Below are 57,342 nucleotides of genomic sequence, written 5' to 3'. Positions count from 1 at the left end.
CCAGGGCGCGGGCCACAGCGACCCTCTGTTGTTCCCCGCCCGACAGCTGGGCCGGCTGGTGCGTCGTCCGCTCGCCCAGACCCAGGGCCGCCAGAACCTCCTCGGCGCGACGACGGGCGTCGGCCTCGCTGGCCCCCGCGATCCGCATGGGCAGGGCGACATTGTCGCGCGCGTCGAACTCGGGCAGCAGGTGGTGGAACTGATAGACAAAGCCGATACGGCTGAGGCGGATCCGGGTGCGGGCCCGCTCGTCCAGCCCGCCGACATCCTCGCCGTCGATGGCCACGGTTCCGGCCGTGGGCCGCTCCAACAGGCCCGCCGCATGCAGCAGCGACGACTTGCCCGAGCCTGAGGGGCCGATCAGGCCGACGATCTCGCCCGGCATGACATCCAGATCGACGCCCTTCAGCACCGTCAGCTCGCCCCTGCCAGTCTTGTAGGCGCGCTCCACGCCGCGCAGGCTGAGGACAGGACTACTCATAGCGCAGGGCCTCGACCGGATCGATGCGCGAGGCGTTCCATGACGGCGGCAGGCTGGCGACACAGCTCATCAGCAGGGACCAGATCGCCACCCAGGTCACGTCGACCGGATCGACCAGGGCGGGGATGGAGTCGAGCTGATAGACGTCGGCGTTGAACAGCTGGACCCCGGTGATCCACTCAATGAAATGCTGGATCGAGCCGATGTTCAGGCAGAACAGCAGGCCCAGCGTCAGCCCCGCCAGGGTCCCGGCCACGCCGATCGCGGCGCCGGCCATGAAGAAGATGCGCAGGATCGAGGACGGACTGGCCCCGATGGTTCTCAGGATGGCGATGTCGCGGCCCTTGTTCTTCACCAGCATGACGATGCCGGAGATGATGTTCATGGCGGCGATGGCGACGACGAGGCCGAGGATGATGCTCATGGCCACCCGTTCGACCTTCAGGGCGCCCCAGAAGGCCGCCAGCCGCTGACGCCAGTCCGTGACCAGGGCTCCCGGCCCCGCCGCCTGCTGGACCGGGGCGATGAAGGCGGCGACGTCATCAGGGTCGGAGATCTTCATCTCCAGCACGTCCCACACCCCGTCCTTGCCGAAGAACAGCTGGGCCTGTTCCAGCGGCATGAAGACATAGGCCCGGTCATAGTCTGCCGTGCCCGAGGAATAGGCCCCGCCGATGAAATAGGTCTTCTCCAGCCCGCCCAGATTGCCGAAGGCGCTGTCGGCCCCGGTCGGGGAATAGAGGGTCACGGGATCGCCGACCCTGAGACCCATCTGGTCCATCAGGGCCTGACCCATCAGGATGCGGTCGCCGCCATAGGCGCCCTTGCCGAAACCGGCCCGCGCCTCGGGCGTCAGACTGTCCGACACATATTGCATCGAGGCCAGATCCTGGGGTCGCAACCCCCGCACGAGAGCCCCGGTCGTATAGCCCCCGGCGCGCACCAGACTCTGGGCCTCGACGATCGGGCTGACGCTGATCACGCCCGGCACCTTCTCCAGTCGCTCCAGGGCCTGATCCCGATCGAGGGCGGTCAGCACGGCCCCCTGGACGTACATATGGCCGTTGAACGACAGCATCCGGCCCAGCAGTTCGGCGCGGAACCCGGCCATGATGCTCATCACGCTGATCAGCACCGCCACGGCCAGCATGATGCCGACGAAGCTGATGATGGCGATCAGGGCGACCCCGCCCTCCTTGCGTTTGGCGCGCAGATAGCGGAGCGCCAGACCGATTTCCCAGCCGGAGAAGGCGCCGGCGGGTCTGGTCGCGGGAAGGGCGTCGTCGGTCAACCGATCAGCTCCAGAGCCACATCCAGCGCCACCGTCTGCTTCTCGCCCGTCGCCCGGCGTTTCAGCTCGACCACGCCGTCGGCCAGCCCCTTGGGTCCGATGGTCAACTGCCAGGGCACGCCGATCAGATCGGCCGTGGCGAACTTGCCGCCCGGCCGTTCGTCGGTGTCGTCATAGAGGACGTCCTTGCCGGCGGCTTCCAGCCGGGCCACCGCCGCTTCGCAGGCGGCGGAGACGGCCTCGTCATTGGCGCGCAGATTGATCACCACCACGTCGAACGGGGCGACGGAGTCCGGCCAGATGATGCCGCCCTCGTCGTGGCTGGCCTCGATGATGGCGCCCAGCAGGCGCGACACCCCGACGCCGTAGCTGCCCATATGGACCTCGGTGTCCTTGCCGTCGGGCCCGGCGACCTTCGCCTTCATCGGCACGGAGTATTTGGTGCCGAAATAGAAGATGTGGCCGACCTCGATGCCCCGCGCCGAGAGGCGGTCGCCCTCGGCGGTCTGGGCCTCGAACTGCGCCGGATCGTGCATTTCCTCGGTCGCGGCATAGAGGGCGGTGCGTTCGTCGAACACGGCCTGGAGCGAGTCCGTGTCCAGGCCATGCCCGGGCGGCGCCATCTCGACCAGTTTGCGATCGCAGAAAACCTCGCTCTCGCCGGTCTCGGCCAGGACGATGAACTCGTGGCTCAGATCGCCGCCGATGGGCCCGGTGTCGGCGCGCATCGGCACGGCCTTCAGCCCCAGCCGGGCAAAGGTGTTCAGATAGGCGGCGAACATCCGGTTGTAGGCGACGCGCGCCGAGGCCTCGTCGATGTCGAACGAATAGGCGTCCTTCATCAGGAATTCCCGTCCGCGCATGACGCCGAACCGGGGACGCCGCTCGTCGCGGAATTTCCACTGGATGTGGAACAGGTTCAGCGGCAGCTGTTTGTAGCTCTTCACAAAACCCCGGAAGATGTCGGTGACCATCTCCTCATTGGTGGGGCCGTACAGCAGCTCGCGTTCATGCCGGTCGGTGATGCGCAGCATCTCCGGGCCATAGGCGTCATACCGTCCGGACTCCCGCCACAGATCGGCCAGTTGCAGGGTCGGCATCAGAAGCTCGACCGCGCCCGCCCTCACCTGCTCCTCACGAACGATCTGCTCGATCTTGCGGAGCACACGCAGGCCCAGCGGCAGCCAGGCATAGATGCCGGCCGCCTCCTGTTTGATCAGACCGGCGCGCAGCATCAGCTGGTGCGACACGATCTGGGCGTCGGAAGGGGCTTCTTTGAGCGTGGGCAGGAAATAGCGCGACAGGCGCATGAGGGAATCCGTCGTTTCAGTCAGGACGCAGCTTTAGACGTTGCAGCAGGGCGAAAGCTAGGCGGTCAGGCGGAGCCCATGGTCGGCAGCGGCATTATGCCCGTCCAGATCACGACCATGATGATCGCCCAGACGATCGCCGCGACCCAGGTGGTGGTGATGAATTTGCGCTTCAGATCCGGCTTGGCCGGCGCCCCCCACTGGGCCCCGTCGGTTGGCGGCTTCTGATCCTCCTGCGAGGCGCCGAGCGGCAGGATGCCGAACAGCACCGTCCACCAGACGGTGAGATAGATGGCGACCATGGTCAGGGGGCCGAAGGGCATGGTTCAATATCCTCGCACGCGGTCCGGGCGCCGGTTCGGCGAACGGACGAAAGGGATCCAACGCCTGATAGCGGTCCGGGGGCTCCAGCGGAAGCGAAGCCGCATCGATCATCCGCCAATCTCTCCCGGACACGCCGCGCCCATGCCCGGAGCGCGCAGCGCCAGCAGGGCCGAGCGTCGCGCCTCGGCCGACATCAGGCCGGCGCCGTCCAGGATGCAGCCGACCACGGTATTCGAATTGGGGGCCAGCAGACCATAGGGCCGATCAAGCGCGTCCAGCCGGCGCCTCGCGGCGTCCAGAGCGGCCGGCGCTGCGGCCACGATATCCGGGTCGCCGCTGACCAGCGTCATTTCGTGCAGGGCCTCGCCCGAACCCGGAAAGTCGTAGGCCTGGTCGTCATAGGGCGTCAGACGGGCCGACAACCGGTTGGGCGACCGGGTGTCGCCGGGGAACTTGCCCGCCTGGCTGGCCGAAAACACCACGGCCTCGCCCTCCGCCGGCACCACAAGGATATAGGAATGGCGCGGAAACAGCAGATAGTGCGCCAGCCATTTGGTCACCCAGACCAGCGGCGCGTCGTCCGGGCCCAGGGCATGGGCCCCGACATAGACCCCGGGCGGCATCACCCGGGCGTCGATACGACCATTCACCGCCTGCATCCGGTCGATCATGACCTGATCCAGCAGGAAGGTGCCCCCCTCCAGAGCCGCGGCGAAATGCGCGCGCAGCTGATCGCGCGTCGGGTCGGACCCCAGGGCGGCGCCGTGGATGACCTGGAAGGCGCGGGTCGAGGTCGGGCCCTCGCCCGCCGTACTGAACCAGAGCACGCCCAGCTCATGGGCCGTGCGGGCGGCGGGATTCTCGCCGCGGAACGTCGACAGGCTGAGCGCCAGATTGACGGCGGCGAACAGGGCGACGAACCCGGCCAGCCCCTGCCCCGCGATCACGGCCCATTTTCGCCAGCCGGTCAGGGGGTGGCGGGCGTGGCGGACCCGGTCGCGCAGGCGGCGCGCCCGGTCCCGCACCTCGCTCCGCAACCTGTCCGAAACCGGGCCGGTCACAACACTACAGTCGCAGGATCACCGTCTCGACGATCGGGCGACGGTCCCAGAACTGCTGGCTGGCCTTCTTCAGCACCCGGGCGACCGCCTGTTCGACCGCGACATCGTCGTCGAGTGCGGCGGGCTTGAGGCTGCGCACCACCTGTTCGACGCGTTCGGCCAGATCGTCGAGGGCGTCGCCCAGCGGATTGGCCTCATCGCCGGGCAGACCAATCCCGCGCACGTCGATGTCGGAGACGATCTTGCCGTGGCGATCAAGGGCGAAGCTGACCACCAGGACGCCATTGGTCGAGGCGTGACGACGCTCGCGCAGGGCCTCGCCCTGTTCAGTGACCAGCATGCCGCCGTCGACGTACAGACGGCCGTTCGGCACCTCGTCGATGATCATGGCCGGGCCGGGGGCCAGACGCACCATGTCGCCGTTCCTCGGCGTCACGGTCTCCTCCACCCCCAGCTCACGGGCGAGGATGGCGTGCTCCATCAGGTGGCGGCGCATGCCGTGGGTGGGGACGGCGATCTTCGGCCGGGCCCAGGCGTACATCTGGCGCAGCTCGTCACGGCAGGGGTGGCCGGAGACGTGGATGCCCGGATGGTCCTTCTCGGTGTAGAGCCGCGTGCCGCGGTCGGCGAGCCGGTCCTGCAGCCGGGCGATGCCCAGTTCATTGCCCGGGATAACCCGCGACGAGAAGATGCAGTGGTCGCCCAGCCCAAGCTTGACGACCGGATGGGTTCCGCCGGCGACGCGCGACAGGGCCGCATTGGCCTCGCCCTGGCTGCCGGTGCACAGATACAGGATCTGGTCGGCGGGCCATGAGCGCGCCTCCTCGTCCGACAGGAACTTTTTCGTGCCCTGCAACAGGCCCACGTGTTTGGCGGCGGCGGTGATCCGGCCCATCGACCGGCCGGCCAGGAAGACCCGACGCCCCGAGGCCTCGGCGGCGGCGATGACGCTGTCCATCCGCGCGACGTTGGAGGCGAAACAGCCGACCGCGATCCGGCCGGTCTTCAGACTGCCGATCAGCTGGAACAGGGCGTCGCGCACATCGCTTTCCGACCCGGCCGAACCTTCGACGAAGACATTGGTCGAATCGCAGACCATCGCCAGGACGCCCTCGTCGCCCAGGGCCTTGATGGCGTCGGAGTCGGTCGTGCGGCCGATGACCGGACCGTCGTCCAGCTTCCAGTCGCCGGTGTGCAGCACCGTGCCCAGCGGGGTCCGGATGGCCAGACCGTTCGGCTCGGCGATCGAGTGGGCCATGGTCACCATGGTGACCTCGAAGGCGCCCAGTTTGATCGTCCCGCCCAGCGGCACCTCGATGATCTTGACCTGGTTGAGAATGCCCGCCTCGCGCAGCTTCTCGCGGATCAGGAAGGCAGTGAAGGGCGTGGCGTACAGGGGCGCCTTGATGCGGGTCCACAGCCAGCCGAGCGCCCCGATATGGTCCTCATGGGCGTGGGTCAGGATGATGCCGCGAAGGGTCTCACCCTCCAGATAGGTCGGGTCCGGCACGATCACATCGACGCCGGGCGTCGACAGGTCGCCGAAGGTCACGCCGACATCGACGATGATCCATTCGCGGTTGGCCTCTGGCCCGTAGCCATAGGCGTTGAGGTTCATTCCGACCTCGCCCGAGCCGCCCAGCGGCAGGAAGACGAGTTCGTCGGTCTTGGATTTCTTTGTCATTCAGCTTTCAAATCTCGATTGCGGCGCCAGATTTCCAGCAGCCCGCGGATGGTCAGGTCCGGATCAAACCGGTCAATACTTGTGGTGGCGCCCTCGAACAGACTGGCCACGCCGCCGGTTCCGATCACCGTCATCGGCCGGCCCCATTCGGCCTTGATCCGGCCCACCAGGCCCTCGATCAGTCCGATATAGCCCCAGAACACGCCCGACTGCATCGCGGCGACCGTGTCCTTGCCGATCACGCGCTCGGGCTTCTGGATGGCGATACGGGGCAATTTTGCGGCGGCCTCGTGCAGGGCGTGCAGGGACAGATTGATGCCCGGGGCGATCAGACCGCCCTCGAAGGCCCCGTCCGCCGCCACGACGTCAAAGGTGGTGGCCGTGCCGCTGTCGATCAAGAGCAGGTCGCCGGGGTACATCAGATGGGCCCCGATGGCGTTCACCAGCCGGTCGGCCCCCGCCTCGGTCGGCTTCGTGATCCGCACCTCGATGCCCAGATCGGCGTTCTCGCCGATCACGAGCGGTTCGACGTTCATATAGCGCCGCGACAGGTTGCGCAGGTTGAAGATCGACTGCGGCACCACACTGGACACGATACAGCCGTCGAGGTCGTCAAAGGCCAGTTTGTGCATATGCAAGAGCTGGCTCAGCCAGACCGCATATTCGTCGGCCGTACGCGTGGCCTCGGTGGCCGTCCGCCACTGGGCGATCCAGTTTGCGCCGTCGTGAACGGCGAACAACGTATTGGTATTGCCCTGTTCAATCGCCAGCAGCATCAACCGCGTCCCTCATTCTTCACGGGGCCGAAGAAGACATCACCGGCGGATATCAACCGCAGCGTTCCGTCGGCCAGCCTGAGCCTGAGGGCGCCGTCGGGTTCGACCCCTTCTGCGACGCCCGAGATTGTTTCATGGCCAAGTCGCGCCGTACACGGGCCGTCCAGCCCGCGGCTGCGCCCCACCCAGGCGTCCAGCACTGGCGCAAACCCCAGCGTGTCCCAACGGTCCTGCCAGAGCGCGAAACTGTCGGCCAGAACCTCGGCGGCCACCTCTATGGAGGGTGCGGCCGAGACGTCGCCTTTCAGGTGGCCGCCCAGCGCCGTCGCCGGCCGTTCGGTTCCCCGGGGCGCGTGGGCCAGGTTGACGCCGATGCCGATCGCCAGCCACAGGGCCCCCGCCCCGCAGGCTCCGGACTCCACCAGGATGCCCGCCGTCTTCTCGTCATCGATCAGGACGTCATTGGGCCATTTGATCGTGACCAGGGGCGGCGGCACGAAGGTGCAGATCAGGTCGGCCGCAGCCAGGGCCGCCACGAAGGTGACCTGCGCCGCCTCGGCCGGCAGGCGCCGAGTAGTCGTCAGCAGGGTCGCCGCCAGATTGCCCCGGTCGCTGACCCACTCGCGGCCGCGCCGGCCGCGTCCGGCCGTCTGGGTGCGGGCGACGATCCACAGGGGGCCGGCCTCCCCGGCATCGGCGCGACGCCGGGCCTCCGCATTGGTGGAGTCGACGCTGTCGAGGATCAGGATCGGGGGCGTCGCCACCTATCCTGCGCCAAAGCCGGCGGCGGCGGCGCGGGTCAGGGGATCCAGCCAGATCAGGCCGAGGATCACCAGGGGAAAGGCGAAGGCCGCACAGGCCCAGGCGACCCATTTCGCCTCGAACGGCGCCGCATCGGTCGGCAACGTCCCCTCGGGCGTCGCGTCGAACCACATCAGCTTGATCATACGCAGATAGTAGAAGGCTGAGACGACCGAGGCGACCAGGCCCGCCGAGGCGGCCATCCAGTAGCCGGCGTTGACCGAGGCCCCGAACACCGCCCATTTCGCCCAGAAGCCCGAGAACGGCGGCATGCCGAGAACGGACAGGGCCAGGATCGTCAGGGCGATGGCGGTCAGGGGCTTGTCGGCCTTCAGCCCGGCCAGACCCGCGATCAACCGCACCGGCTTGCCCCTGCGCGCCAGCGACAGCAGCACGCCGAAGAAGCCGAACTGGTCGATGACATACAGGGTCAGGAACAGCAGCATCGCCTGCATACCGGCGGTGGTGCCGGCCGCGATGGCCAGCAGGGCATAGCCGATGTTGATGATCGAGGAATAGGCCAGCAGTCGCTGGATGTTCTTCTGGGCCAGACCGCCGAAGGCGCCGACGACGAAGGAGGCCAGGGCGATCAGGATCAGCACCTGGGACCACTGGTCGTGGATGCCCGCGAACGGCCCCTCCAGCGTCCGGGCGATCAGCACCATGGCCGCAACCTTGGGGGCGGTGGCGAACAGGGCCACGACCGGCGTCGGGGCGCCCTCATAGACGTCCGGCGTCCACATGTGGAAGGGCGCGGCCGAGACCTTGAAGGCCAGGCCGGCGATGAGGAACACCAGGCCGAAGATCAGGCCGGGGCCGACATCGCCCTGGCTGGCGACGACCGCGATGTCCTCGAACCGCATGGAGCCGGTGAAGCCATAGATCAGGCTGGCGCCATACAGCAGCAGGCCGGACGACAGGGCGCCCAGCACAAAGTACTTCAGCCCGGCCTCGGACGCCTTGAGGTTGTCGCGGTGGAAGGCGGCCAGAACATACAGGGCCAGGGAATGCAGTTCGATGCCGACATAGAGGCTGATCAGGTCGCCCGACGAGGCCATCATCCCCATCCCCGCCGAGGCGAGGACGATCAGCACCGGGAATTCGAACCGGGCGATCTTCTCGCGACCGATCCAGCCCCCGCCCAGCACCACGGCCACAGCCGAACAGGCGAAGATCAACACCTTGCCGTAGACGGCGAGAGGATCCGCCACATAGGCCCCGTTGAAGGCCTGGCCCAGAGGGCCGACGGCCGCCAGGACGGCGGCGGCGATCAGCAGGAGCACAGCGCCGAACGACACCAGCTTCGTGGCGCGGTCGCCGGCAAAGGCGCCGACCAGCAGCAGGACCAGACCGCCGACGGCGAGGGTCAGCTCCGGGGCGGACAGATGAAGGGCGGAAATCAGATCAGGCATGTCGGTCTCACCCGCCCGTCGCGGCGCGATAGGCGCCCACGACCGCGTCAACGGAGGCGTCGGTATAGTTGAGGATCAGGTCGGGCTGCAGGCCCAGCCAGATCGTTCCGACGATCAGGGGCACGAAGATCAGCAGTTCACGCCGGTCGATGTCGCTGATGGTCTTCAGAGCCGGATTGGTGATCTCGCCGAACATGACGTTGCGATACAGGGTCAGGGCATAGACGGCCGAGAAGATCACGCCCGAGGCCGCAATCAGCGCCGCCCAGGTCGAGGCCTTATAGGCGCCGGTCATGGTCAGGACCTCGCCGACGAAGCCCGAGGTGCCCGGCAGGCCGACATTGGCCATGGTGAACATCAGGAAGATGGCCGCGTACCAGGGCATCCGGTTGGTCAGGCCGCCATAGAAGGCGATCTCACGCGTGTGCATCCGGTCATAGACGACGCCGACGCAGAGGAAGAGCGCGCCCGAGATCAGACCGTGGCTCAGCATCTGGAACACGGCGCCCTGCAGGCCGATCGCATTGCCGGCGAAGATCCCCATGGTGACGAAGCCCATGTGGGCCACCGACGAATAGGCGATCAGCTTCTTGATGTCCGTCTGCCGGAAGGCGACCAGAGACGTATAGACCACGGCGATGACCGACAGGGTCAGGACCAGGGGCTGGAACATCTGCGACGCCACCGGGAACATCGGCACGTTGAACAGGATGAAGCCGTAGCCGCCGAGCTTCAGCAGGATGCCGGCCAGGATGACCGATCCCGCCGTCGGGGCCTGGACGTGGGCGTCGGGCAGCCAGGTGTGGACCGGCCACATCGGCATCTTCACGGCGAACGAGGCGAAGAAGGCCAGCCACAGCAGGGGCTGGTAGCGCGGGTCGAAGACATGTTCCTTCAGCGCCGGGATACTGGTGGTGCCGGCGTCATTGGCCATCCACAGCATGGCCAGCAGCATCAGCACCGACCCGAGCAGGGTGTAGAGGAAGAACTTGTACGAGGCGTAGATCCGGTTCGCCCCGCCCCAGATGCCGATGATCAGGAACATCGGCACCAGGGTGCCTTCGAAGAAGATGTAGAACAGGAACAGGTCCAGGGCGGTGAAGACGCCGATGACCAGCGTCTCCAGCAGCAGGAACAGGATCATATATTCGACGACGCGCGTCTCGATCGTCTTCCAGCTGGCCAGGATGCAGATCGGCATCAGGAAGCCGGTCAGCAGGACGAACAGGATCGAGATGCCGTCGACGCCGAGGTGATAGGCGGCCCCGGCGAACCAGCTGTGCCATTCGACGAACTGATAGGCGCTGGTCGACGGATCGAACTGCGCGATCATCGCGACGGAGACGGCCAGAACGGCCAGGGTCGTACCCATGGCGATCCAGCGCGCGGCCGGGGCGGCGGCGTCCTGCGACTTCAGCGCCAGCCGCGCGATCAGGATCGCCAGTGCGCCGACCAGAGGCAGGAAGGTGACGATGCTCAGGATGGGCAGCACGGTCACGCTCCAAACTCAGAGATGACGAAGGCGAGCAGAGCGGCCACGCCGATCAGCATCACAAACGCATAGGAATAGACATAGCCGGACTGGAGCTTCGACAGCCGGGCGGCCGACTTGAGCGAGGCCCAGGCCGCGCCGTTGGGACCCAGACCGTCGATGATCTTCACATCGCCGATCTTCCAGAACAGGTCGCCCAGCGCCTTTGCCCCGCGCACGAAGACGGCGTCATACAGTTCGTCGAAGTACCATTTGTTGTAGAGGAAGCTCCAGACCGGGCTCTTCGCATCGGCCATGCGGCGGGCCACGCCTTCACGCGCCACATAGATCCACCAGGCAGCGAGCAGGCCAAGCAGGGTCACAACCAGCGGCGACCACTTCACCCAGGTCGGGACGTCGTGACTCTCGTGCAGGACGTGATTGCTCTCCGCCGTGAAGATGGCGCCGCGCCAGAACTCGTGCTCGTGATGGCCGATGAAGTGCGGGGCGAAGACCAGACCCGCGAACACGGCGCCGAGCGACAGCACCAGCAGCGGCACGACCATCGCCCAGGGGCTTTCGTGCGGCTTCAGCGGGCCGTGGTGGGCGTGGTCGTCATGCGCGTGGTCATCGCCGTGATGATCATCCGCGATCGGCTCGGAATGGGTCTCAAGCTGCGCATGCGAGGCATGGTCGTCATGCGCATGAGCGTGGTCGCCCTGCCCCTCTTCCTTCCACACCGGCTTGTTGTGGAAGGTCATGAAGATCAGCCGCCACGAATAGTAGGAGGTCAGCAGGGCCGCGAAGATGCCGATGAAGAAGACGAAATAGCCGGCCGGCGAGTGGCCGCTCGAGGCCGCCGCGAAGGCGCTCTCGATAATCGAGTCCTTGGAATAGAAGCCGGCGAAGCCGCCGACGCCGGGAAGGCCCAGACCGGTGATGGCGATCGTGCCGATGACCATGACGGCATAGGTGATCGGCAGCAGCTTCCACAGCCCGCCCATCTTCCGCATGTCCTGCTCGTGGTGCATGCCGTGGATCACCGAACCCGCGCCGAGGAACAGCAGGGCCTTGAAGAAGGCGTGGGTGAACAGGTGGAACATGGCGCCCTGATAGGCGCCGACCCCGGCCGCGAAGAACATATAGCCGAGCTGCGAACAGGTCGAATAGGCGATCACCCGCTTGATGTCGTTCTGCATCATGCCGACCGTGGCGGCGAACAGGGCCGTGATCCCGCCGATGATGGCGATCAGCAGGGACGCTGTCGGCGCATATTCATAGATCGGGCTCAGCAGGCAGACCATATAGACGCCGGCCGTGACCATGGTCGCGGCGTGGATCAGGGCCGAGACCGGGGTCGGGCCCTCCATGGCGTCAGGCAGCCAGGTGTGCAGGAAGAACTGGGCCGACTTGCCCATGGCGCCGATGAACAGCAGGATTCCGGCCAGATCCAGCGCCGACCATTGATAGCCCAGGAACGCCCAGGTCGTGCCGGCCTTCGAGGCGATCTGCGGGAACAGTTCGGCGAACTGGATGGTGCCGAACATCCAGTAGATGGTGATGATGCCCAGGACGAAGCCGAAGTCGCCGACGCGGTTGACCACAAAGGCCTTGATGGCGGCCGCGCTGGCGGTCGATTTCTTGAACCAGAAGCCGATCAGCAGATAGGAAGCCAGCCCCACCCCTTCCCAGCCGAAGAAGATCTGCATGAAGTCGGCGGCTGTCACCAGCGCCAGCATCATGAAGGTGAACAGGCTGAGGTAGGAGAAGAAGCGCGGCCGGCTGTCGTCCTCAGCCATATAGCCCCAGGAATACAGGTGGACGAGCGATGACACCGTCGTCACCACGATCAGCATCGTGGCCGACAGGGCGTCGACGCGGATCGACCAGACCGACTGGAAGTCGCCGACGGTGATGAAGGGCGCCAGTTCGACCGTGAAGGCCTCCATATGGCCCCAGGTCCACTGGCCGAACACGATCCACGAGACCGCGCACGAGAAGAACAGCAGGCCGGTCGTGACCGCCTGCGACGGAATATTGCCGATGCGGCGTCCGAAGAAGCCGGCGATGGCCGCGCCCAGCAGCGGGGCGAAGACGCCGAGGGTGACGAGCAGTTCGAGGGTCACGCGATCAGCCCTTCATCACGGAGGCGTCGTCAACCGCGATATCGCCGCGGTTGCGGAAGAAGGTCACCAGTACGGCCAGACCGACTGCGGCCTCGGCAGCCGCGACCGTCAGCACGAACATCGCCATGATCTGCCCCTGCACGTCATGCAGATAGGCCGAGAAGGCGACGAAATTGATGTTCACCGCGAGCAGGATGAGCTCGATCGACATCAGGATGATGATGACGTTCTTGCGGTTCACGAAGATGCCGAACACCCCGATGGTGAACAGGATGGCGCCCAGCGCCAGATAGTGTTGCAGGCCGACGACCATCAGAGAAGCTCCTCGGGGCTGACGCCGGCGCCGGTTCCGACGCCCTTTTTGATCTCGATGGCGGTCTTGGCGTCGCGGGTCACCTGCTGGTGGATGTTCTGGCGACGCACCCCCGGCTTGTGGCGCAGGGTCAGGACGATGGCGCCGATCATGGCGATCAGCAGCACGATGCCCGCCGCCTGGAAGATGTAGACGTAGTCGGTGTAGAGCACCCGGCCGATGGCCTCGATGTTCGACGTTCCCGAGGCGCCGACCGCCGGGGCCGTGGCGTCCGCCGCCGCCCCGCCCGACGCGACCGTCACCGAGATCACGATCATCTCCACCAGCAGAACCGCCGCGATGATCGCCGCGAACGGCAGATAGCGGGCATAGCCCTCACGCAGCCGGACGAAATCGACGTCCAGCATCATGACGACGAACAGGAACAGAACCGCCACGGCGCCGACGTAGACGACCACCAGAAGCATGGCCAGGAACTCGGCGCCCATCAGCACGAACAGGCCGGCCGCCGAGAAGAAGGTCAGGATCAGGAACAGGACGCTGTGCACGGGATTGCGCGCCGTCACGACCAGAAAGGCCGAGACGACCGCGACCGTCGCCAGGATGTAAAAGGCTATGCCTTGCAGCATGGACGGGACCGAGCCCCCTTCAGAAATTCCAGTGCGGCGGAATCGCCGCACCTCTTAGACATTTCCCTCTCCCGGCGGGAGAGGGCTTGAGCGCATGAGGCCGTATTCGGCCTCATGTTTGCGCGAAAGGGTGAGGGGTTACGGTGCAAACCGGCTCCCATCGCAACCCCTCACCCGCTCGCGCCAGAACGATCGCTTCGCTCTCGTGCGCGATCTCCCTCTCCCTCAGGGAGAGGGAAAACCCTCAGCGATACGGCGCATCCAACTCCAGATTCTTCGCAATCACGCGTTCCCAGCGGTCGCCGTTATCGAGCAGCCGCTGCTTGTCGTAGTAGAGTTCCTCACGCGTCTCGACGCTGAACTCCTGGTTCGGCCCCTCGACGATGGCGTCCACCGGGCAGGCCTCCTGGCACAGGCCGCAGTAGATGCATTTGACCATGTCGATGTCGTAGCGGGTCGTGCGGCGGCTTCCGTCGGCGCGCGGCTCGGCCTCGATCGTAATGGCCTGGGCCGGGCAGATGGCCTCGCACAGCTTGCAGGCGATGCAGCGTTCCTCGCCATTGGCGTAGCGGCGCAGGGCGTGTTCGCCCCGGAAGCGCGGCGACTGCGGGTTGCGCTCGAACGGATAGTTGACCGTCATCTTGGGACGGAACATCTCGCGCACCGTCAGGCCGAGGGCGCCGAAGGCGTCCAGCAGCAGGGCGCCCTTCACGGTCTGGGTCAGTCGGGCCAGCATCAGTTCGCATCTCCGGGACGGCGGCAATCGCGTCGATAGCGGTCGCTGTCCTTGTTCATCATCCCGCACAGGCGGACGCGTTCGGCCTCACGCCGCTGGATATCTTCCTGACGGCGTTCCCACTGATAGATCGAGGTGGGGTCGCCCTCATACGGCCGGGGAAAGGCGCAGCCGGCGGTCGCCAGGGCGATCGGGGCCAGGGCGGTCATGGCGACACGGGTCATCCGGTTCACGCCCCCACCGCAAAGACGCGCCAGGCCGAGACCGCAACCACAGCCACCAGAGAGGTCGGCAGGAAGATCTTCCATCCCAGACGCATCAGCTGGTCATAGCGATAGCGGGGCACAAAGCCCTTCACGATCGAGAACAGGATGAACCAGATGATGATCTTGGTGAAGAAGGTGGCCAGATAGATCGTGTACTCCAGCCAGGCCGGCAGGGCGTCGAGCCAGTCCTGCGGCACGCCCGGGTTCCATCCGCCGAAGAACAGGATGGTGATCATCGCGCACATGAAGATGATGTTCACATACTCGCCCATCATGAACAGCAGATAGGGCGTCGACGAATATTCGACCTGATAGCCGGCCACGAGTTCGGACTCGGCCTCGGGCAGGTCGAACGGCGGACGGTTGGTCTCGGCCAGGGCCGAGACGAAGAAGACGATCATCATCGGGACCATGATGACCACGGTCGGCCAAGTCCCGGCGCCGCCGCCCAGGACGAACCAGTTCCAGATCGCGCCCTGCTGGGCCATCACGATCTCCGACAGGTTCATCGTCCCGGCCAGCAGGATAACGGTGATGATCACCAGACCGATAGAGACCTCGTACGACACCATCTGCGCCGCCGACCGCAGGGCGCCGAGGAAGGGGTATTTAGAGTTCGAGGCCCATCCCCCCATGATGATGCCGTAGACGCCCAGCGAGCTGATCGCGAGGATGTACAGGATGCCGATGTTGAGGTCGGAAATGACCCAACCCGGGGCGAACGGGATCACCGCCCAGGTGATGAAGGCCGTGATCACGGTGATGACCGGCGCCAGCAGGAAGACCGCCTTGTCGGCGCCCGCCGGCACGACGATCTCCTTCAGGACGAATTTGATCATGTCCGCAAAGGACTGGAGCAGGCCGAACGGGCCGACCACGTTCGGGCCCTTGCGCATCTGGATACCCGCCCAGATCTTGCGGTCGGCCAGCAGCAGGAAGGCCACGGCGATCAGCACGCCGACCGTGACCAGCAGGATCGCGGCGGTGGTTACGATGAACCAGCCCAGAGGTGTCGTCCAGAATTCCATCGGCCCCTACTCCGCCGCCATCGCGGCCGGCTGGACGCGCAGGGCGCTCAGCTCGGCCATGGTCGCGCTGGCGCGCGCGATCGGATTGTTCAGATACGGATCCCGCGTCGCCGAGACGAAGACGGCGTCGCCCAGGTCGCCCTTGACGCCCAGTGCCGAGGGGTCAAGGCCCGCGCCCGGGGCCAGATAGTCGATCCGGCCGAAGGTCGGATGGTCGGCCATCAGCTTCGACCGCAACTGGTCCAGACTGTCGTACGGCAGGGTCTGGCCGACGTGCGCCGACAGGGCGCGAAGAATGGCCCAGTCTTCCTTGGCGTCGCCCTTGGGGAAGACCACCCGTTCGGCCATCTGCACCCGGCCCTCGGTGTTCACATACAGGCCGGACTTCTCGGTATAGGCCGCGCCCGGCAGGATGACGTCGGCGCCGTGGGCCCCCGCGTCGCCGTGGCTGCCCAGATAGACGCGGAAGGCGTTCGAGGCCGTCGCATTGACCTCGTCGGCGCCGAGCAGGAACAGCACGTCCAGGGCGTCGGGCTTCAGCATCTCCGCGACAGTCAGGCCGCCGTCCGCCGGCACGAAGCCCATGTCGAGACCCGCGACGCGCGAGGCGGCGCTGTGCAGCACATTGAAGCCGTTCCAGCCGTCGCCGACCACGCCAGTCTTCTTCGCCAGGGCGCCGAGGGCGTTCAGGACGGCCGCACCGGTCGTCCCGCCCAGGGCCGAACCGCCGACGATGATGGCGGGGCGCTCGGCCTTCATCAGGGCGTCAGTCGCCGCCTTCGGCAGCTTCGCCAAGGTCTTCGCCCCGGCGCCGAGCCAGCTGTAGCCATAGGTGAGGTCGGCCTGTTCGCCGATGACGGCGATCTCGGCCTTGCCCGCCAGCCAGATCTTGCGCAGCCGGGTGTTCAGCAGCGGCGCCTCGGTGCGGGGATTGACCCCGACCAGCAGGACATAGTCCGAATTCTCAATGCCTTGCAGGCTGGAGTTGAACAGCCAGCTCTCGCGCGGTCCATCGCCCAGCGCCGCGCCGTCCTGACGGCAGTCGGTGTTGGCCGACCCCAGGGCGCGGAACAGGTCCAGCGTCGCCTTCATCGACTCCGCGTCCTGCAGATCGCCGGCGATGGCGCCGATCCGGTTCGCCGGCGCGGCCTTCAGCTTCGCGGCCACGACCGACAGGGCCTCGTCCCAGGACGCGGCGCGCAGCTTGCCGTTCTCGCGCACCCATGGCCGGTCCAGACGGCGCTTCTGCAGCCCGTCAACGGCATAGCGGCTGCGGTCGGCCAGCCATTCCTCGTTAATGCCCTCGTTGACGCGCGGCAGGATGCGCATGACCTCGCTGCCCTTGGCGTCGGCGCGGATGTTGGAGCCCAGGGCGTCCATGACGTCGATGGTCTCGGTCTTCTTCAGCTCCCACGGACGATAGTGGTACTGCCACGGCCGGTGGGTCAGGGCGCCGACGGGGCACAGGTCGTTGACGTTGCCCGACAGCTCCGAATTGACCGCCTGTTCCAGATAGGTGGTGATCTCGGCGTCCTCGCCGCGGCTGATCATGCCGATGTCCGGCGCCCCGGCGATCTCCGAGACAAACCGCACGCAGCGGGTGCACTGGATGCACCGCGTCATGAAGGTCTTGATCGTCGGACCCATGTTCTTTTCTTCGACGGCGCGCTTGTTCTCCGAATAGCGCGAGCCGTCGCGGCCATAGCCGACCGACTGGTCCTGCAGGTCGCATTCGCCGCCCTGATCGCAGATCGGGCAGTCCAGCGGGTGGTTGATGAGCAGGAACTCCATCACCCCTTCGCGCGCCTTGCGCACCATCGGGGTGTCGGTGAAGATTTCCTGGCCGTCGGCGGCCGGCAGGGCGCAGCTGGCCTGGGGCTTGGGCGGCCCCGGCTTCACCTCGACGAGGCACATGCGGCAGTTGCCGGCGATCGACAGCCGCTCATGATAGCAGAAGCGCGGGATTTCCTGCCCGGCGCGCTCGGCGACCTGGAGCACGGTCATCCCGGGCTCGAACTCGACTTCTACGCCGTTGACCATTGCTTTAGGCATCGGCGCCTCCACTTACAGGCACCAGACTAAATGGCGCATTGCTCTGATGCATCGTCCGGAACCGCGCAACCTCGATATCGCTGACTGTCCGCACGGGAAACCGGTCTCTAGCAGTTTTCAATTCAGAGAGATTGATCATCTCCCTTATTGCCTCATCAGTACCGTCGACGAGAGATTCTATGTCGTCGCTATCGAACTCAAGCAGGTCGGGATTGTCTTTATCGCGAGCATTTGTCATAGAGAATCTATGTATGTAAGCGTAATTACGCACTAACAACGCAATTATTGAATGATTTACTGGATAATCTATGTCAATTTTGTCTATCACATAAGACTTTGCCAGCACTTCGACCGCAGATTTTGATATGTTTCCGCTTAGCTTTACGGAACCTTCAATCGCCATAAGAGCTAAGACGACATTCATCTGTTCTTGGACCAAAGCTTCCAGTATCGTCTTCGATTTCTTTGTTGACCCTCGGTGCTCTTGCCACTCTTTTACAAGAGCCGAGGTGATTTGAGCGACACAACCGCCAGCAAAACCAATCAACGCTACATAAAGAGCGACCTGCGCAGTTACTGGAGCGGTGGTCGCAACTGGCTGGCGCGCGATCAACTGATTTTTTTGAGCGTTCGATGCGTGATTTTGGGAAGCAGACACGTCCGGAAGCGTCTGGCTGATTGTCACCCGTTCGCCGTCCAGCACGAACCGCGTTACCGGATCGCTGGTCTCGTTCATCCAGCGGTCTTGGCCCGGGTCGGTCGCATCTACCGGTTTCCAGCTGATCAGATCACCCTCGACCCGGCACTGGGCCCGGCGGCGTCCGCCGTCGACCGGCGCGCGCCACGAGGCATTGACCACCCGGCCCTCCAGTCCGTCGATCTGGATGTCCGCCACGCCCTGCCCGTGGATTTCCGCCAATCCGGCCTGACAGACGCGGCGCAACTGTGCAGCGGTCAGGGCCACCGGCGCAGGGGGCACCGCTTCGGGGGCCGGGGTCGTCGCCGAAACCGTATCCGCCGGCGTCGGCGTAGCCGTCTCCGCTCGCTCGCCACAGGCGGCGAGGGTCAGTCCGGTCAGCGCGATGACGGCGTAGGTCCGCATCCCCTACTCCGCCGCGATCGCATGGCCGGCGAAATTCGCGCGGCGGCTGCGGTACGACGAGATCCGCTCCTCGATCTCATGGCGGAAGTGCCGGATCAGACCCTGAACCGGCCAGGCGGCGGCGTCGCCGAGAGCGCAGATGGTGTGGCCCTCGACCTGTGACGCCACGTCCAGCAGCAGGTCGATCTCCGACGGATCGGCCTCGCCGACCGCCATCCGCTCCAGCACTCGCCACATCCAGCCGGTGCCCTCGCGGCACGGCGTGCACTGGCCGCAGCTCTCGTGCTTGTAGAAATAGCTGATGCGGGCGATCGCCTTCACCAGATCGGTGCTCTCGTCCATCACCACGACGGCGGCGGTGCCCAGACCCGAGCGCATTTCACGCAGGGAATCGAAGTCCATCAGGGCCGTCTCGGCCATGTCGCGCGTGATCAGCGGCACCGAGACCCCGCCCGGGATCACGGCCTTCAGATTGCCCCAGCCGCCGCGAACGCCGCCGCAATGCTCTTCCAGCAGCTGGCGCATCGGGATGCTCATGGCCTCCTCGATGTTGCAGGGCCGGTTCACATGGCCGGAGATGCTCATCAGCTTGGTGCCGGCGTTGTTCGGACGGCCGAAGCCCGCGAACCAGTCGGCGCCGCGACGCAGGATGGTGCCGACGACGGCGATCGACTCGACGTTGTTGACCGTGGTGGGGCAGCCGTACAGACCCGCGCCGGCCGGGAACGGCGGCTTCAGGCGCGGCTGGCCCTTCTTGCCTTCCAGGGATTCCAGCAGGGCGGTCTCTTCACCGCAGATATAGGCGCCGGCGCCGTGGTGGATGTAGACGTCAAAGTCCCAGCCGTGGACGTTGTTCTTGCCAATCAGCCGGGCCTCATAGGCCTGCTTGACCGCCGCCTCCATCCGCTCGCGTTCCAGCACATACTCGCCACGCAGATAGATGTAGCAGGCATGCGCCTGCATCGAGAACGAGGCGATCAGGCAGCCCTCGATCAGCAGGTGGGGATCATGGCGCATGATCTCCCGGTCCTTGCAGGTGCCGGGCTCGGACTCGTCGGCGTTGACCACCAGATAGTGCGGCCGGTCCTTGACCTCTTTCGGCATGAAGGACCACTTCAGACCCGTCGAGAATCCGGCGCCGCCGCGACCGCGCAGGCCCGAGGCCTTCACATTGTTGATGAGCCAGTCCCGGCCCATGTCCAGCATGTCCTTCGTGGCGTTCCAGCAACCGCGCGCCTTCGCCCCCTCCAGACCCCAGTCGTGGAGCCCGTACAGGTTGGTGAATATCCGGTCTTTGTCTTCGAGAATGCCGACCATGGTCAGTCGCGTCTCCTGCCGAGGCTGTCGGCCTGGTTCATTTTTTGGCGTCCCCACAGTGCGAGGCCGGCCCCGATCAGGCCCATGACCGCGCCCACGAGGGCGAAGATATCACCGTCCTCACCGAGCGCGCCCAGCAGGCCCGCTGCGGCCAGACAGGCCCCGATGGCGACGTCGCCCAGCCCCATCCAGAAGAACAGGCGGCCCGCCGTCGCGGCGTCCATGGTCTTGTTCGTCCCGGCCATCACAGACCCTCGGCCAGACGGCGACGGTTGTAGCGGGTCCGCAGGAAGGTGGCGGCCAGGAACAGGACCCAGCCCAGACCCAGCATGGCGTAGCCGGCGTTGGTGGCGAGGTCCGGCGCGCCGACCCAGCCCTGACGCACGGCCATGATCAGACCGGCGGCGGCCACGATCAGGGCCAGTCCGGCCAGCCGCAGCGACCGGCCGACGCTCTTCAGCTCGCGGCGATAGGTCGCCCGGCCTTCGTCGGTGTCGAGATCGACCGGCGTCATGCGGGCGCCTTCCCGGCGACGGGATCGCTGTTCGGCAGCTTGTCGATCGGCCTGGCGGCCGAGCCGTCATACAGCTTCGGATCGGTCAGGGTCAGGGCCCCGCCTTCGGGCGCCGAGTTGACGCGATCGATCCGCGTACCGGGCTTCGGCGTCTTGCCGGCCGCGAAATCGTCGATGATCTGGTTCATGTCCGAGGCCGTCAGGTCCTCGAAATAGTAGTCGTTGATCATGGCCATGGGGGCGTTGACGCAGGCGCCGAGGCACTCGACCTCTTCCCAGTAGAATTTGCCGTCGGCCGACAGGGTCTGTTTCGGCCCGATGCGGTTCTTGCAGACCTTCATCAGCTCGCCGGAGCCGCGCAGCATGCAGGGCGTCGTGCCGCAGACCTGGATCAGGGCGGCCGATCCGACCGGCTCCAGCATGAACATGGTGTAGAAGGTCGCGACCTCCAGCACCCGGATATAGGCCATGCCCAGAAGGTCGGCGATGGCGCGCAGGGCAGGCTCGGAGACCCAGCCCTCCTGCTTCTGGACCAGCCACAGGATCGGGATCACCGCCGACTGTTTGCGGTCGGCGGGGTATTTGGCGATCCACCAGTCGCATTTGGCCTTCGTCGCCTTCGAGAAGGCGAACGTGGCGGGCTGGTCCTTGGCGAGGCGACGAACCGACATCAGACGTCCATTTCCGAATCCACGACGATCCCGTCGCCGAGCATTTTCTTGCGCAGCACCACGACCTTGTGCTGGCCGTTCCGGCGCAGCAGCACGCTGTGCTGATAGGCGGCGCCCGAGGCGTCGGTCGTGGAATAGCCGACGATCTCCCAGCCCTGCTGGACCAGGCTGCTGATGGGGCGGTCGCTCATTGGTGCGGCCTCCCCGACTGATTCAGCACCTCAATCCGCTTCCGTGCGCGGCGCACGACGGGGAGCAACAAAAAGCCGCCAAACCCCAGAACCAGCAGCACGACCTGCGTGGGGCCCCACCAGCCGTTCTCACTCAGACCTGGCACGACTGCTCCCGCGACAATCATCGCCAGCATAGGGGCCAAAGGCGCGACCGAAAGTGCTTCATCCTTGAAGCGCCCACGTGTCCCGCCTGGGTGCTGCACATTGCGCTTGTCCGTCAGGTTGGCGACCAGAAGGAAGCCGGCGATCAGCACAAAGCCGAAGACAATAACCAGTCCGAAGCTGATGTTCGAAAGCACCTCGATCACCGGTCAACCTCCCCGAACACGATGTCGAGCGAGCCGAGGATGGCGGACACATCGGCCAGCATATGGCCGCGGTTCATCCAGTCCATGGCCTGAAGGTGGCGGAAGCCGGGGGCCGAAATCTTGACGCGGTAAGGTTTGTTCGTGCCGTCGGACACGACATAGACGCCGAACTCGCCCTTGGGCGCCTCGACGGCGGCATAGACCTCGCCCGGCGGCGTTTTGAAGCCTTCTGTATAGAGTTTGAAGTGGTGGATCAGGGATTCCATCGACCGCTTCATCTCGCCACGGCGCGGCGGGACCACCTTGTTGTCCTCGGCCATGACGGGCTCGCCCGGACGATTCCGCAGCTCATGGATGCACTGCTCCATGATGCGGATCGACTGTTTCATCTCGGCGATGCGGCACAGATAGCGATCCCAGCAGTCGCCGTGCTTGCCCACCACCACATCGAAATCGAGGTCGGCATAGCACTCGTACGGCTGCGACTTGCGCAGGTCCCAGGCGATGTCGGAGCCGCGCAGCATGACGCCGGTGAAGCCCCAGGCCAGGGCCTGTTCCTTTGACACCACGCCGATGTCGACGTTGCGCTGTTTGTAGATGCGGTTCTCGGTGACCAGCGACTCGATGTCGGCCAGCTTGGTCGGGAACAGTTTGCACCAGGCGTCGATGTCGTCGATCAGCGCCGGCGGCAGGTCCTGATGCACCCCGCCCGGGCGGAAGTAGTTGGCGTGGAGGCGGGCGCCGCAGGCCCGCTCATAGAAGACCATCAGCTGTTCGCGCAGCTCGAAGCCCCACAGCGGCGGCGTCAGGGCGCCAACGTCCAGGGCCTGGGTCGTCACGTTCAGCAGGTGAGACAGGATGCGGCCGATCTCGGAATAGAGCACCCGGATCAGCTGGCCGCGATACGGAACCTCCAGCCCCAGCAGCCGCTCGACCGCCAGGCAGAAGGCGTGCTCCTGATTCATCGGCGAGACATAGTCCAGCCGGTCCAGATAGGGCACGTTCTGGAGGTAGGTACGGGCCTCCATCAGCTTTTCGGTGCCGCGATGCAGCAGGCCGATATGCGGATCGACGCGTTCGACGACCTCGCCGTCCAGCTCCAGCACCAGACGCAGAACGCCGTGGGCGGCCGGGTGTTGCGGGCCGAAATTGATGGTGAACTTGCGGTCGTCCAGCTCGCGGGCATGGGCGGTGCGGGTGTCCGGCGCGTCCTCGAACGCGTCAACGTCGAGGGCGGCCACGGGGGCGGCGGCAGGGGCGATGGGATGTCCGTCGGCCATCAGGCTTTCCCTCCCGAAGGCGCGGCCTTGCCGGCCGCAGCGGCCTGGGCCGCCTTTTCGTCGCCCGGCAGGACGGCGTCCGGATAGTCGGCGCCCTCCCACGGGGACAGGAAGTCGAAGTTGCGGAATTCCTGCGTCAGCTTGACGGGCTCATAGACCACCCGCTTCAGCTCATCGTCGTACCGGACCTCGACATAGCCGGTCATCGGGAAGTCCTTGCGCAGCGGATGTCCCTGAAAGCCGTAGTCGGTCAGCAGCCGGCGCATGTCGGGATGGCCGGCGAAGATCATGCCGTACATGTCGAACGCCTCGCGCTCGAACCAGCCGGCGGCCGGATAGACCGGAATGGCGCTGGCCACGGGCTGGACCTCGTCGGTCGAAACCTTGACCCGGATGCGCGCATTCCGCGTCAGCGAGAGCAGATGATAGACCACGTCGAACCGCTCGGCCCGCTCGGGATAGTCCACGCCGCACAGGTCGATCAGCTGCTGGAACCCGAACCGGTCCCTGAGATCTATCAGGACCTCGATGATCCGGTCACGATGGCAGGTCAGCGTCAGCTCGCCATAGGCGACGTTCGCCTCCACGCCCAGCTCGGCGACCATCTCCTGACCCAGCGGGGTCAGCACGGCGGCATGGGCCTGGATCTGCTCGACCGTCCCCAGAGAAAGCAGCTCGCGGCTCATCGCTCGATCGTCCCGGTCCGGCGAATCTTCTTCTGCAGCTGCAGCAGCCCGTAGACCAGCGCCTCCGCCGTCGGCGGGCACCCGGGCACATAGACGTCCACCGGCACGATCCGGTCACAGCCGCGAACGACGCTGTAGCTGTAGTGATAGTACCCGCCGCCGTTGGCGCAGGACCCCATCGACAGCACATAACGCGGATCCGGCATCTGGTCGTAGACCTTGCGCAGGGCCGGGGCCATCTTGTTGGTCAGGGTGCCGGCGACGATCATCAGGTCGCATTGGCGCGGGCTGGCGCGCGGCGCCATGCCGAACCGCTCCAGATCATAGCGCGGCATCGCCGCCTGGATCATCTCGACCGCGCAACAGGCCAGGCCGAAGGTCATCCACATCAGCGAACCGGTGCGGGCCCAGGTGATGACGTCGTCGAGCGGCGCCGTCAGGAAGCCCTTTTCGGCCACCTCGGTGTTGACGGCCTCAAAGAATTTGTCGTGCAGGGCGGGGTCATAACCCTCGACCCTCGAGCGCGCGCCCTGGCCGTAGGGACTCAACAGCGGGGAAGCGCCCTGATCGCCGCGGCCGATCAACGGAATCTCGTTGGTGACTATTCCCATTCGAGAGCGCCCTTCTTCCATTCGTAGATGAAGCCGACCGTCAGGACGCCGAGGAAGACCATCATCGACCAGAAGGCGAAGATCATCCCGCCCCTCGACAGGTCGAACATCGACACGGCCCAGGGGAACAGGAAGGCGACCTCGAGGTCGAAGATGATGAAGAGGATCGACACCAGATAGAACCGCACATCGAACTTCATGCGCGCATCGTCAAAGGCGTTGAAGCCGCACTCATAGGCCGACAGCTTTTCCGAATCCGGATTGGACGGCGCCATCAACCATGCGGCGACCATGAACAGCACGCCGATCACGGTCGCGAGACCGATGAAGATCACGATCGGCAGATACTGGAGAAGAAATGCATTCATTCGAGAGACCTCGCGCGCCAAATCGCGCGCGCATGGGGAGGACGGCGGATTCGCCGCTTTCTAGACCCAAGAGCGCCGCCGTTCAAACCCATGCAGCCAAAGGATTTTATGAGAATGGTTCGCAGATTTTTCAGGCCTGATCTTCAGGGGCGTCCGCGCCCATCCGCAGAACCCCGGCCATGACCACGATACCCATCCCCGGCGTATCAGCGGTCCACGACCCCTCAGCAGAAAAGGTCGGAAATGTCCGCATGGGTCGCTTGACAGGGCAAGCCGCCCCCGCCTAAACGACGCCCCTCGCCGCGACGCACTGCGCCGCGACGGAAATGCGGGTGTAGCTCAGTTGGTTAGAGTGCCGGCCTGTCACGCCGGAGGTCGCGGGTTCGAGTCCCGTCACTCGCGCCACTTCTTGTGAATGCAAGGAGTGGCGCGTCCGCCCCCCTACCCTACTGGTCCTGTATGACCGCAGCTTCCGGATTGCCGACGGGCTCATGCGCATCACCGCGCGACCGACGGCGATCCAGGCCCGCGATTTCACCGACCGTCAGGTCCGGATGGGCGCGAGCCATCCAGCGAATCTGCTCGATGACGCCCGGAATCAGGGCGACGCCGATTCCCAATACGTCCGCCCCGACATCGACGACCGACATACTGCGCCCGGTCAGCCCCTGCAGCAGTTCGATGAAGACGCCAAAGCCCGCCGCGCCCAGCGCGATATCGCTTCGGCGCCAGCCAGGGGCGATCAGAAACAGGCCGGTCGTGGCGACGAAGAAGGCGATCGCATGAGCCGCCTTGTCCGACAGTCCGAAGACCGCTTCCAGACCCTGGAATGGTCCCAGCATCAGAAAGGCCAGGCCCAGGATCGCTGCTGCGGCGGCGAAACGGGCGAGGCGGACAATCTGTCGGGGTGTCAGGCGGTTGATCATTCGCCCACCCTGCCCGGACGGGACGAAGATTGGGTTTACGCCTGCGCCGGACCGCCGGGGATCAGTGCACGGCCCAGTCTGCAGCCGGCTGGACGAAACCGGCCCGGCCGCTGACGTCGCCGTAAACCATGCACAGGTCCTCGAAGACCCGATTCCAGGCGAAATGTTCAACCGCATGGACACGTGCGGCCCGGCCGATGGCCTCGACGTCGCGCGCGAACAGGGCCTCGATCGCCTCGGCATAGTCGGCCGGATCGGCCGAGCGGGCCAGTTGCCCGACCTCGGGCGTCACCGTCTCGGCCACGCCGCCGGCATTGACCCCGACTACAGGGCGGCCACAGGCCATGGCCTCCAGCACGATAAGGCCGAATGGCTCCTTGTCATTGGCGTGAACAAAGGCGTCGCAGCTGGCGATGATGCGCGCGACGGCCCGGGGGTCCCGCTCATAGGGCAGGGCGATGACCCGATCCTCCGGCGGCATGCCCGTGCCGGCCCCGACCAGAACCAGATGATAGGGCGGGCCCAGCTTCTGGACCGCCTCGATCAGGACATCGATGTTCTTTTCCTTGGCCGGCCGCCCGGCGAAGCACAGCAGGCGGGCGTCGGCGCCCAGGCCCAGCTTCTTGAGCAACCAGTTCCGGTCGCCCCGATCCGGACGGAAGGTATCGATTTCCACGCCAAGAGGCCGGACGACGATGTTGCCCACGCCCGCCTCCTCCAGACGGCTGGCGATAAACCGGCTGGGCGAAACCACGCGGTCGAACTGGGAAAACAGGCGGGCCCAGCGCTTCTCAACCGGCTTCTTGGCCCATTCGCCGAAATGCAGGGCGGCGAGCCCCGCCGGATCCGAGTGGCAGAAGCCGATCACCGGGCATCCCGCCCTTTGACCGGCCTCGATCGCCCCCTGTCCCGGGGTATAGGGATCGCCGGCCTCGATCAGGGCGGGCTTCATAGACGCCACCCATGCCCCCCAGCGCCGCACGGAGGTCGGCCACCGATAGCCGTCGCCGAAGGGCAATTTGGTCGCCCTCAGCTTGATGATGCCGTCGCTGCCGGCCTCATGCCGAGCGCCCGGGACGACGAGGGAGTGGGCCACGCCCGGCCGATTTTCGGCCAGCCACGCCTTTTTGGACAACAGATACCGTTTCACCCCGCCCGAACGCGGGGCGTAGAGCATTGTGGTGTCGACCAGGCGCGGACGAGGATCTTCGGACGACATCCGCAAGGATTTCAACGTCGCGGCGACCTCCTCGTCCAGTCCTGGAATCAGCTGCAGTTCGCCTTCCTGGACATCGAGATCGATCATGCTCATGAATGGCGGCTCCGCAGGTTCCGACGCCCCAACGCGCCCCGCTTCCTTTCGGATGCGTTCGGACGATCTGGAACGAACCACCATGCGCCCCTAGACCCGGCTGCGGCCAAGCTCAAGCGCTATCATTGTCCGGCCTGATCTCCATGACAACCAGCCCCCGCCGTATCAGGGCCTCGCGCAGCAAGACCTCCACCTGGGCATTTACAGAGCGCAGTTCGGCGGCCGCCAGACGTTCGACCGCCGCCATCACCCCCGGCGAGGCCCGCATCAGGAAAGGCTTGCGCGGCCGTCCCGCCATCAGCCGTAAAGCGTCCCGGTATTGACCACAGGCTGGGCCTCACGGTCGGCGCACAGCACCACCAGAAGGTTGGACACCATGGCCGCCTTCCGGTCCTCGTCCAGATCCACCACCCCGCGCTCATTCAGATCATGAAGGGCGCTTTCGACCATACTGACCGCCCCGCGCACGATCATGCGGCGGGCCGACAGGACGGCCTCGGCCTGCTGGCGGCGCAACATGGCGCCGGCAATTTCCGGCGCATAGGCCAGATGCGCCAGCCGGGCCTCATCCACAGCGATTCCGGCCGCCCCCACCCGCTTGGCCAGTTCGTCGCGAAGGCGGGCGGCCACATCCTCTGCGTCGGCGCGCAGGGTCAGTTCCTGATCGACGCCGTCCACCTGCTCGCCGTGGTCATAGGCATAGTGGGAGGCGATATCGCGCAGGCCGGTGTCGATCTGGATGTTCACAAAGGCCTGATAGTCATCGACGTCGAACAGCGCCTGCGCCGAATCCTGCACCCGCCAGACGACGTTGGCCGCGATCTCGACCGGATTGCCCCGCCTGTCGTTGACCTTGAGCTTGTCGCTGGTGACGTTGCGGGCGCGCAAGGAGATCTTCTTGCGGCTGTACCAGGGCAGGACCCAGCGCAGGCCGGTGTGGCGGTCAGTGCCCCGATAGTCGCCGAACAGCAGGATCGCCATCGCCTCGTTCGGCTGCAGCGAATACAGGCCGCACACCAGAACAAGGCCGACGCTCGCAAGGCCCACGCCCGCCACGACGGCGACGGCTGAGCCGGGATTCCGGGCCGCAAGGACTGCCCCCCCGATCATCAGGCCGATGCCGATCAGGAGCATCAGGACCCCGTTGGCGGTCCGCGCCTGGCGCTCCTGGGATTTCGACTGGGTCATTTCGCCTCCCCGCAGTTTTGACACCAAAATGATATCAAACCGGTATTGCAACGACAGGCCTTCGTCAACCGTCGTCCTGCCGAATGCCGCGTCTTCGGCCTTGCATTCGCCTCAAATTCGAGAAACTTGAGGCAGGCCCGCGCGGCCCCTGTTAGAGGGTCGCCGCATCCGTGCGCCTGCCTGTCCACAGGGATTGTTTGATCGAATGCGTAAACTGCTCGCGACCGCTGCGGCGCTCGGCCCCCTGATGGTCGCAACCGGCGTCCAGGCCGAGGTGGTCGTGTCCAACTCGCGCGCCACGCCGATCCAGACCTCCAACGCCACCGGAACGGCCGCCGACAATATCCGGCTGTCCAGCGGGGGGGCGATTTCTGTGACCTCGGGCGCGGCGATCACTGTGAACTCCAACAACACCGTGGTGCTGGATTCGGGCAGCACCATAACCATGGCGAATTCGGCAAACGGGGCCACCGGGATTCTCGTCAACGGCGGGACCACCACCAACCTCACCGTTTCTGGCAGCATCACGGTCGTCGACGACCTCGACACCTATCCCGACAGTGACAGCGACGGCGACCTGGACGGTCCGTGGGCCAACGGGTCCAACCGATACGGGGTCCGTCTGGCCGGCGCAGCCCCGGTGACGGGCAACGTCCTGATCGAATCGGCCGGGACCATTCGCGTCGACGGTAATGATTCCTTTGGCGTGGCCGTCGATGCGCCGCTGATCGGAAACCTGGCCTCCTACGGAACGATTTCGACCTTCGGCGATCGCTCGACGGCCATCAGCGTGGCGGGCGCAGTGACCGGCAATGTCGGCATCGACGGTTCGGTGGCGGCCAACGGCCAGGACGCCACGGCCATAGCGACGACAGGCGACATTTCGGGCCGCCTGACGGTTCAGGGCTCCGTCTCGTCCAGCGGATATCGCTACACCAGCCTGGGCAGCGACGCCTTTGTCGCCAAGCTGGATGCTGACGACCTGTTGCAAGGCGGCTCAGGGGTCAGCGTCGCCGGCAATGTCGGGGGCGGGTTAGTTCTGGACAGCGCACCCACCGCAAGCACGACCAACTCCGATGTCGACGGCGATGGGCGCCCGGACACGTCGGAAGGCACTGCGGCGATCAACACCTACGGCAGCGCGGCAGCGGTCCAGGTCGGATCGGCGACGCGTGCAATCACGCTTGGCGTGGCCGGGACCGGCGACAATGCCTACGGCTTTATCAATCGCGGAACGGTCGCGGGCTCCGGCGTCTATGACGGGATATCGGCCACGGGCGCCCGGTTCGGCGTAGCCGGCGGTCAGGCGGTCTCCGTCAATGGCGGGATACGCAACGAAGGCTCCATCGCCGCCCTGTCCAATGGCGGCAGCGCGACCGGTCTTCGGATCGCTGCGGGGGCCAGCACCCCGACCCTGTTCAACAGCGGCTTCATCACGGCGGGGGCCGCCGCCAAGACCACCTCGCAAGTCAGTTCGGTAGTGATCGAGGCCGGCGCCAGCCTGGGCTCCATCGTCAACAACGGCTCCTTGCTGACCACGGCATCCGGCGGCGTCGGCGACCTGACGGCCATCCGCGATCTGAGCGGCACCCTGACGTCCATCACGAACAATGGTCTCATTCAGGCCAATCTGACCCCCAATGCCGCCGGGGACGCCATCACCGGATCTTCGACGGCCATAGACGCCCGCGCGAATACGACCGGTTTGACAGTCCGCCAGACGGGCATTCCGAGCAGTGCGGACAACAAGGAGGACGACGACGACAAGGACGGGATCGTCAACTCCGAGGAGCCGGCAATATTCGGCGCAATCCAGCTCGGCTCCGGCGCGGACCTGGTCGATATCCAGAACGGCGTGGTGGTCAGCGATATCGCCTTCGGAGCCGGCGCGGACCGACTGCAGATTTCCGGCGGCGGATATGTGCGGGGGGCGGTTTCAGACACCGATGGCCGGCTGGACATCAATGTGTCGAACGGAACCCTTGAGGCGCGCCAGACGACACAGCTTGCGGTTACCGGTCTCAACGTCGGGGCCGACGGCAACCTTCTGGTGGCCTTCGATCCCGCGGGTTCGACCTCAGGCGGATTCAAGGTCAATGGCGCAGCGAACCTGGCGACGGGCGCCGGACTGGGCGTGCGGTTCACCTCGCTGCTCACCGGGCCGCGTCGCTTCACCCTGGTCGACGCCGACACCCTGACGGTGGGGGTTCTGGACCAGACCGCCCTGGTGGAGAATTCGCCGTTCCTTTATGTGGTGAGCTCCGGAACGGACCTCGCCGCCGGCGAGATCTACGTCGATGCGCGGCGCCGGACGGCCGCCGAGGCGGGGATGATCTCTGTCGAGGCCTCGGCGTTCGACGCCTTCTATTCGGGCGTCAACGCCAACAGCACCCTGTTGTCGGCCTTCCTTGGTCAGACCAACCGCGACGGCTTCTTCAACCTGTATGAGCAGATGCTGCCGGACCATTCCGGCGGCCCCCTGATGTCCCTGGCCAGCGGGGTCGACGCCGTCACCCGCGCCCTGACGGGCCGCAACGCCTCCGCCGGCGTCGGTGAGACCAGCGCCTGGGTGCAGGAAATCAACTTCTACGCCGACAAGGACAAGACCGACACCTATGGCTTCCGTTCGGAAGGCTTCGGCGTGGCCGGCGGCATCGAGCGCGGCACCGGTTTTGGCGCGCTCGGCGTCTCGGTGGCCTTTACCTCGTCAGACATCCAGGACCCGGAAGCCGAGGCCGAGGAGGTCCTGTCGTCCAACCTGATCGAACTGGGCCTCTACTGGCGCGCCCAGGGCCAGAACTGGACGACCTGGGCGCGGGCAGCGGGCGGCTACGCCTCCTTCGACGCCACCCGATCACTGGTCGGCGAGGGCCTCTATCTCAACAACACCTCGGAATGGAGCGGCTTCACCCTGGCCCTGGCCGGCGGCGCCTCCTACGAGCGGAATTTCGGCCGGCTCAATATCCGTCCCGAGGTCTATGCCGAGTATTTCGGCCTGAACGAGGACGCCCGGGTCGAGACCGGCGGAGGCAATGGTTTCGATCTCGAGATCGACGATCGCAAGGGCCACATCTTTTCCACCGTGGCGGCCGTCAACCTCGGCTACGGCCTCGGCACCGATGGCTGGATCCGCCCCGAGGTCCGTCTGGGCTGGCGCCAGAACATATCGGTCGATGCCGGCGAAACGATCGGCCGGTTCGTCAACGGCAGCGGCCCGGACTTCCGCCTGACGCCCCGGGCCGTCGAGGGCGGCGGTCTGATCGCCGGCTTCCGCCTGTCGGTCGGCAACCAGCTCGGCATGCTGTCCATCACCGGTGATGCTGAAAAGCTCGAGGACTACATCCGCTACACCCTGCTGCTGCGGGCCAGCTTCAAATTCTGATCCGTCAAACACCGATCAAATCACAAAGGCCGCCGGATCGCTCCGGCGGCCTTTTTTGCGGTCTGGAGTGGTAGGCGGCGACGGGTTCGAACCGCCGACCCTCTCGGTGTAAACGAGATGCTCTGACCAGCTGAGCTAGCCGCCCTCACCACGGAGGCGGGTTTTGCCCTCCCCGGCCCCCGGGTTCAAGTCCCGTGTTCAGATGGCAAACGACAACGACCCGGGATCGCGCCCGGGCCGTCTTCGTTCCGACCGGCCGTCAGTGGCTGACGACGGCCCCCGCATCGCCCGCAGCAGGCGGCGCGGCCGGCGTCAGGGGTTCGGCGACCTCGTCCCATTCGACCGGCGTCAGGGTGCCCGTCAGGGCCCATTTCAGGGCCTCGTCAGCCGTAGAGATGGGCACGATCTCCAGCGCCGACTTCACATTGTCCGGGACGTCGGCCAGGTCCTTCTCGTTCTCCTGCGGGATCAGCACCGTCTTGATGCCGGAGCGCAGGGCCGCCAGCAGCTTCTCCTTCAGGCCGCCGATGGCGGTGACGCGGCCACGCAGGGTGATCTCCCCGGTCATGGCGATGTCCTTGCGTATCGGAATGCCGGTCAGGACCGAGACCATGGCCACCGTCATGGCCACGCCGGCCGAGGGACCGTCCTTGGGCGTGGCGCCATCGGGCACGTGCACGTGGATGTCGGTCTTCTCGAACATCGGAGGCTTGACCCCGATGCTGAGCGCCCTGGCCCGGACATAGGAGGCCGCGGCCGAGATCGACTCCTTCATCACGTCCTTCAGATTGCCGGTGACCGTCATACGGCCGCGCCCCGGCATCTTGATCGCCTCGATGGTCAGGATCTCGCCCCCGAACTCGGTCCAGGCCAGGCCGGTGACGATGCCGACCTGATCCTCCTCCTCGGTCTCCCCGAAGCGGTACTTCTGGACGCCCGCATACTCGGCGAGCTTGGCCGCATCGACGGTGATGGCGGCGACGCCGGTCTTCGACATCTCCCGCACGGCCTTGCGCGCCAGTCCGCTCAGGCCCCTCTCCAGCGAGCGTACGCCGGCTTCGCGGGTATAGTAGCGGATGAGGTCGCGCAGGGTGTCTTCCGGCACCTCCAGCTCACCGGCCTTCAGCCCGTTGTCCGTCTTGACCTTGGGCAGGACGTGGCGTTTTGCGATCTCGACCTTCTCGTCCTCGGTGTAGCCGCTGACCCGGATGATCTCCATCCGGTCCATCAGGGGCTGGGGCATGTTCAGGCTGTTGGCCGTGGTCACGAACATGACGTTCGACAGGTCGTAGTCGACCTCCAGATAGTGGTCGCCGAACGCATTGTTCTGGGCCGGATCCAGCACCTCGAGCAGGGCCGAGGACGGGTCGCCGCGCCAGTCGGCGCCCAGTTTGTCGATCTCGTCCAGCAGGATGAAGGCGTTGGTGGTCTTCACCTTCTTCATCGACTGGATGATCTTGCCCGGCATGGAGCCGATATAGGTCCGGCGGTGGCCGCGGATCTCGGCCTCGTCGCGCATCCCGCCGAGCGACATGCGGACGTATTCACGTCCCGTCGCCTTGGCGATGGATTTGGCCAGAGAAGTCTTGCCGACGCCCGGAGGGCCGACGAGGCAAAGGATCGGGCCCTTGAGGCTGTTGGTGCGCGCCTGCACCGCCAGATACTCGATGATCCGTTCCTTGACCTTCTCGAGGCCGTAGTGATCCTCCTCAAGGATCGATTCGGCCTTGTCGAGATCAATGGGCTTCTGTTTGGTCTTGCCCCAGGGGATCGACAGCAGCCAGTCCAGGTAGTTCCGCACCACGGTCGACTCGGCCGACATCGGGCTCATGTTGCGCAGCTTCTTGACCTCGGCCTCGGCCTTGGTGCGCGCTTCCTTGGACAGGCGCGCCTTACGGATACGCTTCTCCAGGTCCATGATCTCGTCACGGCTGTCGTCGGTCTCGCCCAGCTCGCGCTGGATCGCCTTCATCTGCTCGTTCAGATAGTATTCGCGCTGGGTCTTCTCCATCTGGCGTTTGACGCGCGAACGGATCTTCTTCTCGACCTGAAGCACCGAGATTTCGCCTTCCATCAGGCCGTAGACGGCTTCAAGACGACGCGGCACGTCGATGGTCTCCAGCAAGGCCTGTTTGTCGGCGATCTTGACCGACAGGTGGGCGGCGACGCTGTCGGCCAGTTTCGACGGATCGGTGATCTGGGGAATGGAGCTGAGGGCCTCGGGCGGCACCTTCTTGTTCAGCTTCACATAGTTTTCGAACTGCTCGACCACGGCGCGCAGCATGGCCTCGGACTGGGCCGGCTCGCCGGGCTCATCGTCGATGCCGACGGCCTCGGCCTCGAAATACTCCTCGCGGTCGGTGAAGCGCGTCAGACGCGCCCGGCCCTTGCCCTCGACCAGCACCTTCACGGTCCCGTCAGGCAGTTTCAGCAGTTGCAGGACCGTAGCGAGCACGCCGACCGGATAGATGGCGTCCGGCGTCGGGTCGTCGTCGACGGAGTTTTTCTGGGTGGCGAGCAGGATCTGCTTCTCGCCCTTCATGATCTCGTCCAGCGCGCGCACGGACTTCTCGCGTCCGACGAACAGCGGCACGACCATGTGCGGGAACACCACGATGTCCCTCAGCGGCAACACGGGCAGGGTTTTGGTCTCGGTCATAGGCTCTGGCTCCCGGGCCATTGGAGATCTCCGGCCCGTCGTCCCGCCCGACCCCGCAACATGCAGCGACCCGACAAGACGACCCGTCGATTCCGACGGCGTTCAGGGGAGTATGTGGTCTCGCGGCCTCAGGGTTCAAGCGTGACCGCCAGATGGTCCACATGACTGTGATCCAGTGGTTGGGCGACAGATTGATCTCCGCCAGCCGGAATCAGGGTCCGGATCGGACCGCGATCCGGCATTCTTAAGAAATTCGAGACCGTCGCAGCCTGTGGCGGCAGGGTCTCAGCCTACGGACGATCCGTCAGCCTCAGCTATATCGAAGCTCCTGCAGGTCGATTTCGCGGATCAGCTTCTTGTGCGTGGCCTCGTCAATGCTCCGGTCGCGGGCCAGACGGCCGATTTCCTCCCGCTCCGCAGCCAGTCCGGTGATCCGCAACTGCTGTTCGATCTCGTCCATCTGGCGCACCAGCTCGCCGTCGTCGTCCTCGGCATGGGTGCGGTTCTCGATCCGGCGTCGATAGACCTCCATCAGGCGTGAGGCCACGTCGGAGTAGAGATCCGGATTGGTCTTGCCCTCCGCCATGTCGTGCGAGGCGTTGTCGATGGCCCGCAGGGCGGCGACGGCGGCCGCCACTCTCGACCGGTCCTCCTCCTGCAGATGCGAGGGCTCCGGCGGCAGTTCCACGTTCCTGAGCAGCCTCGGCAGAGCCAGTGTGGCCACGACCAGCGATACGATGATCACCCCGGCCGCCAGGAAGATGGCCAGACTGCGCGACGGCATCGGCGTCCCGTCCGCCAGGACGAACGGCAGCGTCAGGATGCCGGCGAGCGTAATCGCGCCCCGCACCCCCGCCAGCGACATGACCATGACCAGCCGCAGGCCGACCTTCGGCGGCGGCTCGCGGTGGCGGCGGCGATAAAGGGTCAGCTTCAGCGACGTCCAGACCCAGATGAACCGCAGGGCCGCGAGAGCCGCCACGATACCGAAGACATAGACGGCCAGCCACCAGACCTCCGGCCGGCTTGTGCCCCGCACCACCTCGGCGGCCCGCGACAGGATCGACGGCATCTGCTCGCCCAGAATGACGAAGATCATGCCATTGGCGGCGAACTGGACCGTGTCCCAGACCACGGCGCGACGGATCCGGGTCACGGCCAGCGACTGGGTTCGCGCGCCGCCGCGCTCGGTGAAGCTCATGGTCACCCCCGCCGCCACGGCCGCGAGAATGCCCGAGGCGTGCAGCTCTTCCGCCGCCAGATAGGCCGCGAAGGGGGTCAGCAGGCTGATCAGGATATGGGCGCCGACGTCCTCGCCCCATTTGCGATTGGCGATGCCGCGCGCGAGATTGATGCCGAAACTGACGGCCACCCCGACCGCTATGCCGGCGGCCGCCAGCCAGGCAAAGGTCCCGATCGCCGCGCCCATGGAAAAGACGCCGGTGGTCGCCGCGACCACGGCGATCCGCATACAGGTCAGGCCCGTCGCATCATTCAGCAGCGATTCCGCTTCCAGAATGTGCATCAGCCGTTTCGGGATCGGCGCGCGGGCGGCAATGGCCTGAACCGCGATCGGGTCGGTCGGCGACAGGATGGCCGCGAGGGCGAAGGCCACCGCCAGAGGCATCTCGGGGATCATCCACCAGATCAGCAGGCCGAGGCCCACCACCGTGAACAGGACAAGCCCCAGAGCCAGTTCCAGGATCACCGCCCGGTCGCGGAACAGCGCTTCCTTGGGAATGCGCCAGCCGTCGAGGAACAGCAGCGGCGGCAGGAACAACAGGAAGAAGACGTCGGGCTCGAGATCAATCGTATGGCCGGTGATCAGGACGATCAGGGCGCCGAGGCCGATCTGGACCAGCGGCAGGGCGATCCGGGTGGCGCGCGCGACGGCGCCCGAGACCACCACGGCCAGCAGCAGGAACAGGACGGTCTCGATCAGGGCCATGGGATCAGACGAGGATGGCGGTGTCGGGATACAGCCGCTCGAAGCGTCCGAGGGCCTGGGGCGCCAGTCGCACGACCAGTCGGGTCCGCCCGTCAGACTCGGCGGCCCGATCGACGACCCGGCCATGGGCGTAGAGCCAGGCCAGAGCCTCGCCATCCGCCGGCTGAAGCGTCATCCGGACTTCGGGATCGTCGTCGATCAGACCGGCGATGGTCTCGCGCAGGGATTCGATCCCCTCCCCGGTCCAGGCGGACACGGCGACCGCGCGATCCTCGCCCGAACGGCGCAGGACCTGGCCGTCTATAACTTCACGCGCCTCGGCTTCCAGAACATCTATCTTGTTCCAAACTTCCAGAACACGGCGGACCTTGCCCTCCGGCGTCGGGATCTGTTTCAGGACGGTTTCGACATCCTTGGCCTGGGCCGCGCTATCGGCCGAGGCGATGTCGCGGACATGCAGGATCAGGTCGGCCTCGCCCACCTCTTCCAGGGTCGCCCGGAAGCTCTCGACCAGTTCGTGCGGCAGGTCAGAGATGAATCCGACGGTATCGGCGACGATCGCCGGCCGGCCCTGGGGCAGGCGGATGGTGCGCTGGGTGGTGTCGAGGGTGGCGAACAGCAGATCCTTGGCCACCACGTCCGAGCCGGTCAGCCGGTTGAACAGGGTCGACTTGCCGGCGTTGGTGTAGCCGACCAGGGCGATGGTCGGGAACGGCGCCTTCTGGCGCTGTTTGCGGTGCAGGCCCCGCGTCCGGCGCACCTCTTCCAGCTCGACCTTCAGCCGCACGATCCGGTCGGCGATCAGGCGCCGGTCCAGTTCGATCTGGGTCTCGCCGGGGCCGCCGGTCGAGCCGGTGCCGCCGCGCTGCCGCTCCAGGTGGGTCCAGGTCCGCACCAGTCGCGACTTCTCATAGTCCAGCCGGGCCAGTTCGACCTGCAGCCGGCCCTCCCTGGTCCGCGCACGCCGGCCGAAAATTTCGAGGATCAGGCCGGTGCGGTCGATGACCTTGCAGTCCCATTCCTTTTCCAGATTGCGCTGCTGGACGGGGGTCAGCTGGTCGTCGATGACGACGGCCTCGGCCTCGGCCGCCCGCACCAGGGCCGCCAGTTCCTCCACCTTGCCCGAGCCGAACAGGGTGGCGGGCGTGGTCTTGCGCAGGCGCACGACCTCTGACGCGCGCACGTCAAGGTCCAGCGCGCGGGCCAGACCCACGGCCTCTTCCAGCCGCTCGTTGGCATCGCGATCGCTTTCGCTACGCCCGTCCGGGTGAATAACGATAGCCCGGATCAGCGGAACGGCGTGATCAATCAGTTTTGAAGTCAATGGGTCCCTTTGGGTCGGACCGGCGCGACGCTCAGTCCTCGTCGGCCTCCGGCTCGTACAGCTGTACGGGCGCCGAAGGCATGATGGTGGAGATGGCGTGCTTGTAGACCAGTTGCGACTGGCCGTCGCGGCGCAACAGCACACAGAAGTTGTCGAACCAGGTCACAATGCCCTGCAGCTTGACGCCGTTCACCAGAAAGATGGTCAGCGGGGTCTTGGTCTTGCGGACGCTGTTGAGGAAGGTGTCCTGAAGGTTCTGACGCTTGTCTTGCGACATGGCAGGTTTGTCCTGTTCTTTGTTGTTTCGCTGCGACGAAGGGGAGCGCCGCAGGGCCGGGTTGAGCCCCGACGCCTCATCTTAGACGCCAGTCTCGCCGCGCCGCAACCGTAGCCTTGGCCGTGGCCGTCGCTAAATGGCGTCGCGTCCGGCCTGTTCCAGATAGGCGGCGCGCAGACGGGTCGCCAGCGGACCGGGCTTGCCGTCGCCAATCTTTGCGCCATCCAGCGAGACCAGCGGCATCACAAAGGTGCTGGCGGCGGTCACGAACAGCTCTCTCGCCTTTTTCGCCTCGTCGACCGAGAACGGACGCTCGTCCAGTTCCAGGCCCTCGGCGGCGATGATTTCCAGCAATCTGGTGCGCGTCACGCCGCGCAGGATGTTGGCCTGGGTGTCGCGCGTTCTCAGCTTGCCGTTCTCGTCGACGATCCAGGCATTGGTCGAGGAGCCCTCGGTGATCAGCCCCATCTCGTCGACCAGCAGGCATTCATAGGCCCCCCGCTCGCGCGCGGCCTGCTTGGCCAGGACATTGGCCAGCAGACCCACGGTCTTGATATCGCAGCGTCCCCAGCGGATGTCCGGCTGGGTCACGCCGGCGGCGCCCTTTGCCGCCAATGCCTCGCCCTTCGCCGTATCGACGGTCTTCGCCGTGATCACCACGCTTGGCGCGACGTCCCGGGGGAAGGCATGATCGCGAGGGGCGGTGCCGCGCGTCACCTGCAGATAGACGATGCCATTGCGGACGCGATTGCGCCGCACGGTTTCGTCCAGCACCTGTTTCAACGCCGCCGAGCTCATGGGGATGGCGATCTTCAGCTCGTTCAGACTGCGGTGCAGCCGCGTCATATGGCCGTCGAAATCCGCCAGCCGTCCGTCGAACACGCCCCAGACTTCATAGACCCCGTCGGCGAACTGAAACCCCCGGTCCTCGATGTGGACCACGGCCTGACCGTGCGCCTGATAGGCTCCGTTGACGTAGGCGACGCGTGACATCAGTCCAGACTTCCCTCTTCGTCGTCCCCGCCCCTCGACGGCGACACGCCCAGCGACTTCAGCTTCCTGTGCAGGGCCGACCGTTCCATGCCGATAAAGGCGGCGGTGCGCGAGATATTTCCGCCAAATCGCATGATTTGCGCCGCCAGATATTCCCGCTCGAACACCTCGCGGGCCTCGCGCAGCGGCAGGGCGATGATCCGCTCGGCGCCGAGGGCGGATCCCGTCCCGGACGAGGCCACCTCCTGCGGCAGCATCTCGGCCGTGATCGGCTCGGTCGGATCGCCGGTGGCGAGGATCAGCAGCCGTTCGACATTGTTGCGCAGCTGGCGGACATTGCCCGGCCAGGGGTGGACCTGCAGCACGGCGATGGCGTCCTCGCCGATACGGCGGCGTTGCAGACCCTGGGATGTCGCGAGAATGTCGATGAAATACTCGACCAGCTCGCCGATATCCTCGCGCCGCTCGGCCAGGGCCGGGACCCGGATCGGCACGACGTTCAGCCGGTGGAACAGATCCTCGCGGAACCGTCCGTCGACAATCTCGGCCTTGAGGTCCTTGGAGGTGGAGGTCACCACCCGCACATCGACCTGGACATCCTGTTCCCCGCCGACGCGGCGGAACCGCTGCTCGACCAGAACGCGCAGCACACGGCTCTGGCTCTCGCGCGGCATGTCGGAAATGTCGTCAATATAGAGGGTCCCGCCGTGGGCGCGCTCGAACAGACCGATCTTGCGCGGTCGGCCATCGTGGCCTTCCTCGCCGAACAGTTCCGAATCCAGCCGCTCCGGCGTCATGCCCGCCGCCGAGATGGCGACGAACTCGGCCCGGGCGCGCGGGCTGGCGTCGTGGATCTGACGCGCGACCAGTTCCTTGCCGGAACCCGGCGGACCGGAGATCAGCACCCGGCTGTTGGCCGGCGCCACCTTGGCGATGGTGGTGCGCAGAACCTGGGCCGCCGCCGACCGCCCGATCAGGCCCGTCGGCGTCATGGTCTGGGCGCGCAGGCGGCGGTTCTCGCGTTTCAGCGTCGCCGCCTCCAGCGCCCGCTCGACCACGACCACCAGACGGTCGGACTTGAACGGCTTCTCGATGAAGTCATAGGCGCCGCGTTTCAGGGCGCTGACCGCCGTCTCGATATTGCCGTGGCCGGACATCATGACGACCGGCAGGTCGGCATCCAGCTCCTTGACCATGTCGAGCATCTCCAGCCCGTCCATGCCGCCGCCCTGCATCCAGATGTCGAGGACGATCAGGGAAGGCTTGCGCGCGCGGATGCCCGCCAGAGCCTCTTCGGAGTTGGAGGCCACGCGGACCGCGTGGCCCTCGTCCTCCAGAAGGCCGGACACCAGTTCGCGGATGTCCGCCTCGTCGTCCACGACCAGAATATCGGCGCCGGTGGAACGCATGGGTCCTCGCTATTCGGCCGCCGCGACGGACGCCTGGGCGTCCGCCGTCGATACGGCATGGGGGTTGAGGGGGAAGATCAGGCAGACGCGGGCGCCGGTCAGGGTCTCGGCGTCGGCCAGTTTCAGTTCGCCTCCGTGGTCCTCACAGATGCGTTTGACGATGGCGAGGCCCAGGCCCGTGCCCTTTTCCCGGGTCGTGACATAGGGCTCGGTCAGGCGGTCGCGGTCGCGGTCGGGCAGGCCCTTGCCGTCGTCCTCGATGATAAAGACCAGGCGCTGCTGGGCGTCGATCTCCAGCCGGGCGATGATGCCGATGACCTCTTCATCCACCGGCGTCGTGACCCGGCGCGCCGCGACGGCTTCTCCGGCGTTCTTGAGGATATTGGCCAGGGCCTGACCGACCATCCGGCCGTCGGCGTTCAGGATGACCTGTGGCAGCGGCTCGACCAGATCAACGGCGATGTCGGGCGCCGCCACCCTCTGGGCGAAGACGGCCTGGCGCAGCAGTTCGGCCGGATCCTCTGGCGCGAACCGCGGCGCCGGCATCCGGGCGAAGGATGAAAATTCGTCGACCATCCGGCCGATGTCGCCAACCTGCCGGATGATCGTGTCGGTGCAGCGATCGAACACCTCCACATCCTCGCCGATCCGGGCGCGATATTTGCGCCGTAGCCGCTCGGCCGACAGCTGGATCGGCGTCAGCGGGTTCTTGATCTCATGGGCGATGCGGCGGGCGACGTCGCGCCAGGCGGCGTTTCTCTGGGCCGTCACCAGCCGGGTGATATCGTCAAAGGTCAGGACCATCTCCCCGCCCTGCCCGCCCTCGATACGGACGCGCAGCCGTCGCGTGTCGCCCTCGCGGCTGACGTCGATGTCTTCCTCGATATGAGCCTCGACCCGGCCGACCAGTTCGCTCAGTTCCGGGGCGATCTCGGCCAAGGGCTGGCCGCGCACCTGATCCTCGGTGATCGACAAAAGCTGCAGGGCGCTGTCGTTGATGGCAGAGATCCGCCCACGCCGGTCCAGGCCGATGACGCCGGCGCTGACGCCGGACAGGACGGTCTCAATGAACCGGCTGCGGTCCTGCGCCTCGTCACTGGCGGCTTTCAGCGCCGCCTGCTGGGCCTGCAAATCGCCGGTCATGCGATTGAAGGCGTCCGACAGATCCGCGATCTCTCCCGGACTCCCGTCGCTTTCGACCCGGGCGGTCAGGTCGCCGGCCGCCACCTGATCGGCCGCCTTGACCAGACGCCCGATGGGCGCGGAAATCGCGCTGGCCGCCGACATGCCCAGCCAGACCGCCCCGACCAGGACCAGCAGGGCCGTCTCCAGATAGCTGAGCGCAAACGCCGCCTGGATGCGGGCGCGACTCTCCTCGGCCTCGCGATAGCGCTGGATGGACTCAACCCCCGTCCTCATCCGCTCCACCAGCCCGGGGGCCAGGGGCCGAACGACATACAGCCAGGCATCCCCATAATCGGGCAGCGGATAGACGACACGGATCACATCCGGGTTCTCCGTGACCTCGACCGGGGCGTCTTCGCCGGCCTCTGTCTGGAAGGCCGAGGTCGGGGGGGCGACATAGGGCGGCGCACCCGGCAAAACGCCCTGGGCCAGGACCCGGCCTTCGCTGTCCAGAATATAGACGGCAGGATAGCCGAAGAAGTCGGCGATCTGGGTCAGCGCCCCCGAAAACTGGATACGGTTGTCGAACATCGACTGGACGCCGCCCAGTTCATTGGCCATGGCGCCGAGGTCGCGCTCCATGGTGGAGCTGACGTCGTCGACATAGGCCTTGCCGACAAGGGCTCCGTTCTTGACGGAGGTCTGGACGTTCTCGCTGAACCACTGGTCCACGCCGCGGTTGACCAGGACCCCGAACACGAGGGCGATCAGAATGGCGGGGGCCACGGCTACGAGAGAGAAGAGCGCCACAAACCTGAGATGCAGCCGCGCTCCGGGATCGGTCTTTCGCCCTCGCGCCAGCCGCATGACCTGGGCGCCGATCACCAGGGCCAGGGCGCCGATCAGGATCAGATTGGCCAGCAGGATGTAGAGCACCGCCTGACCGGCCACCGCGCGCGCGCCGCCATCCTCCGGGCCTGCACCGGGCGCCACCGCCACCAGCCAGATGGCGGCCGCCGTCACCAGCACCGCCAGGCCATAGGCAGCCGCGAACAGGGCCCGGGCCCGGCCGGTCGCAAAGCGCATCCACAGGGGCTCGTCTCCCGCCGTCGCGGGGGACGGCGGCCCGACGTCAGACCTCACTGCGACTGTGTCTGTCATGCAGCAGTAGTGTCCACCACCTGTGGCGAAAACTCAACAGCCTTGACTCGACCCTTGCCGCCGGGCTCGGCCCACAGATCGCGCAGATCGCGCTCGACCTGAGCCGGATCGTCCAGTCGACACATCGCCGCCCGCGCCGCCCGGCGCGCATCTGCACAGTCCGGCCATGGCGCCTGTTCGATGTACCAGCCCAGATGTTTGCGGAACATCCTGAGCCCGAGGGGCAGACCATAGAAGGCGATGGACGCCCGCAGGTGATCAATGACGATGGCGGTCCGTTCGACCCGTTCCGGCTCGACCAGACGGGCGCCGTCGACCAGGGCCCGGTCCAGATGCGCCGCCAGCCAGGGCCGGCCATAGACGCCGCGCCCCAGCATCAGGGCGTCCGCTCCGGACTGGTCCAGCGCCTCGCGGGCGTCCTCGGCGGTGATGATGTCGCCATTGACGATCACCGGGATCGACAGGGCGGCCTTGACCTGCCCTACGGCGGCCCAATCGGCGGACCCCGTATAGAACTGCTGGCGGGTCCGGCCGTGGACCGTCACTGCGGCCAGGCCCAGATCCTCGGCCATCCGGGCGATGTCGACGGCGTTGCGGGTCGCCTGATCCCATCCCAGCCGCATCTTGACCGTCACCGGCCGGCTCACGGCCGCGACCGTCGCCGCCATGATCCGGGCCGCGAGCTCGGGCGTCCGCATCAGGGCCGAGCCGGAGGCCGATCCCGTGACCTCCTTGGCCGGGCAACCGAAATTCAGGTCGATGATGTCGGCGCCGGCGCGTTCGGCCATCCGCGCGCCCTCGGCCATGGCCTCCGGGTCGCGCCCGACCAGCTGGATCACCGTCAGGGGCAGGCCTTCGCCCACGGCCGCGCGACGCACCACGTCCGGCCGGCCGCGCGCCAGTTCCGCAGAGGCCACCATTTCCGTCGCCACATAGGCGGCGCCCAGCCGCGAGGCGACCTGCCGGAACGGCAGGTCCGTGATTCCCGTCATCGGCGCCATCAGCACCTGACCGGCGACCTCGACATCGCCAATGCGCAGCGTCCGTTTCATCGGCAGGCGAATAGGCCCTCCCGCCGACGGGGTCTATCCGTGCGGCGATGAACGGAAGCCGGAACGGTCAGAACACCGCGATCGCCGCCAGCACCGCCAGGGCCATCAGACACAGGCTGCTGGCGACGAACAGGGCGAACCGCACGAGGATGAGATTGATCAGCGCCTGCACCAGGCTGTGTACGATCCGCAGCCCGACATAGGCCCATGCGATCCAGACGCCTGGTCCCTCGCCCGCCCCGGCCAGGGCCAGCGCCAGGGCCAGGGCATAGAAGATCGTCGGCTGCTCCATCAGATGATTGTAGTTGTCGGCCTTCCACCGCACCCGGGCCGGCAGGGTCGACATCAGGACGGACGGCGGGATGGTGGGATCCAGCTTCGTCCTGCCCTTGATCATGGCCGGTATGCGTGTGGCGTACATCCACACCCACATCACCAGTGACCATCCGGCCAGCGCCACCACGGGCGCCAGGATATCGGTATTCATTGCTGTCCCTCCCGCCTTTCAGCAAGCTTGAGCGTGATCCAGCGGGTCGTCAAATCCTGACCCCTGCCCCTCGTCATGCGGCGATGCGCCGACTAGAAGCGGCGAATGAGCTTTTCCGCCGTCATCGTCGCCGCCGGGTCCGGAACCCGGGCGGGGGGCGCCAAACAGTGGCGTCTGCTGGGCGGCAGGCCGGTCGCCCGATGGTCGCTGGAGGCCTTTCTCGCGGCCGGGGCCGACGATGTCGTCGTCGTCATCGCCGAGGGCCAGGGCCCGGACGCCGCCGCAGCCTTCGCCGGGCTGAGCGGCTGGCGGACGGTGACTGGCGGGGCCGACCGTGCGGCCTCGACGCGAGCCGGGCTGGCGGCATTGTCGGGCGATGACGCTGCGCCCGTTCTGATCCACGATGCGGCGCGCCCCCTGCTGACCCCAGACCATATCCGGCGCCTGCTGGGAGCGTTGCAGGATGCAGACGGCGCCATCCTCGCCCTGCCCGTGGCCGACAGCCTGCGGCGCGGCGACGACGGATGGATCTCGGGCGCCGTGGACCGCAACGACCTCTGGCGGGCCCAGACTCCCCAGGCTTTCCGCCTCGGGCGCCTGCGCGCCGCCTTCTCTGCGCTTTCGCCGGGGGACAGCGCCACCGACGAGGCGGAGGTTGTCACCCGCAATGGCGGCCGGGTGGCGCTCGTCCCCGGCGATGCGCGGCTGATGAAACTGACTTTTCCGGAGGATTTCCAGATGGCCGAAGCCCTGCTGGCGGCGGATCGCGCGCGGCCGATGCGCACCCGCGTGGGGTCAGGCTTCGACGTCCACCGCTGGGGTCCGGGGTCCTCGGTCTGGCTTTGCGGCGTCGAGATTGCCCATGACCAGACCCTGATCGGCCATTCCGACGCCGACGCCGGCCTGCATGCCCTGACCGACGCCATCCTCGGCGCCCTGGGCGAAGGCGACATCGGCGATCACTTCCCGCCGGATGATCCGCAATGGAAGGGCGCGGCCTCGGACCGGTTTCTGGTCCATGCGGCCGATCTGGTGAAGGCGCGCGGCGGCGAGATCGTCCATGTCGACGTCACCCTGATCTGCGAGCGTCCGAAGGTGAAGCCGCACCGTCAGGCGATGCGCGAACGGCTGGCGGAGTTGCTGTCCCTGCCGCTCGACGCGGTCAGCGTGAAGGCCACCACCACCGAAACGCTCGGCTTCACCGGTCGCGGCGAGGGTCTGGCGGCCCAGGCCGTGGCGACAATCGAGTCGCCCCGCTGAGCCTTCGCTACCGCGTCATATGCCGCCAGACGGAGCCGAACAGATTGACGTAGTCGTCAGTCCAGGGCCGCACGTCGGCGCCTTCCCCCGCGTTCCAGCGCGGATCCTCCCGGAACCCGGCCAGACCCGCTTCGGTCGGCGACAGGATGATCGCCTCTGTCGAGGCCTCGGCCATGTCCGGCGCATCCGCGCTCTCGGCATAGATCTGATGCAGGAAGGGCGCCTTCAACGCGCGGGCCGCCGCCTCGGCCGGGCCCGTGATATCGAGGTTGCGGTTCGACAGGTGAAGGATCACCACCCCGTCGGGCTTCAGCAGTTTCAGATATTCGGCAATGGCCTCCCGCGTCAGCAGGTGGGTCGGCACGGCGTCGGAAGAAAAGGCGTCGATCAGCAGCAGGTCATAGGTTCCCGCGGGCTCACGGCGCAGCGTCAGCCGGGCGTCGCCCAGCACGGTCCGGATCGGGCCTGAAGCGCAACCGTTGATGAAGGTGAACCATTCCGGATCCCGTGACAGCCGGTCGACCATCGGGTCGATCTCGAAGAAGGTCATCCCGTCACCGGGTCGCTTGTAGCCGGCCATGGCGCCGGACCCCTGCCCCACCACGCCGATCTTGACGCCGGGTGCGCGACGCTGGACCGTCTGGGTCGCCTGGCCAATCGGCGTGGACGGCGCATAGTAGAGCGTCGGCATGCAGGCGAAGCGCGGGTCCCTCGCCTGGGCGCCATGCAGGGTCGTGCCATGCATCAGCACATGGACCGTGCCGCCCAGCCGCTCATCCTGCGTCGGCGACACCTTCATCACGCCAAAGAAGCTGCGCTCGGTGAGCGCCGCATCATAGCCGCGCGCGATGTAGTGTCCCGAAAGGCTGATCGCCGCCAGCACGGCGGCGAACATCCGGGGCCTGTCGCGCAACAGGAAGGCCAGGACAGCGACCCCGCCCAGCACCAGCACCGTCAACTGCTCCATCCGCAGCGGGAAAAGCCGGTTGAAGGACCAGGCCAGATCCCAGTTCGCCTGGAATGCCGCCGACAGGACCGGGGGCGAGCCGGCGAGCAGCAGGGCCCCCACCATCAGGATGACATCCCGTTTGCCGATCTCGCCCCGGACGGCCGGCCGGAACAGGGCGGCCAGAACCATCACCAGCGGATATTCCCAGACTCCCTTGAAGATCACCGGCGCCAGCAGGGCCGTGAACGCCCCGCCGACGACGCCGCCGAGCGACATCAGAAGATAGAATTCCGTCAGCCGGTCCGGCGCGGGCCGGCGTCCCGCCATCAGCTGGTGGCACATCAGGGTCGTGGTGAAGAAGGCCGCCAGATGGATGCCGAACATCATCGCCCAGCTGCCGGTGCGGAACGGCGTCATGACCACGCAGATGGCGACCAGGGCGGCCTGCAACGACAGGGTCAGCGACAGCGGTATGGCCGGTCGGGCCTGGAAGGCGATGACGAAGGTCAGCAGATACAGGGCCAGAGGCACGACCCAGAGAAAGGGCGCTGACGCGACGTCCGTCGACAGATGCGCCGTCACCCCCAGCATCAGGCTGGACGGGGCTGCGGCCAGAAGTACGAACAGGCCCTTCTCGCGCCACGGGATCGACAGACTGCGCGGAAGCGGCTTCATCTCGACGACGGTCGCGGCATTCTCACGCCGGCTCCAGACCACCAGGGCCAGCAGGACGATCATGGCCATGAAGGCCGCATACCCCCCGCTCCAGCCCCAGCGCTGGCCCGACAGGGACGCCAGCGGCTCGATCAGCAGTGGATAGGCCAGAAGGGCGAGGAAACTGCCCAGATTGGACGCGGCATAGAGGACATAGGGGTTCTGGCCGTCGGGCTTGCCGACCCGGACCCGGGCGTACCAGGCCTGCAGAAGGGGCGCGGTCGCCGACAGGACGGCGAACGGGGCGCCGACCGACAGGGTCAGGGTGGCCAGCAGCCAGCCCGCCGGGGCCGCCGGATCAGGGTCGCCCAGCAGACCGCTGATCTTCAGCGGCAGGAACAGGGCCGCCACCGCCAGAAGGGCCAGATGCACCCCGACCTGGGCCCGGATGGACGTCAGCCTCTGCAGTCCGTGGGCATAGGCGTAGCCGGCCAGCAGGGCCGTCTGGAAAAAGACCATCGAGGTGTTCCACACCGACGGCGACCCGCCCAGCATCGGCAGCACCAGCTTGGCGACCATCGGCTGGACCACAAACACCAGGGCGGCGGAGGTGAAGATGGCGACCGCAAACAACAGCGGCGCGGCGTCCCGCTGCAGAACCGGCGCAGAGGCGGGCGGCAGGGTCGAATCGGTCATGCGGGGCCTCGCGCTGCAGGCGCATGGTCGACAGGACCGATGCGGCCCGCCACCCTATCCCGACTCGGACCGCGTTCGGATAGACCCATGTTTCCAGAAGACATCCAGACCCTGGCCCAGGCCGTTGTGAGCGCCGCCGCCCGACAGGGCGTCCGGCTGGCGACGGCCGAAAGCTGCACGGGCGGCCTGGTCGCCGGCGCCCTGACCGCCGTCCCGGGTTCGTCCGCCGTGCTGGAGTGCGGCTTCGTCACCTACAGCAATGCCGCCAAGACGGCCCTGATCGGCGTCCCCGCCGCCCTGATTGTCGACCATGGCGCCGTATCCGAACCGGTGGCGCGGGCCATGGCCGAGGGCGCCGTCGCCCGGTCCGACGCCGGGCTCGCGGTCTCGATCACCGGCGTTGCGGGTCCGGGCGGAGGTTCGAGGGACAAGCCGGTCGGCCTCGTCCATTTCGCCGCAAGCGACGCTGAAGGAACCGCCCACGTCGAGCACCGGTTCGGCGATCAGGGTCGCGAGGGCGTGCGCCTGGCCTCGGTGCGCGTGGCCCTGGGTCTGTTGCTCGGGCGGCTGGGCGGATGATTGTCGTCGATGCGCGCGGGCACCGCTGCCCTGTGCCGTCTCTCAAGCTCCGACGCGCGCTGCAGGGCGCGGGTCCGGGGAGCCGGGCGACCTTGCTGGCGACCGACCCGATGGCCCGGATCGATGTGCCGTTCCTGATGACCGGTCTGAACGGCCGTATGGTGGAGATGCACGAGGCGGACGGGGTCCTGACGTTTATCGTCGAGACCGCCGCCGCTCCGACAGATTGACGACAGAGGTATCCGGCGACGGGAGAAGATCGGGCGGAGTCGCCCTGCGGTCCCGGTCGACGATCTCCATTTCAGTCGCAAAAGCGCCGCCATAGAAGATGGCGTTGATGTTCCATGACAACCAGATCAGCAGGACCACCACCGCCCCGACCGATCCGTATGTCGCGCCGAGAGAGGCGATCTGCTCCACATAGACGGCGCAGAGCCACGACGAGATCATCGACATCACCGTCGCCACCAGACCGCCGGTGACGGCAGGCCCCCAGGCCACCCGGGTCCGGTGAGACATGGCATAGCGATAGAGCAGCGTCAGTCCGACCGCGAGACCCAGAGCCGGCCAGAGGGCGTCGAACGGCATCAGGTCCAGGTCGGATCCGGCCCGTGCCGCCGCCGTGCGCTCCAGCAGCCGCGAGGTCACCACAGCGCCCGACACCACGGTGAAAAGGGCGAAGGCGAACAGGGCGACGAAGAAGGCCAGCAGATTGAATTTGACGAAGCCATGGGGGGCGGAATCGTCATGAATCAGATTGAGACCCGCCAGCAACGCCTTGAATCCCCTGTGAGCGGCATAGGCGCCGATGAACAGGGCAAACAGGCTCTGGGCGGAAACCGTGCGGGCGCCGACATTGGACAGACGCTCGATCTCGGCCTTGAATATCGCCTGGGCTGCATGCGGCAGAAGGTCCGCCAGGGCGGCGGCCTGTTCGCCGACCTGTCCAATCGACAGAACCGCCTTGTAGGCGCCGATCAGGATGGCGATGGCCGGAAACACCGCCAGCAGGGCGAAGAAGGACACGCCGCCCGTATAGAGCATGACATCCCGCCCCCAGCTCCGGCTGAAGGCGCGGATGGCCAGACGTCCCCAATCCAGGGGCGACCAGCCATAGCCGGCGGATGGATTGGATACTGAACTCAAAAACGGTCCCCGCCGCAGCCTCGATAGGGGACTCTAGCGCAAAACGGGCGCGTGGGAACCCGTCGGAGCCGTTCAACAAACCCGGGATAGCGCCGCTTGTCCCGTTGCTTAGTTCACGGCGAGGTCGCTATGGTCCCCCTGCTCCGACCGGAGGCCGTGGGGCCGGGGATTCGTCGGCAGGGAGTCTTTCGCCTTTGGGCTTCAATCCTCGCCTCGTCGTTGTCGCCGAAACGGATGACCGGATCGAGCCGCTTTGCAGCGGCCTCGATGCGCTCGGCTGGCGCACGATCACCGCCCGCACGGCCGCTGCCGCCACGGCTGTCCTCAAGGACTTCGCCATCGAGGCGGCCGTCATTGACGCCGGCCATTCCGACTATGCCGGTCTGGCGCGCGCGCTGAGGCGCGCCGCCGGACAACGTCGCCTGGCCATCGTCGCCATCGGCGGCAATCCGGAGCAGGCGGATCCGGACGTCGATCTGGTCATGTCCGGCGTCCCCCACCCCTCCCAGCTGGCGCTCCGGGCCGAGCAACTGGTCCGCGCGGCCATCGCCGAGGAAGAATTCGAGCTCCGTCGCACGACCCTGACGCGACATGGCGCCGCCCTGACTCTCGAGCCCGCGGATCCGTCGCCCTTGCGCATCCTTGTGGCCGGTGGCGCCGATCCACGCTTCCTCGCCCTCTCCAACGCCCTGACGGCGGCGGGCGCCGAGGTGGTGGCCGCACCGACGCCCTATACGGCGTTCGACTATCTGCACGAGGCGGCCTTCGACGGGGCGGTTCTATGGGGGGCGCCTGACCATGCCCCGGCGCTGTCGATCGCCTCCGGGATGAAGCGCAACACGCGGCTTTATCACATTCCCCTGACCCTCTATCTGCGCGACGCGGGCGAGATCAATCTGTCGGACCTGTTCAACCGGGGTTTCGCCGATGTCGCCGCCGCCGACACCTCCGAGCCGGAAACCGCCGCGCGCGTCATTGCCCTGGCGGCCGCCCACCGTCGCCTGGTCACCATCCGCAAGGCCCTGGAGAGCGCCCGCGGCTCCAGCCTGATGGATCCGTCGACCGGCCTGTTTACGCGCGATCTGTTCGCCGTCCATCTCGGGCGGCTGGCCGAGGCCGCGACCACACGGCGACGGGCCCTTTCAGTGTGCGTCCTGCGCGTCTCGGACGGGCCCGACCTGGCGCATGCCCGGGCCGGCGGCTGGCTGGACCGGGCGATGCCGCAGATCGGCGCCATGGTCTCACGCCTCGTCCGGGTCGAGGACACCGCCGCGCGGCTCGCGCCGGAGGTGTTCGCCCTCGCCCTGCCGGCCACCAATGGGGCCGCCGCCCGGCTGACGGCCGAACGGATCGGCGCGGTCGTGGCCTGCACCGCCTTCGACGCCGGTCCGGACCGTTCGCCCTTCGTCGTCGAGTTCGACATCGGCGCCGCCGAGGTCAGTCCGGGCGAAAACCCCGCCTCGGTGCTGGAGCGGGCCTCGGCGGACCTGATCGCGCGCAAGAGCGTTCGCACGCCCTGAGCCGGTTCGGCTTCAGGCCCCCGCCACCCGCGCCAGATCGACGGTGATGCGTTCGGCGACCTTCAGCCGGTCCTCGGAGGTCGGCCATTCGCCCTTCACGACGATCTTCTGGTCCGGACGGATCTTCCAGAAGGCGTGGTTCTTCTGGATCAGGCCCACCAGGCCGGCCGGATTGGGGAAGCTGTTGTTGCGCAGGGTCAGCACCGCGCCCTTGGGCCCGATGTCGATGCGTTCGATACAGGCGGTCTTGCAATTGGCCTTGACCCCCACGATGCGCAGAAGCTGCTTGGCCTCGTCCGGCAGCGGTCCGAACCGGTCGATCAGCTCGGCGGCCAGGGCCTCGCGCTCCTCGGTGCGTTCCGCGTCGGACAACCGGCGATACAGGCTCAGCCGGACGTTCAGGTCCGGGACGTAATCCTCTGGAATGAGGACGGCCGCCCCGACATTGATGGCCGGAGACCAGCCGCGATCCGGGGCCGCAGCCCCGCCGCTGGCGCGCAGCTCGGCGACCGCGTCCTCCAGCATCTGCTGATACAGCTCGACCCCGACCTCGCGGATATGGCCCGACTGTTCGTCGCCCAGCAGATTGCCGCCGCCGCGCTGGTCCAGGTCGTGGCTGGCCAGCTGGAAACCCGCCCCCAGATTGTCGAGCGACTGCAGGACCTGCAGCCGCCGCTCGGCGGACAGGCTCAACGGCTTGACCGGATCGGTGGTCAGATAGGCGAAGGCGCGCGCCTTGGATCGCCCGATCCGTCCCCGAATCTGGTGCAGCTGGGCCAGGCCGAACATGTCGGACCGGTGCACGATCAAGGTGTTGGCGGTCGGAATATCAATGCCGCTTTCGACGATCGTGGTCGAGACCAGCACGTCATAGGAGCCGTCGTAGAAGGCGCTCATCACGTCTTCCAGCTGGGTCGGGCTCATCTGGCCGTGTCCGACCACGAACTTGATCTCGGGCACCTGCTCCCGCAGGAACCGTTCGATCTCGGGCAGTTCCTTCAGACGCGGCGCGACATAATAGGCCTGTCCGCCGCGATATTTCTCGCGCAACAGGGCCTCGCGCACCAGCACCGGATCCCAGGGCGTCACATAGGTCCGGACCGCCAGACGATCCACCGGCGGGGTGGCGATGATCGACATCTCGCGGATGCCCGACAGCGCCATCTGCAGGGTGCGGGGGATGGGCGTGGCGGTCAGGGTCAGCAGGTGAACATCGGCCCGCAGGGACTTCAGCTTCTCCTTGTGCTTGACCCCGAAATGCTGCTCCTCGTCGACGATCACCAGACCCAGGTCCTTGAATCCGACCTGTTCGCTGAGCACCGCATGGGTGCCGACAACGATCTCGAACGTCCCGTCCTTCAGACCCGCGCGGGTCTCGGCGGCGTCCCTGGCGGTGACCATGCGCGACAGGTGCCGCACCTTGATCGGCCAGCCGGCGAAGCGTTCGCTGAAGGTCTTGAAATGCTGGCGCGCCAGCAGGGTGGTGGGGCAGACAATCGCCACCTGTTGCCCGCCCATGGCCACGACGAAGGCGGCGCGCAGGGCCACCTCGGTCTTGCCGAAACCGACGTCGCCGCAGATCAGCCGGTCCATCGGCGTGCCCTTGCCGAGATCCTCCAGCACGTCGCCGATGGCGTTCAGCTGGTCGTCGGTCTCGTCATAGGGGAAGCGGGCGCAGAACTCGTCGAACAGACCCTGCGGCGGGACGATGGCGTCGGACACGCGCAGCGCCCGTTTGGCGGCCAGGGCGATCAGCCCCTCGGCCATATCGCGCAGCCGCTGTTTCGCCTTGGCCTTCCTCGCCTGCCAGCCCGCCCCGCCCAGCCGGTCCAGCTGCACGTCATCGGATGAGGCGCCGTAGCGGGTCAGCAGGTCGATGTTCTCGACCGGCAGATACAATTTGCTGTCGCCGGCATAGACCAGTTCCAGACAGTCGTGCGGCGCCTGCTGGATATCCAGCGTCTTCAGCCCCTCATAGCGGCCGATGCCGTGATCGAGGTGGACGACCAGATCGCCGGTCGTCAGGGCCGAGGCCTCGGCGAGGAAGTTGGAGGCCCGCCGCTTGCGCTTGGGCCGCGCCAGCCGGTCGCCGAGGATGTCGGTCTCGGACAGCACCGCCAGATCGTCTGTTGTGAAGCCGTGCTCCACCGGGAGGACCGCACGCAGATACAGGTCCTGCGGCGCCTTTTGCACGTCATCCCAGTCGCGGACCGCCACGACCGGCTCCAGACCGTGATCGCCCAGCATGGCCGCCAGTCGTTCCGAGGAGCCCTCGCTCCATGACGCAAACAGCACCCGCCGCCCCTCGGCCTTCAGGGCCGTGGCATGGTCGGCGACAGCCTCGAACAGGTTGACGCTGTCCTGCGCCCGCTCGGCCGCGAAGGTCCGCCCCAGACGGCCGCCGGCGTTCTCGCCGCCGCCGTCGAATGGGGTCAAACGCCGCACCGACCGGCCCGCCAGCGCGCTGTTCCAGTCGGTCTCGGGCAGGTACAGCCGGTCGGGCGGCAGGGCCCGGTTCGCGGTGCCCGCCCCCTTGGCCATCGAAGCCGCGCGCCGGGCCTCGTACGCATCGGCCGCCAGGGCCCAGCGTTCACCGCGCGCCGCCTCGACCTGGCTGTCCAGAAACACGGCCGCCGCGTCCGGCAGATAGTCGAACAGCGTATCCAGCCGCGGATAGAGCAGCGGCAGCCAGTGCTCCATCCCCTGACGCCGCGCCCCTTCGCTGATCGCGACATAGAGGGGATCGTCGCCGCCGGCGCCGAACAGCTCCAGGTAGCCGGTGCGGAAGCGCGAGATCGACTCTGCGTCCAGCAGGGCCTCGGACACGGGGGCCAGCTCCACAGCCCGCTTCTGACCCGTCGACCGCTGGGTCTCTGGATCGAAGGTGCGGATCGACTCCAGCTCGGAGCCGAACATGTCCAGCCGCACCGGCTCGTCAAACCCCGGCGGGAAGACGTCGATCACCCCGCCGCGAACCGCATATTCGCCGCGCTCGTTGACGGTCGAGGCCCGCATATAGCCGTTGACGGTGAAATACCGCTCCAGCGCCGCCGTATCGAGATCGGCGCCGACCACGGCCTTGAAGCCCGCGCTGCCTGTCGCTTCACGGGGCGGCGTGCGTTGCATGGCGGCGGCGATGGTCGTGACGACCAGCAGCGGGTTGCCGCCGTCGCCCGCTCGTCCGGCCAGCCGCGTCAGCGCCGCCATCCGCTCCGCCGAGACGCCCGACGTCGGGCTCAGCCGGTCATAGGGCAGACAGTCCCAGGCCGGAAACTCGACGACCTCGATGTCCTTGGCGAAAAACCGGAATGCCTGACTGAAGTTGCCGGCCCGCTGATAGTCGCGCGCGACGAACAGGCCGACGCCGCCCGAGGCCCTCAACCGGTCGCCGATGACCAGGGCGTCCAGCCCCTCGGGCGCGCCTCCCAGTTCCTCGTCCGTGCGGTGTACCGGTTGAGCGTCCATCAACCGGCGCCGTCCGCCACGACCTGGGCGACATGGGCGCGCATGAAGACCCGGACCCGGCCCATCACCGGCGTCTCATAGGCCTCCGGCGTCGGCTCGGTCTCAAGGATCCAGGCATAGATGCGGTGGTCGTCGTCGTGACTGAGAAGGTGCTCCAGGTCGTCCATATCCGTGTCCGTCAGGCTGTCGCCTTCGCGCTCCACAAACGGACCCAGCACCAGATCGGCCTCGCGAAATCCCCGACGCCAGGCGCGGAATGTCAGCCGCCCCAGCCGGGCCTTGCGGTCCATGATTTCAGTGTCGGTATTCATCAGACGCGCCTGTTCGTCGGCTGCAGGTTTTCCTGCCCGATCCATAACCTTGGGTTCAGGCGTTCAGATAGCGTTCCACAGCGCCGCGCGCCAGCTATGCTGCCGGCATAATGCGGCCCCAGATTCTCTTTCCCCTGTTTGCGGAGGTCACCAGCCTGAAAGGGGTGGGGCCCAAGGTCGCGCCCCTGATCCAGAAACTGGCCGGGCCGCTGGTACGCGACCTGCTGCTGCTCGGCCCTACCGGCGTCATCACCCGCCGCCGAACCCTCTCGACGGAGGCGGTCGAGGGCGAGGTGGGGGTGTTCGACGTCCTGATCGACCGGATGTTCATCCCGTCCAAACCGGGCGCGCCCTTGAAGGTGCGGGCCTCGGACGAGGCCGGCTTCGTGCATCTGGTGTGGTTCGGCGGCGATCCCCGCCACATCGACCGCCAGCTGCCACGCGGCGAACGGCGGCTGGTCTCCGGCAAGGTCGAACGGTTCAACAACGAGGTCCAGATCGTCCATCCGGACTGGATCGTGCCGCTGGAAAAGGCCGGCGACATTCCGCCGGTCGAGCCGGTCTATCCGGCGACGGCCAACCTGGGGTCACGCGTGGTGCGCAAACTGGCCCAGGCGGCTCTGGCCACGGCGCCCGAACTGCCCGAATGGCAGGACGCGGCCTGGCGGGCGAAACAGGGCTGGCCCGGCTGGCGCGCCGCACTGGAGGCCCTGCACCACCCGACCGTCGAAGCCGATCTGGAGGTCGACGCCCCGGTGCGCCAACGGCTGGCCTATGATGAACTGCTCGCCCACCAGCTGGCCCTCGCCCGCCGTCGCCGCGCCCGTCAGATCACGCCCGCCCCGGTCCTCATGCCGGGCGAGCCGTCCGCCGCCCTGCTCGCCGCCCTGCCCTTCCGCCTGACCGGGGCCCAGGATCAGGCCGTGGCCGAGATTCGCCGCGATCTGGGTTCCGGACAGCAGATGGGACGCTTGCTGCAGGGGGACGTAGGGTCCGGCAAGACCGCCGTCGCCGCCCTGGCGCTCGCCGACGCCGCCTCGTCAGGCCTCCAGGCCGCCCTGATGGCGCCGACCGAGATCCTCGCCCGCCAGCATTTTCAACGGCTGGGGCCGATGCTGGAGGCGGCGGGCGTGCCGACGCTCCTGCTGACGGGCCGCGACACCCCGGCGGAGCGGCGCGAGCGTCTGGACGCCCTCGCCACCGGCCGCGCCGCTGTCGCCATCGGCACCCACGCCCTGTTCCAGGACGCCGTCCGCTTCGACCGGCTGGCCCTCGCCGTCATCGACGAACAGCACCGGTTTGGCGTCAATGAACGCAACCGGCTTCAGGCCAAGGGCGATCCACGCCTCGGCGGCGTCCACCTGCTGACCATGTCGGCCACGCCGATCCCGCGCACCCTTGAACTGACCCAGTTCGGCGAACTGGACGTCAGCCGACTGATGGAAAAGCCCCCGGGCCGCACCCCGGTCGTTACAGCCGTCCTGCCACAGGGCCGCATCGGCGAGGTCGCCAGGCGTCTGAAAGCCGCCGTCGAAAGCGGCGCCCAGGCCTACTGGATCTGCCCTCTGGTGGCGGAGTCCGAGACCATCGACCTCGCCGCCGCCGAGGCCCGCGCCGTCGATCTGCGCCGCCTGCTGAACATCGAGGTCGGTCTGGTGCACGGCCAGATGCCGGGGGCCGAGCGGGAGGCGGTCATGGCCGATTTCGCCGACGGCCGCATTCCCCTGCTGGTCGCAACCACGGTGGTCGAGGTGGGCGTCGATGTGCCGAACGCCTCGATCATGGTCATCGAACACGCCGACCGGTTCGGCCTGGCCCAGTTGCACCAGTTGCGCGGTCGGGTCGGGCGCGGTGCCCGGTCAAGCGCCTGTATCCTGTTGTACGGCGGCGAGGACGGGGGGCTGGGCGAGACGGCCCGCGAACGTCTGGAGACCCTGCGCCGCACCGAGGACGGGTTCGAGATCGCCGAGGAGGATTTCCGGCTGCGCGGCGGCGGCGATCCCCTGGGGCTGAAACAGAGCGGCCTGCCCGCCTATCGCCTCGCCGACCCGATCCGCCATCGCGCCCTGATGCTGGCCGCTGCCGACGATGCGCGGCTGGTCCTCAATCGCGACCCGGACCTGACGTCCGAACGCGGTCAGGCGGTTCAGCTGCTGGAGGCGATATTCGACTGGCGCAACGACCGCGCCGGTCTCGACTGACATCCTGACTCGGCCTATCCCGCGCCCATGAGCACGCCCGACGTCCCCCTCCCTGTCTGCAGCGCCCAAAGCCGTGACTGGGTCGCCCGCGCCGTGCGGCGGATCGAGGCCGACTACAACCGTTCGGCCGACACCCACCTGATCCCGGTGGACATGCCCGCGCTCGCCGACATCGCCCTGTATTTCAAGGACGAGTCCAGCCATCCGACGGGCAGCCTCAAACACCGTCTGGCGCGCTCCCTGTTCCTCTATTCCCTGTGCAACGGCTGGATCGGCGAGGGGATGACCATTGTCGAGGCCTCCAGCGGTTCGACCGCCGTGTCCGAGGCCTATTTCGCCCGGATGCTGAAGCTGCCCTTCATCGCCGTCGTTCCCCGTTCGACGGCGCCTGAGAAGGTCCAGGCCATCGAATTCTATGGCGGCCGCTGCCATTTCGTCGACCGGCCGGGCGACGCCTATGCCGAGAG

At 66.8% G+C, this 57,342-nt stretch carries 52 protein-coding genes and 2 tRNA genes (2 of these 54 only partly in view); 8 read left to right on the top strand and 46 right to left on the bottom strand.

Annotated elements, in window-relative coordinates:
- The 28 genes from ACW17W_RS07960 to ACW17W_RS07825 form a co-directional block, all read right to left on the bottom strand.
- A protein-coding gene (locus ACW17W_RS07960; protein WP_492080215.1) for an ABC transporter ATP-binding protein crosses the window boundary here: on the bottom strand, positions 1–481 show its 5' portion. Its footprint begins 221 nt before the window's first position; only the first 481 of its 702 coding nucleotides appear in the window; the start codon lies at positions 479–481; its stop codon lies off the left edge, out of view.
- Positions 474–1,772, bottom strand: coding sequence for a lipoprotein-releasing ABC transporter permease subunit (locus tag ACW17W_RS07955; RefSeq protein ID WP_492080214.1), 1,299 nt, complete (start codon positions 1,770–1,772; stop codon positions 474–476). The genes ACW17W_RS07960 and ACW17W_RS07955 overlap by 8 nt, the downstream gene beginning before the upstream one ends.
- Positions 1,769–3,082, bottom strand: coding sequence for a proline--tRNA ligase (gene proS / locus ACW17W_RS07950; RefSeq protein WP_492080213.1), 1,314 nt, complete (start codon positions 3,080–3,082; stop codon positions 1,769–1,771). The genes ACW17W_RS07955 and proS overlap by 4 nt, the downstream gene beginning before the upstream one ends.
- 65 nt (positions 3,083–3,147) lie before the next feature.
- Positions 3,148–3,405 (bottom strand): DUF1467 family protein, encoded by a 258-nt coding sequence (locus tag ACW17W_RS07945; protein ID WP_492080212.1) that lies wholly within the window; start codon positions 3,403–3,405, stop codon positions 3,148–3,150.
- A gap of 108 nt (positions 3,406–3,513) precedes the next feature.
- On the bottom strand, positions 3,514–4,467 hold the full coding sequence (locus ACW17W_RS07940; protein ID WP_492080211.1) for a hypothetical protein: 954 nt from the start codon (positions 4,465–4,467) through the stop codon (positions 3,514–3,516).
- 4 nt (positions 4,468–4,471) lie between these two features.
- Positions 4,472–6,151 carry a ribonuclease J gene (locus ACW17W_RS07935; RefSeq protein ID WP_492080210.1) on the bottom strand — a complete coding sequence of 560 codons (1,680 nt, stop codon included), beginning with the start codon at positions 6,149–6,151 and terminating at the stop codon, positions 4,472–4,474.
- Complete coding sequence (locus ACW17W_RS07930; RefSeq protein ID WP_492080209.1) at positions 6,148–6,930, bottom strand: type III pantothenate kinase; 783 nt, start codon at positions 6,928–6,930, stop codon at positions 6,148–6,150. Before ACW17W_RS07930 ends, ACW17W_RS07935 begins: the two co-directional genes overlap by 4 nt.
- Positions 6,927–7,691, bottom strand: a complete 765-nt coding sequence (locus ACW17W_RS07925) for a biotin--[acetyl-CoA-carboxylase] ligase (RefSeq protein WP_492080208.1) — start codon at positions 7,689–7,691, stop codon at positions 6,927–6,929. Before ACW17W_RS07925 ends, ACW17W_RS07930 begins: the two co-directional genes overlap by 4 nt.
- The gene (gene nuoN, locus ACW17W_RS07920) at positions 7,692–9,140 is read right to left on the bottom strand and encodes an NADH-quinone oxidoreductase subunit NuoN (protein WP_492080207.1); all 1,449 of its coding nucleotides are present in this window, start codon (positions 9,138–9,140) and stop codon (positions 7,692–7,694) included.
- Positions 9,141–9,147: 7 nt separating this feature from the next.
- A complete protein-coding gene (locus ACW17W_RS07915; RefSeq protein ID WP_492080206.1) occupies positions 9,148–10,632 on the bottom strand; it encodes an NADH-quinone oxidoreductase subunit M in 1,485 nt (494 codons plus the stop codon).
- Positions 10,633–10,634: 2 nt separating this feature from the next.
- Positions 10,635–12,737 carry an NADH-quinone oxidoreductase subunit L gene (gene nuoL, locus ACW17W_RS07910; protein WP_492080205.1) on the bottom strand — a complete coding sequence of 701 codons (2,103 nt, stop codon included), beginning with the start codon at positions 12,735–12,737 and terminating at the stop codon, positions 10,635–10,637.
- Between the two features lie 4 nt (positions 12,738–12,741).
- Positions 12,742–13,050 (bottom strand): NADH-quinone oxidoreductase subunit NuoK, encoded by a 309-nt coding sequence (gene nuoK, locus ACW17W_RS07905; RefSeq protein WP_492080204.1) that lies wholly within the window; start codon positions 13,048–13,050, stop codon positions 12,742–12,744.
- A complete protein-coding gene (locus ACW17W_RS07900) occupies positions 13,050–13,679 on the bottom strand; it encodes an NADH-quinone oxidoreductase subunit J (RefSeq protein WP_492080203.1) in 630 nt (209 codons plus the stop codon). The genes nuoK and ACW17W_RS07900 overlap by 1 nt, the downstream gene beginning before the upstream one ends.
- Before the next feature lie 244 nt (positions 13,680–13,923).
- A complete protein-coding gene (nuoI, locus tag ACW17W_RS07895) occupies positions 13,924–14,415 on the bottom strand; it encodes an NADH-quinone oxidoreductase subunit NuoI (RefSeq protein ID WP_492080202.1) in 492 nt (163 codons plus the stop codon).
- A complete protein-coding gene (locus ACW17W_RS07890) occupies positions 14,415–14,639 on the bottom strand; it encodes a hypothetical protein (protein ID WP_492080201.1) in 225 nt (74 codons plus the stop codon). The genes nuoI and ACW17W_RS07890 overlap by 1 nt, the downstream gene beginning before the upstream one ends.
- Positions 14,640–14,644: 5 nt before the next feature.
- Positions 14,645–15,709: an NADH-quinone oxidoreductase subunit NuoH gene (gene nuoH, locus ACW17W_RS07885; protein ID WP_492080200.1), complete on the bottom strand. Its 1,065-nt coding sequence runs from the start codon at positions 15,707–15,709 to the stop codon at positions 14,645–14,647.
- A 6-nt stretch (positions 15,710–15,715) separates the two neighbouring features.
- Positions 15,716–17,761 (bottom strand): NADH-quinone oxidoreductase subunit NuoG, encoded by a 2,046-nt coding sequence (nuoG, locus tag ACW17W_RS07880; RefSeq protein ID WP_492080199.1) that lies wholly within the window; start codon positions 17,759–17,761, stop codon positions 15,716–15,718.
- Positions 17,754–18,863: a hypothetical protein gene (locus ACW17W_RS07875; RefSeq protein ID WP_492080198.1), complete on the bottom strand. Its 1,110-nt coding sequence runs from the start codon at positions 18,861–18,863 to the stop codon at positions 17,754–17,756. Before ACW17W_RS07875 ends, nuoG begins: the two co-directional genes overlap by 8 nt.
- A 3-nt stretch (positions 18,864–18,866) precedes the next feature.
- A complete protein-coding gene (gene nuoF, locus ACW17W_RS07870; RefSeq protein ID WP_492080197.1) occupies positions 18,867–20,180 on the bottom strand; it encodes an NADH-quinone oxidoreductase subunit NuoF in 1,314 nt (437 codons plus the stop codon).
- A 2-nt stretch (positions 20,181–20,182) separates the two neighbouring features.
- Positions 20,183–20,425 (bottom strand): hypothetical protein, encoded by a 243-nt coding sequence (locus ACW17W_RS07865; RefSeq protein WP_492080196.1) that lies wholly within the window; start codon positions 20,423–20,425, stop codon positions 20,183–20,185.
- Entirely contained in the window at positions 20,425–20,694 is a 270-nt protein-coding gene (locus tag ACW17W_RS07860; RefSeq protein WP_492080195.1) for a hypothetical protein, read from the bottom strand. The genes ACW17W_RS07865 and ACW17W_RS07860 overlap by 1 nt, the downstream gene beginning before the upstream one ends.
- Positions 20,691–21,365 (bottom strand): NADH-quinone oxidoreductase subunit NuoE, encoded by a 675-nt coding sequence (gene nuoE / locus ACW17W_RS07855; RefSeq protein ID WP_492080194.1) that lies wholly within the window; start codon positions 21,363–21,365, stop codon positions 20,691–20,693. Before nuoE ends, ACW17W_RS07860 begins: the two co-directional genes overlap by 4 nt.
- A complete protein-coding gene (locus ACW17W_RS07850; RefSeq protein ID WP_492080193.1) occupies positions 21,365–21,556 on the bottom strand; it encodes a hypothetical protein in 192 nt (63 codons plus the stop codon). The genes nuoE and ACW17W_RS07850 overlap by 1 nt, the downstream gene beginning before the upstream one ends.
- On the bottom strand, positions 21,553–21,906 hold the full coding sequence (locus ACW17W_RS07845) for a hypothetical protein (RefSeq protein ID WP_492080192.1): 354 nt from the start codon (positions 21,904–21,906) through the stop codon (positions 21,553–21,555). The genes ACW17W_RS07850 and ACW17W_RS07845 overlap by 4 nt, the downstream gene beginning before the upstream one ends.
- Positions 21,903–23,186, bottom strand: a complete 1,284-nt coding sequence (locus ACW17W_RS07840; RefSeq protein ID WP_492080191.1) for an NADH-quinone oxidoreductase subunit D — start codon at positions 23,184–23,186, stop codon at positions 21,903–21,905. The genes ACW17W_RS07845 and ACW17W_RS07840 overlap by 4 nt, the downstream gene beginning before the upstream one ends.
- Positions 23,186–23,791 carry an NADH-quinone oxidoreductase subunit C gene (locus ACW17W_RS07835; protein ID WP_492080288.1) on the bottom strand — a complete coding sequence of 202 codons (606 nt, stop codon included), beginning with the start codon at positions 23,789–23,791 and terminating at the stop codon, positions 23,186–23,188. The genes ACW17W_RS07840 and ACW17W_RS07835 overlap by 1 nt, the downstream gene beginning before the upstream one ends.
- A 77-nt stretch (positions 23,792–23,868) precedes the next feature.
- Positions 23,869–24,504 carry a NuoB/complex I 20 kDa subunit family protein gene (locus tag ACW17W_RS07830; RefSeq protein ID WP_492080190.1) on the bottom strand — a complete coding sequence of 212 codons (636 nt, stop codon included), beginning with the start codon at positions 24,502–24,504 and terminating at the stop codon, positions 23,869–23,871.
- Positions 24,474–24,851, bottom strand: a complete 378-nt coding sequence (locus ACW17W_RS07825; protein WP_492080189.1) for an NADH-quinone oxidoreductase subunit A — start codon at positions 24,849–24,851, stop codon at positions 24,474–24,476. The genes ACW17W_RS07830 and ACW17W_RS07825 overlap by 31 nt, the downstream gene beginning before the upstream one ends.
- Before the next feature lie 328 nt (positions 24,852–25,179).
- On the opposite strand from ACW17W_RS07825, the gene ACW17W_RS07820 reads away from it, so the two are divergent.
- Positions 25,180–25,256 (top strand) — tRNA-Asp (locus ACW17W_RS07820).
- 41 nt (positions 25,257–25,297) lie between these two features.
- Here the strand turns inward: ACW17W_RS07820 and ACW17W_RS07815 are convergent.
- The 4 genes from ACW17W_RS07815 to ACW17W_RS07800 all read right to left on the bottom strand — a co-directional run bounded on the left by ACW17W_RS07815 (position 25,298) and on the right by ACW17W_RS07800 (position 28,277).
- Positions 25,298–25,777 carry a VanZ family protein gene (locus ACW17W_RS07815; protein WP_492080188.1) on the bottom strand — a complete coding sequence of 160 codons (480 nt, stop codon included), beginning with the start codon at positions 25,775–25,777 and terminating at the stop codon, positions 25,298–25,300.
- Positions 25,778–25,838: 61 nt separating this feature from the next.
- A complete protein-coding gene (locus ACW17W_RS07810; RefSeq protein WP_492080187.1) occupies positions 25,839–27,089 on the bottom strand; it encodes a glycosyltransferase in 1,251 nt (416 codons plus the stop codon).
- 112 nt (positions 27,090–27,201) lie between these two features.
- Positions 27,202–27,387, bottom strand: coding sequence for a type II toxin-antitoxin system antitoxin (locus ACW17W_RS07805; protein ID WP_492080186.1), 186 nt, complete (start codon positions 27,385–27,387; stop codon positions 27,202–27,204).
- Positions 27,387–28,277 carry an SPFH domain-containing protein gene (locus ACW17W_RS07800; protein ID WP_492080185.1) on the bottom strand — a complete coding sequence of 297 codons (891 nt, stop codon included), beginning with the start codon at positions 28,275–28,277 and terminating at the stop codon, positions 27,387–27,389. The genes ACW17W_RS07805 and ACW17W_RS07800 overlap by 1 nt, the downstream gene beginning before the upstream one ends.
- Positions 28,278–28,482: 205 nt before the next feature.
- On the opposite strand from ACW17W_RS07800, the gene ACW17W_RS07795 reads away from it, so the two are divergent.
- The gene (locus tag ACW17W_RS07795) at positions 28,483–31,659 is read left to right on the top strand and encodes an autotransporter outer membrane beta-barrel domain-containing protein (RefSeq protein WP_492080184.1); all 3,177 of its coding nucleotides are present in this window, start codon (positions 28,483–28,485) and stop codon (positions 31,657–31,659) included.
- 68 nt (positions 31,660–31,727) lie between these two features.
- Here the strand turns inward: ACW17W_RS07795 and ACW17W_RS07790 are convergent.
- The 10 genes from ACW17W_RS07790 to ACW17W_RS07745 form a co-directional block, all read right to left on the bottom strand.
- Positions 31,728–31,804, bottom strand: a tRNA-Val gene (locus ACW17W_RS07790).
- Between the two features lie 114 nt (positions 31,805–31,918).
- A complete protein-coding gene (lon, locus tag ACW17W_RS07785; protein WP_492080183.1) occupies positions 31,919–34,318 on the bottom strand; it encodes an endopeptidase La in 2,400 nt (799 codons plus the stop codon).
- A 310-nt stretch (positions 34,319–34,628) separates the two neighbouring features.
- Positions 34,629–36,266 (bottom strand): Na+/H+ antiporter, encoded by a 1,638-nt coding sequence (locus ACW17W_RS07780; protein ID WP_492080182.1) that lies wholly within the window; start codon positions 36,264–36,266, stop codon positions 34,629–34,631.
- 4 nt (positions 36,267–36,270) lie between these two features.
- Positions 36,271–37,590 carry a GTPase HflX gene (gene hflX / locus ACW17W_RS07775; RefSeq protein ID WP_492080181.1) on the bottom strand — a complete coding sequence of 440 codons (1,320 nt, stop codon included), beginning with the start codon at positions 37,588–37,590 and terminating at the stop codon, positions 36,271–36,273.
- Between the two features lie 31 nt (positions 37,591–37,621).
- Positions 37,622–37,867 carry an RNA chaperone Hfq gene (gene hfq, locus ACW17W_RS07770; protein WP_013269198.1) on the bottom strand — a complete coding sequence of 82 codons (246 nt, stop codon included), beginning with the start codon at positions 37,865–37,867 and terminating at the stop codon, positions 37,622–37,624.
- A gap of 132 nt (positions 37,868–37,999) precedes the next feature.
- A complete protein-coding gene (locus ACW17W_RS07765) occupies positions 38,000–38,860 on the bottom strand; it encodes a D-amino-acid transaminase (RefSeq protein WP_492080180.1) in 861 nt (286 codons plus the stop codon).
- On the bottom strand, positions 38,860–40,269 hold the full coding sequence (ntrX, locus tag ACW17W_RS07760) for a nitrogen assimilation response regulator NtrX (protein ID WP_492080179.1): 1,410 nt from the start codon (positions 40,267–40,269) through the stop codon (positions 38,860–38,862). The genes ACW17W_RS07765 and ntrX overlap by 1 nt, the downstream gene beginning before the upstream one ends.
- A gap of 9 nt (positions 40,270–40,278) precedes the next feature.
- Complete coding sequence (locus ACW17W_RS07755) at positions 40,279–42,555, bottom strand: sensor histidine kinase NtrY-like (protein WP_492080178.1); 2,277 nt, start codon at positions 42,553–42,555, stop codon at positions 40,279–40,281.
- On the bottom strand, positions 42,552–43,607 hold the full coding sequence (dusB, locus tag ACW17W_RS07750; RefSeq protein ID WP_492080177.1) for a tRNA dihydrouridine synthase DusB: 1,056 nt from the start codon (positions 43,605–43,607) through the stop codon (positions 42,552–42,554). The genes ACW17W_RS07755 and dusB overlap by 4 nt, the downstream gene beginning before the upstream one ends.
- A gap of 67 nt (positions 43,608–43,674) precedes the next feature.
- Positions 43,675–44,094 carry an MAPEG family protein gene (locus ACW17W_RS07745; RefSeq protein WP_492080176.1) on the bottom strand — a complete coding sequence of 140 codons (420 nt, stop codon included), beginning with the start codon at positions 44,092–44,094 and terminating at the stop codon, positions 43,675–43,677.
- Positions 44,095–44,199: 105 nt separating this feature from the next.
- On the opposite strand from ACW17W_RS07745, the gene ACW17W_RS07740 reads away from it, so the two are divergent.
- Positions 44,200–45,354 carry a bifunctional 2-C-methyl-D-erythritol 4-phosphate cytidylyltransferase/2-C-methyl-D-erythritol 2,4-cyclodiphosphate synthase gene (locus ACW17W_RS07740; protein ID WP_492080175.1) on the top strand — a complete coding sequence of 385 codons (1,155 nt, stop codon included), beginning with the start codon at positions 44,200–44,202 and terminating at the stop codon, positions 45,352–45,354.
- 7 nt (positions 45,355–45,361) lie between these two features.
- Here ACW17W_RS07740 and ACW17W_RS07735 read toward each other — a convergent pair whose 3' ends face one another.
- Positions 45,362–47,653: a fused MFS/spermidine synthase gene (locus tag ACW17W_RS07735; protein WP_492080174.1), complete on the bottom strand. Its 2,292-nt coding sequence runs from the start codon at positions 47,651–47,653 to the stop codon at positions 45,362–45,364.
- Positions 47,654–47,740: 87 nt separating this feature from the next.
- Here ACW17W_RS07735 and ACW17W_RS07730 point away from each other — a divergent pair, with 87 nt between their 5' ends.
- Positions 47,741–48,232, top strand: a complete 492-nt coding sequence (locus ACW17W_RS07730) for a CinA family protein (protein WP_492080173.1) — start codon at positions 47,741–47,743, stop codon at positions 48,230–48,232.
- Positions 48,229–48,462 (top strand): sulfurtransferase TusA family protein, encoded by a 234-nt coding sequence (locus ACW17W_RS07725; RefSeq protein WP_492080172.1) that lies wholly within the window; start codon positions 48,229–48,231, stop codon positions 48,460–48,462. Before ACW17W_RS07730 ends, ACW17W_RS07725 begins: the two co-directional genes overlap by 4 nt.
- Here the strand turns inward: ACW17W_RS07725 and ACW17W_RS07720 are convergent.
- Positions 48,428–49,378: a YihY/virulence factor BrkB family protein gene (locus tag ACW17W_RS07720; RefSeq protein ID WP_492080171.1), complete on the bottom strand. Its 951-nt coding sequence runs from the start codon at positions 49,376–49,378 to the stop codon at positions 48,428–48,430. The genes ACW17W_RS07725 and ACW17W_RS07720 overlap by 35 nt on opposite strands.
- A 194-nt stretch (positions 49,379–49,572) precedes the next feature.
- Between ACW17W_RS07720 and ACW17W_RS07715 the strand changes: the two genes are divergently transcribed.
- Positions 49,573–50,898 carry a diguanylate cyclase domain-containing protein gene (locus ACW17W_RS07715; protein WP_492080170.1) on the top strand — a complete coding sequence of 442 codons (1,326 nt, stop codon included), beginning with the start codon at positions 49,573–49,575 and terminating at the stop codon, positions 50,896–50,898.
- 12 nt (positions 50,899–50,910) lie between these two features.
- Here ACW17W_RS07715 and mfd read toward each other — a convergent pair whose 3' ends face one another.
- Both mfd and ACW17W_RS07705 read right to left on the bottom strand, forming a co-directional pair.
- Positions 50,911–54,363, bottom strand: coding sequence for a transcription-repair coupling factor (gene mfd, locus ACW17W_RS07710; RefSeq protein ID WP_492080169.1), 3,453 nt, complete (start codon positions 54,361–54,363; stop codon positions 50,911–50,913).
- Positions 54,363–54,674 carry an FAD assembly factor SdhE gene (locus ACW17W_RS07705; protein ID WP_492080168.1) on the bottom strand — a complete coding sequence of 104 codons (312 nt, stop codon included), beginning with the start codon at positions 54,672–54,674 and terminating at the stop codon, positions 54,363–54,365. The genes mfd and ACW17W_RS07705 overlap by 1 nt, the downstream gene beginning before the upstream one ends.
- Before the next feature lie 110 nt (positions 54,675–54,784).
- On the opposite strand from ACW17W_RS07705, the gene recG reads away from it, so the two are divergent.
- Both recG and ACW17W_RS07695 read left to right on the top strand, forming a co-directional pair.
- Positions 54,785–56,875 carry an ATP-dependent DNA helicase RecG gene (gene recG, locus ACW17W_RS07700; protein WP_492080167.1) on the top strand — a complete coding sequence of 697 codons (2,091 nt, stop codon included), beginning with the start codon at positions 54,785–54,787 and terminating at the stop codon, positions 56,873–56,875.
- Positions 56,876–56,902: 27 nt separating this feature from the next.
- Positions 56,903–57,342, top strand: the 5' end (the start) of a protein-coding gene (locus ACW17W_RS07695; protein ID WP_492080166.1) for a PLP-dependent cysteine synthase family protein. Its footprint extends 664 nt past the window's final position; the window shows 440 of its 1,104 coding nt (coding positions 1–440); the start codon lies at positions 56,903–56,905; the stop codon falls past the right edge of the window.

The sequence above is a fragment of the Brevundimonas sp. FV1ye29L genome, from assembly GCF_058681095.1.
The sequence above is the reverse complement of the archived record's forward strand: the minus strand, read 5'-3'. Positions and strand labels throughout refer to the sequence as shown.

Bases quoted from the DNA above. Each gene is read 5' to 3' on its own strand.
- proS (WP_492080213.1), bottom strand. From the start codon at position 3,082: ATGCGCCTGTCGCGCTATTTCCTGCCCACGCTCAAAGAAGCCCCTTCC.
- ACW17W_RS07945 (WP_492080212.1), bottom strand. From the start codon at position 3,405: ATGCCCTTCGGCCCCCTGACCATGGTCGCCATCTATCTCACCGTCTGG.
- ACW17W_RS07935 (WP_492080210.1), bottom strand. From the start codon at position 6,151: ATGACAAAGAAATCCAAGACCGACGAACTCGTCTTCCTGCCGCTGGGC.
- nuoN (WP_492080207.1), bottom strand. From the start codon at position 9,140: ATGCCTGATCTGATTTCCGCCCTTCATCTGTCCGCCCCGGAGCTGACC.
- nuoK (WP_492080204.1), bottom strand. From the start codon at position 13,050: ATGGTCGTCGGCCTGCAACACTATCTGGCGCTGGGCGCCATCCTGTTC.
- ACW17W_RS07900 (WP_492080203.1), bottom strand. From the start codon at position 13,679: ATGCTGCAAGGCATAGCCTTTTACATCCTGGCGACGGTCGCGGTCGTC.
- nuoI (WP_492080202.1), bottom strand. From the start codon at position 14,415: ATGCTGGCCCGACTGACCCAGACCGTGAAGGGCGCCCTGCTGCTGGAC.
- ACW17W_RS07890 (WP_492080201.1), bottom strand. From the start codon at position 14,639: ATGACCCGTGTCGCCATGACCGCCCTGGCCCCGATCGCCCTGGCGACC.
- nuoH (WP_492080200.1), bottom strand. From the start codon at position 15,709: ATGGAATTCTGGACGACACCTCTGGGCTGGTTCATCGTAACCACCGCC.
- nuoG (WP_492080199.1), bottom strand. From the start codon at position 17,761: ATGCCTAAAGCAATGGTCAACGGCGTAGAAGTCGAGTTCGAGCCCGGG.
- ACW17W_RS07875 (WP_492080198.1), bottom strand. From the start codon at position 18,863: ATGCGGACCTACGCCGTCATCGCGCTGACCGGACTGACCCTCGCCGCC.
- nuoF (WP_492080197.1), bottom strand. From the start codon at position 20,180: ATGGTCGGCATTCTCGAAGACAAAGACCGGATATTCACCAACCTGTAC.
- ACW17W_RS07865 (WP_492080196.1), bottom strand. From the start codon at position 20,425: ATGGCCGGGACGAACAAGACCATGGACGCCGCGACGGCGGGCCGCCTG.
- ACW17W_RS07860 (WP_492080195.1), bottom strand. From the start codon at position 20,694: ATGACGCCGGTCGATCTCGACACCGACGAAGGCCGGGCGACCTATCGC.
- nuoE (WP_492080194.1), bottom strand. From the start codon at position 21,365: ATGTCGGTTCGTCGCCTCGCCAAGGACCAGCCCGCCACGTTCGCCTTC.
- ACW17W_RS07850 (WP_492080193.1), bottom strand. From the start codon at position 21,556: ATGAGCGACCGCCCCATCAGCAGCCTGGTCCAGCAGGGCTGGGAGATC.
- ACW17W_RS07840 (WP_492080191.1), bottom strand. From the start codon at position 23,186: ATGGCCGACGGACATCCCATCGCCCCTGCCGCCGCCCCCGTGGCCGCC.
- ACW17W_RS07835 (WP_492080288.1), bottom strand. From the start codon at position 23,791: ATGGTCGCCGAGCTGGGCGTGGAGGCGAACGTCGCCTATGGCGAGCTG.
- ACW17W_RS07830 (WP_492080190.1), bottom strand. From the start codon at position 24,504: ATGGAAGAAGGGCGCTCTCGAATGGGAATAGTCACCAACGAGATTCCG.
- ACW17W_RS07825 (WP_492080189.1), bottom strand. From the start codon at position 24,851: ATGAATGCATTTCTTCTCCAGTATCTGCCGATCGTGATCTTCATCGGT.
- ACW17W_RS07815 (WP_492080188.1), bottom strand. From the start codon at position 25,777: ATGATCAACCGCCTGACACCCCGACAGATTGTCCGCCTCGCCCGTTTC.
- ACW17W_RS07810 (WP_492080187.1), bottom strand. From the start codon at position 27,089: ATGAGCATGATCGATCTCGATGTCCAGGAAGGCGAACTGCAGCTGATT.
- ACW17W_RS07805 (WP_492080186.1), bottom strand. From the start codon at position 27,387: ATGGCGGGACGGCCGCGCAAGCCTTTCCTGATGCGGGCCTCGCCGGGG.
- ACW17W_RS07800 (WP_492080185.1), bottom strand. From the start codon at position 28,277: ATGACCCAGTCGAAATCCCAGGAGCGCCAGGCGCGGACCGCCAACGGG.
- ACW17W_RS07795 (WP_492080184.1), top strand. From the start codon at position 28,483: ATGCGTAAACTGCTCGCGACCGCTGCGGCGCTCGGCCCCCTGATGGTC.
- lon (WP_492080183.1), bottom strand. From the start codon at position 34,318: ATGACCGAGACCAAAACCCTGCCCGTGTTGCCGCTGAGGGACATCGTG.
- ACW17W_RS07780 (WP_492080182.1), bottom strand. From the start codon at position 36,266: ATGGCCCTGATCGAGACCGTCCTGTTCCTGCTGCTGGCCGTGGTGGTC.
- hfq (WP_013269198.1), bottom strand. From the start codon at position 37,867: ATGTCGCAAGACAAGCGTCAGAACCTTCAGGACACCTTCCTCAACAGC.
- ACW17W_RS07765 (WP_492080180.1), bottom strand. From the start codon at position 38,860: ATGTCACGCGTCGCCTACGTCAACGGAGCCTATCAGGCGCACGGTCAG.
- ntrX (WP_492080179.1), bottom strand. From the start codon at position 40,269: ATGCGTTCCACCGGCGCCGATATTCTGGTCGTGGACGACGAGGCGGAC.
- ACW17W_RS07755 (WP_492080178.1), bottom strand. From the start codon at position 42,555: ATGACAGACACAGTCGCAGTGAGGTCTGACGTCGGGCCGCCGTCCCCC.
- dusB (WP_492080177.1), bottom strand. From the start codon at position 43,607: ATGAAACGGACGCTGCGCATTGGCGATGTCGAGGTCGCCGGTCAGGTG.
- ACW17W_RS07745 (WP_492080176.1), bottom strand. From the start codon at position 44,094: ATGAATACCGATATCCTGGCGCCCGTGGTGGCGCTGGCCGGATGGTCA.
- ACW17W_RS07740 (WP_492080175.1), top strand. From the start codon at position 44,200: ATGAGCTTTTCCGCCGTCATCGTCGCCGCCGGGTCCGGAACCCGGGCG.
- ACW17W_RS07735 (WP_492080174.1), bottom strand. From the start codon at position 47,653: ATGACCGATTCGACCCTGCCGCCCGCCTCTGCGCCGGTTCTGCAGCGG.
- ACW17W_RS07730 (WP_492080173.1), top strand. From the start codon at position 47,741: ATGTTTCCAGAAGACATCCAGACCCTGGCCCAGGCCGTTGTGAGCGCC.
- ACW17W_RS07725 (WP_492080172.1), top strand. From the start codon at position 48,229: ATGATTGTCGTCGATGCGCGCGGGCACCGCTGCCCTGTGCCGTCTCTC.
- mfd (WP_492080169.1), bottom strand. From the start codon at position 54,363: ATGGACGCTCAACCGGTACACCGCACGGACGAGGAACTGGGAGGCGCG.
- ACW17W_RS07705 (WP_492080168.1), bottom strand. From the start codon at position 54,674: ATGAATACCGACACTGAAATCATGGACCGCAAGGCCCGGCTGGGGCGG.
- recG (WP_492080167.1), top strand. From the start codon at position 54,785: ATGCGGCCCCAGATTCTCTTTCCCCTGTTTGCGGAGGTCACCAGCCTG.